48 protein-coding genes and 1 riboswitch are annotated in these 49387 nt (G+C 41.5%); of the genes, 5 read left to right on the top strand and 43 right to left on the bottom strand.

Annotation, left to right across the window (positions count from 1 at the left end; translation table 11 throughout):
• The first annotated feature begins 108 nt into the window (after positions 1-108).
• The gene (locus AB5150_RS10205; RefSeq protein ID WP_368291786.1) at positions 109-1248 is read left to right on the top strand and encodes a tyrosine-type recombinase/integrase; all 1140 of its coding nucleotides are present in this window, start codon (positions 109-111) and stop codon (positions 1246-1248) included.
• 86 nt (positions 1249-1334) lie between these two features.
• Here the strand turns inward: AB5150_RS10205 and AB5150_RS10200 are convergent, their stop codons facing one another.
• Both AB5150_RS10200 and AB5150_RS10195 read right to left on the bottom strand, forming a co-directional pair.
• On the bottom strand, positions 1335-1775 hold the full coding sequence (locus tag AB5150_RS10200; protein WP_368291785.1) for a DUF4186 domain-containing protein: 441 nt from the start codon (positions 1773-1775) through the stop codon (positions 1335-1337).
• Positions 1776-1825: 50 nt separating this feature from the next.
• Complete coding sequence (locus AB5150_RS10195; protein WP_015534226.1) at positions 1826-2209, bottom strand: VOC family protein; 384 nt, start codon at positions 2207-2209, stop codon at positions 1826-1828.
• A gap of 258 nt (positions 2210-2467) precedes the next feature.
• Between AB5150_RS10195 and AB5150_RS10190 the strand changes: the two genes are divergently transcribed.
• Complete coding sequence (locus AB5150_RS10190) at positions 2468-3763, top strand: serpin family protein (RefSeq protein WP_055147819.1); 1296 nt, start codon at positions 2468-2470, stop codon at positions 3761-3763.
• 138 nt (positions 3764-3901) lie between these two features.
• Here AB5150_RS10190 and AB5150_RS10185 read toward each other — a convergent pair whose 3' ends face one another.
• From AB5150_RS10185 to AB5150_RS10120, 14 genes are all read right to left on the bottom strand, one after another.
• Positions 3902-4207, bottom strand: coding sequence for a hypothetical protein (locus tag AB5150_RS10185; RefSeq protein ID WP_055147822.1), 306 nt, complete (start codon positions 4205-4207; stop codon positions 3902-3904).
• 333 nt (positions 4208-4540) lie between these two features.
• Entirely contained in the window at positions 4541-6808 is a 2268-nt protein-coding gene (locus AB5150_RS10180; protein WP_368291784.1) for an ATP-binding protein, read from the bottom strand.
• Between the two features lie 19 nt (positions 6809-6827).
• Positions 6828-8729, bottom strand: coding sequence for an HD domain-containing phosphohydrolase (locus AB5150_RS10175; RefSeq protein WP_118649393.1), 1902 nt, complete (start codon positions 8727-8729; stop codon positions 6828-6830).
• Positions 8730-8769: 40 nt separating this feature from the next.
• On the bottom strand, positions 8770-9135 hold the full coding sequence (locus AB5150_RS10170; protein ID WP_242857375.1) for a helix-turn-helix transcriptional regulator: 366 nt from the start codon (positions 9133-9135) through the stop codon (positions 8770-8772).
• A 174-nt stretch (positions 9136-9309) separates the two neighbouring features.
• Positions 9310-9591, bottom strand: coding sequence for a homing endonuclease associated repeat-containing protein (locus tag AB5150_RS10165; protein ID WP_055146366.1), 282 nt, complete (start codon positions 9589-9591; stop codon positions 9310-9312).
• 44 nt (positions 9592-9635) lie between these two features.
• Positions 9636-15878, bottom strand: a complete 6243-nt coding sequence (locus tag AB5150_RS10160; protein WP_368291782.1) for a DUF4430 domain-containing protein — start codon at positions 15876-15878, stop codon at positions 9636-9638.
• A gap of 161 nt (positions 15879-16039) precedes the next feature.
• Positions 16040-16185: riboswitch (cobalamin riboswitch) on the bottom strand.
• 366 nt (positions 16186-16551) lie between these two features.
• Positions 16552-17385 carry a hypothetical protein gene (locus tag AB5150_RS10155; protein WP_368291781.1) on the bottom strand — a complete coding sequence of 278 codons (834 nt, stop codon included), beginning with the start codon at positions 17383-17385 and terminating at the stop codon, positions 16552-16554.
• Between the two features lie 145 nt (positions 17386-17530).
• On the bottom strand, positions 17531-18652 hold the full coding sequence (locus AB5150_RS10150; protein ID WP_368291779.1) for a hypothetical protein: 1122 nt from the start codon (positions 18650-18652) through the stop codon (positions 17531-17533).
• Positions 18639-19367: a helix-turn-helix domain-containing protein gene (locus AB5150_RS10145; protein WP_368291778.1), complete on the bottom strand. Its 729-nt coding sequence runs from the start codon at positions 19365-19367 to the stop codon at positions 18639-18641. Before AB5150_RS10145 ends, AB5150_RS10150 begins: the two co-directional genes overlap by 14 nt.
• A gap of 25 nt (positions 19368-19392) precedes the next feature.
• Positions 19393-20070, bottom strand: a complete 678-nt coding sequence (locus tag AB5150_RS10140; protein WP_055271922.1) for a GDSL-type esterase/lipase family protein — start codon at positions 20068-20070, stop codon at positions 19393-19395.
• An 808-nt stretch (positions 20071-20878) separates the two neighbouring features.
• A complete protein-coding gene (locus AB5150_RS10135) occupies positions 20879-21277 on the bottom strand; it encodes a hypothetical protein (RefSeq protein WP_055146351.1) in 399 nt (132 codons plus the stop codon).
• A 30-nt stretch (positions 21278-21307) separates the two neighbouring features.
• On the bottom strand, positions 21308-21502 hold the full coding sequence (locus AB5150_RS10130) for a hypothetical protein (protein WP_055271923.1): 195 nt from the start codon (positions 21500-21502) through the stop codon (positions 21308-21310).
• A 90-nt stretch (positions 21503-21592) separates the two neighbouring features.
• A complete protein-coding gene (locus AB5150_RS10125) occupies positions 21593-23284 on the bottom strand; it encodes a recombinase family protein (protein ID WP_022215853.1) in 1692 nt (563 codons plus the stop codon).
• Positions 23285-23435: 151 nt separating this feature from the next.
• Positions 23436-23627, bottom strand: a complete 192-nt coding sequence (locus AB5150_RS10120; RefSeq protein WP_022215854.1) for a hypothetical protein — start codon at positions 23625-23627, stop codon at positions 23436-23438.
• Positions 23628-23876: 249 nt separating this feature from the next.
• On the opposite strand from AB5150_RS10120, the gene AB5150_RS10115 reads away from it, so the two are divergent.
• The 3 genes from AB5150_RS10115 (at position 23877) to AB5150_RS10105 (ending at position 26768) form a co-directional block, all read left to right on the top strand.
• Entirely contained in the window at positions 23877-24749 is an 873-nt protein-coding gene (locus AB5150_RS10115) for a hypothetical protein (RefSeq protein WP_022215855.1), read from the top strand.
• A gap of 119 nt (positions 24750-24868) precedes the next feature.
• On the top strand, positions 24869-25768 hold the full coding sequence (locus AB5150_RS10110; protein WP_055271924.1) for a hypothetical protein: 900 nt from the start codon (positions 24869-24871) through the stop codon (positions 25766-25768).
• Between the two features lie 4 nt (positions 25769-25772).
• Positions 25773-26768 carry a virulence RhuM family protein gene (locus AB5150_RS10105; RefSeq protein WP_022215857.1) on the top strand — a complete coding sequence of 332 codons (996 nt, stop codon included), beginning with the start codon at positions 25773-25775 and terminating at the stop codon, positions 26766-26768.
• Positions 26769-26878: 110 nt separating this feature from the next.
• Here AB5150_RS10105 and AB5150_RS10100 read toward each other — a convergent pair whose 3' ends face one another.
• From AB5150_RS10100 to AB5150_RS09970, 27 genes are all read right to left on the bottom strand, one after another.
• A complete protein-coding gene (locus AB5150_RS10100; protein ID WP_022215858.1) occupies positions 26879-27292 on the bottom strand; it encodes a hypothetical protein in 414 nt (137 codons plus the stop codon).
• Between the two features lie 125 nt (positions 27293-27417).
• Positions 27418-27816, bottom strand: a complete 399-nt coding sequence (locus tag AB5150_RS10095; RefSeq protein ID WP_022215859.1) for a hypothetical protein — start codon at positions 27814-27816, stop codon at positions 27418-27420.
• Positions 27817-27885: 69 nt separating this feature from the next.
• Entirely contained in the window at positions 27886-28071 is a 186-nt protein-coding gene (locus AB5150_RS10090; protein WP_156329424.1) for a hypothetical protein, read from the bottom strand.
• 47 nt (positions 28072-28118) lie between these two features.
• Positions 28119-28649 (bottom strand): CbrC family protein, encoded by a 531-nt coding sequence (locus tag AB5150_RS10085; RefSeq protein WP_022215861.1) that lies wholly within the window; start codon positions 28647-28649, stop codon positions 28119-28121.
• Between the two features lie 25 nt (positions 28650-28674).
• Positions 28675-29505 (bottom strand): hypothetical protein, encoded by an 831-nt coding sequence (locus AB5150_RS10080; RefSeq protein WP_022215862.1) that lies wholly within the window; start codon positions 29503-29505, stop codon positions 28675-28677.
• 95 nt (positions 29506-29600) lie between these two features.
• On the bottom strand, positions 29601-30227 hold the full coding sequence (locus AB5150_RS10075) for a hypothetical protein (protein WP_021938294.1): 627 nt from the start codon (positions 30225-30227) through the stop codon (positions 29601-29603).
• A 186-nt stretch (positions 30228-30413) separates the two neighbouring features.
• Positions 30414-31268, bottom strand: coding sequence for a DUF2262 domain-containing protein (locus AB5150_RS10070; protein ID WP_055271925.1), 855 nt, complete (start codon positions 31266-31268; stop codon positions 30414-30416).
• Between the two features lie 24 nt (positions 31269-31292).
• A complete protein-coding gene (locus AB5150_RS10065; protein ID WP_022215865.1) occupies positions 31293-31850 on the bottom strand; it encodes a hypothetical protein in 558 nt (185 codons plus the stop codon).
• 66 nt (positions 31851-31916) lie between these two features.
• Entirely contained in the window at positions 31917-32939 is a 1023-nt protein-coding gene (locus tag AB5150_RS10060) for a hypothetical protein (RefSeq protein WP_021938297.1), read from the bottom strand.
• Between the two features lie 221 nt (positions 32940-33160).
• Entirely contained in the window at positions 33161-33499 is a 339-nt protein-coding gene (locus AB5150_RS10055) for a DUF6572 domain-containing protein (protein ID WP_022215866.1), read from the bottom strand.
• A 39-nt stretch (positions 33500-33538) separates the two neighbouring features.
• Positions 33539-34159: a hypothetical protein gene (locus AB5150_RS10050; protein WP_022215867.1), complete on the bottom strand. Its 621-nt coding sequence runs from the start codon at positions 34157-34159 to the stop codon at positions 33539-33541.
• Positions 34160-34302: 143 nt separating this feature from the next.
• Positions 34303-34686, bottom strand: coding sequence for a hypothetical protein (locus AB5150_RS10045; protein ID WP_055145172.1), 384 nt, complete (start codon positions 34684-34686; stop codon positions 34303-34305).
• A gap of 504 nt (positions 34687-35190) precedes the next feature.
• Positions 35191-35577 carry a DUF6572 domain-containing protein gene (locus tag AB5150_RS10040; protein ID WP_022215869.1) on the bottom strand — a complete coding sequence of 129 codons (387 nt, stop codon included), beginning with the start codon at positions 35575-35577 and terminating at the stop codon, positions 35191-35193.
• Between the two features lie 185 nt (positions 35578-35762).
• On the bottom strand, positions 35763-36257 hold the full coding sequence (locus tag AB5150_RS10035) for a hypothetical protein (RefSeq protein ID WP_055145163.1): 495 nt from the start codon (positions 36255-36257) through the stop codon (positions 35763-35765).
• Positions 36258-36359: 102 nt separating this feature from the next.
• Positions 36360-37019 carry a suppressor of fused domain protein gene (locus tag AB5150_RS10030; RefSeq protein ID WP_055271927.1) on the bottom strand — a complete coding sequence of 220 codons (660 nt, stop codon included), beginning with the start codon at positions 37017-37019 and terminating at the stop codon, positions 36360-36362.
• Positions 37020-37163: 144 nt separating this feature from the next.
• Positions 37164-38816: a relaxase/mobilization nuclease domain-containing protein gene (locus tag AB5150_RS10025; protein WP_055271928.1), complete on the bottom strand. Its 1653-nt coding sequence runs from the start codon at positions 38814-38816 to the stop codon at positions 37164-37166.
• Positions 38816-39208 (bottom strand): plasmid mobilization relaxosome protein MobC, encoded by a 393-nt coding sequence (gene mobC / locus AB5150_RS10020; protein WP_055145155.1) that lies wholly within the window; start codon positions 39206-39208, stop codon positions 38816-38818. The genes AB5150_RS10025 and mobC overlap by 1 nt, the downstream gene beginning before the upstream one ends.
• Before the next feature lie 770 nt (positions 39209-39978).
• Positions 39979-40521: a hypothetical protein gene (locus AB5150_RS10015; protein ID WP_368291775.1), complete on the bottom strand. Its 543-nt coding sequence runs from the start codon at positions 40519-40521 to the stop codon at positions 39979-39981.
• Between the two features lie 9 nt (positions 40522-40530).
• The gene (locus AB5150_RS10010; protein WP_055145149.1) at positions 40531-41544 is read right to left on the bottom strand and encodes a ParM/StbA family protein; all 1014 of its coding nucleotides are present in this window, start codon (positions 41542-41544) and stop codon (positions 40531-40533) included.
• The gene (locus tag AB5150_RS10005; RefSeq protein ID WP_022216209.1) at positions 41516-41908 is read right to left on the bottom strand and encodes a TnpV protein; all 393 of its coding nucleotides are present in this window, start codon (positions 41906-41908) and stop codon (positions 41516-41518) included. Before AB5150_RS10005 ends, AB5150_RS10010 begins: the two co-directional genes overlap by 29 nt.
• A gap of 12 nt (positions 41909-41920) precedes the next feature.
• Positions 41921-42952 carry a ParB/RepB/Spo0J family partition protein gene (locus AB5150_RS10000; RefSeq protein WP_022216210.1) on the bottom strand — a complete coding sequence of 344 codons (1032 nt, stop codon included), beginning with the start codon at positions 42950-42952 and terminating at the stop codon, positions 41921-41923.
• A gap of 289 nt (positions 42953-43241) precedes the next feature.
• Complete coding sequence (gene rlmD, locus AB5150_RS09995; RefSeq protein WP_368291773.1) at positions 43242-44621, bottom strand: 23S rRNA (uracil(1939)-C(5))-methyltransferase RlmD; 1380 nt, start codon at positions 44619-44621, stop codon at positions 43242-43244.
• Positions 44622-44754: 133 nt separating this feature from the next.
• Positions 44755-45279, bottom strand: coding sequence for a metallophosphoesterase (locus tag AB5150_RS09990; protein WP_368291772.1), 525 nt, complete (start codon positions 45277-45279; stop codon positions 44755-44757).
• Between the two features lie 61 nt (positions 45280-45340).
• On the bottom strand, positions 45341-45943 hold the full coding sequence (locus tag AB5150_RS09985; RefSeq protein WP_055271933.1) for an XTP/dITP diphosphatase: 603 nt from the start codon (positions 45941-45943) through the stop codon (positions 45341-45343).
• 39 nt (positions 45944-45982) lie between these two features.
• On the bottom strand, positions 45983-47677 hold the full coding sequence (locus tag AB5150_RS09980) for a lectin like domain-containing protein (RefSeq protein WP_022217549.1): 1695 nt from the start codon (positions 47675-47677) through the stop codon (positions 45983-45985).
• Positions 47674-48831 carry a class I SAM-dependent RNA methyltransferase gene (locus AB5150_RS09975; protein ID WP_368291771.1) on the bottom strand — a complete coding sequence of 386 codons (1158 nt, stop codon included), beginning with the start codon at positions 48829-48831 and terminating at the stop codon, positions 47674-47676. Before AB5150_RS09975 ends, AB5150_RS09980 begins: the two co-directional genes overlap by 4 nt.
• Before the next feature lie 32 nt (positions 48832-48863).
• Positions 48864-49172 (bottom strand): rhodanese-like domain-containing protein, encoded by a 309-nt coding sequence (locus tag AB5150_RS09970; RefSeq protein ID WP_022217548.1) that lies wholly within the window; start codon positions 49170-49172, stop codon positions 48864-48866.
• Positions 49173-49387 lie beyond the last annotated feature (215 nt).

The following is a 49387-nucleotide window of genomic DNA, read 5'->3' as shown; positions in this document are numbered from 1 at the left end:
ACCAAATACACCGCCATCAGAGGGACTGAAGAACGGCATACAAGGAAATAACACTATAAGTATACCCTACTCCCCTCTTTTTGGCAAACCATTAAGGAGGGATTTTTTATGTGGTGCGAAGTACAAAAAAATGGAACTGTTAAATATTGTGAGAGATACACGGATCCGCTTACGGAGAAGGTTAAAAAGGTCACTACTACTATGAAAAAAGACAGTCCTCAGAACCGGAACAAAGCTATGAGGCTTCTGAGCGGTAAGATAGAAAAGCTTATATCCTCAAATAACCCCTGTGTAAATTATCGTGTGTCTGAAATAGTTGAATTGTATCTTGCTGCACTCCCCTTAAGGGGAATAAAAGAAAGCACAATAAATATTAAAAAAAGTAATCTGAACCAATTGTTAAGAATAATTGACAAAGATGCATTAGTGAATAATATCACCGCACAATATGTAATCAAGGCTCTCCTAGCAAGTGGGAAGAATAAAACATCAATAAATATGTATATAAAAGCATTTAAGATATGCCTGAATTGGGGATATGAAAACGACTATCATAGTAATAACAACCTTATTGCAAAACTTACATATGTGAAAGATAAAAAGGAAAAAAAGCTCTCAGATGAGGAAGTATCAGAATTATACCTGGAGCGTGATGAAGTAAAAAGAGTGCTTAAACAACTATCAAGTCAACAACTCTGGCAATGGTATTATACTATGCAAATGCTTGTTCTGACAGGTATGCGAATCGGCGAATTAATAGCCTTAGATGATATTGACGTCGATTTAGCCAATAAAGTGATTCGTGTGACTAAAACCTATTACCCAGCTACTAAACGCACAACATCGCCGAAGACAGAAGATTCTGTACGAAACATTCATATACAACCAGAGTTGGAAATTATCATAAAAAAACTGAGACTTTGGCGAAAAGAAGAACTATTTGCGCATGGAAAAACAAGCACACTATTTCTTCCAAACGTAAACAATGGACGATATCTGAGATACGCATCTTTTTTATCGTGTCTGAAAGAAGTTACACTCTCCGTACTTGGCCGGGAGATTACTCCACATAAATTGCGACACACTCATGCTTCAATTCTTGCAGAATCGGGAATGACTCCTGAACAGATTGCCCGACGATTAGGACATCACGACAGTAAAATCACTATCGCCATATATATTCACGTAACAAAAAAGATACGAGATAATGACAACAAAATGCTTGATGCAATTACAATAGCAAAGTAGGCAATACAGCCTGGGTATACTCAGGCTGTATTTTTTGCCCCTTTTTTGCCCCTAAGCAAATGTTTGAATACTCATAAGCCTTGTATTTACGACATTTTTTGAATAATAGAATTACACCGCTGGTATAAAATTATTTTATCCCCGGGCCGAGCTTTATCCCCGGCTGCTGCCAGTTCTCTCTCTATCCAGGTCATGATGACATCCACCAGATATTCCTGCTGCCTTGGACCAAGCTCCACTCCCGGGGCAAATGTATGCCACTTACGTATGCATTCCCGGCAGCATGTAGCCGTCGCATGCTGTGCCACAAATACCGGATGTCCCCGCATGGGAGTCTGCTTTCCGTCATTTGGTATGAATGCCGGAGCTTCCCTCTGCGCTATGAAATCCCGTGCATGCTGTCTTATGGTATCCAGCCCCTTTTCATGTATATAGTCGATATCTTTCTGTGTCAAATGAAATCCACTGCGAAATTTCGACCTTCCCAGACGTTCAAAAAGCCGGGCGTACCATTCTTCCTTTGTCAACCCTATCATCTCCATGTAATTCTATAACAGAAAGTCTCTACAACTCTTCATCATTTCTCACAGAAAAATTCTATCTCCTCGCCAAGCGGTCCTCGGCAGAACGCGATCCTTGCCGGAAACCTTGGATCCGACTGGATCTCTATGTCCTTTGGCTCTACAAACACCTCATATCCTGCCTTTCTCACTGCCGAAACACAGGCATCCACATCCTCTGTGGCAAATGCAAAATGTCTTATATTTCCCTGCGGAAGCGGTGACTCACCATCCTCAAACACCTCGATGATGCCATCTCCAGTGTCAAACATGATCCCGCCATCCCATTTTCTCGCAACTGAAAGTCCCAATATATCACCATAAAACTCTGCTACATTCTTATACTCTTCGCTGCTGCAGCACTTAAGTGCCACATGATGTATTCCTTTTATAAGCGCCATCGTATTGCCTCCTTATGAAAACTGATTCTAAAAGCTGATTGAACCTTTATGATTAATATATATCTAATCCGTGCATTTTCCAAGTTCATTGTTCACTATCTCACGAATCTCATATAAAAACCTCTCATATAAAAATTTGTTGAAAAAGTCCACAAAAAAGCTCTTGATACTCGTATATATATTGAGAGTTAATGATATACCAGTTACAATAAATCATCGGGACGATACGATGGGCTTTACAATAAGGAGGTTTCAACTATGAAAAAACGAATGACAGCTTTACTACTCAGCGCCTGTATGTGTGCAGGTCTTGCCGGCTGCGGCACAAATACACCGGGGAATAATCCCGGTCACACCAAAACTGATTCGTCGGTCACTTCCCTCACTGACAACATCACTGTGACTTCGGTCAAAACGGATATAACATCATTTGACCAGCTAAAGAACGGAATCAATGAATTCTCTATGAATATGTATTCTGCACTTCCAGCTGACGAGAACATATTTTACTCGCCTTACAGCATTGCAAGTGCACTGTCCATGCTGGATGTAGGTGCCGGCGGTACAACAAAAAATGAGCTAGAAAACGCTCTCGGCATAACAGACCTTGATGAGTGGAACGATGAGATGAAGGCATATCTGTCAAAAGACTGGTCTCAGAATACATTTGTCAACACAGCAAATTCAGTATGGATGAACAAGGGAACGACTTGGGCGGCCAATATAAATTCCGACTTTCTTACACCTGCCAAGGATTATTACTCCGGTGAAATCTACGAGGCCGACTTCGATGGTCAGGCAGACAAGGTTGTTCAAAATGTCAACAACTGGGTGAGTGACAACACCAACAAGATGATCCCTGAAATCTTAAAGGAGATTCCTGGTGGAACCGTGATGATGCTCATAAACGCAGTTTACTTCGAGGGGAAATGGGATACTCCTTTTACCGAGGATAAAACTTTTCAGAGCAGCTTCTACGGAACCGACAAGGAAAGCGTTGTTGATATGATGCATCTCTACGGTGAGCACTTCACATACATGGACAACGGTGAGATCAAAGGAATCACTCTTCCATACGACGGCGACAATGTTGTCATGAAGGTGTTCATGCCAACCGCCGATGACGGAGACATAAATGAACTCTTTGACAAACTAAGCAACGAAGAAAAACAGAAGCTCATCGACTCTCTGGATGATGCCAGCAACGTAGAGATCGATACCCTCCAGCTCCCAAAATTCACAGATGAGCAGAGTATCGACGGTCTTGACGACATTCTGAAAAACATGGGAATCCAGTCGGCATATTCGGAGAGTGCTGACTTCTCCAAGATCGCCGATGGCATAGCCGTTTCATCAGTCAACCACAAAGCAAAGGTGATCGTGGACGAGAACGGAACCAAGGCCGCAGCAGAGACAGACATCATGATCAAGGAAACAGCAATGATGCCAAGTGAGGAAACATATAACTTTATTGTGGACAAGCCATTTGTGTATGTGATTGAAGATCAGAGCACTGGCATGATCCTGTTCATGGGCAGGGTGAATTCGCTGTAATTTTTGATTATCGACACATACCAGGACTTGCTTCAGCAGCTTTTACTCGCAAAAAATGGAACATTTTCACTTTTCTTTGCGAATATCAAAAAAGCACACAAGATCTCAAAATCTTGTGTGCTTTTTTCTATAGGCCCGCTATTCCGACTTTCTCTCTGAATTCTCATTGGATTCTGTCGTGTCACCTGTTTCTCTGAGATTCTTCTCTCTTATATACTGAATAGCCTCTTTTACGGCTGCTTCCTCCTCATCCTTTGCTATCTTTCTTGCATAGGATACAGTCTTTACTAGGTTGGCTATGAGTATAATGGCAAGCGGAACAAGAATTATGGGTACAAATATAAGTGGGTTAGACACAAGCCTCACTATCTTGCCAAGTATGAGTGACGACCACACCACCCTGCCAAGCAGGTCTCTTGAGTCCACATCGTAACGGTCCACCACATTATTGGCATCGCCTTTTGTAATATACCTGTAATTATTACCATCTGTCTCTATCGAGACAACTCTATGTGTATTTACTGCACCAGAAAGAGCCGGATCCGATGAATAAAATGATATGACATCATTCTCATGTATGGCTGATGGATCTGTCTGCTTAACAATTGCCTAGTCTCCCCCATTTTTTAAATAATACAATATTATATATCATAATAACGTATTATTATATGGGAAAATGTCAAGTATTCATGTATTAGTAATCTGCTTTTGTGCATATTGCAATATTGCATATGTGCACTATGTTCTACATTCTATCGTCTTGTGAAAATTTCGGGCCTACTGAGCGGTTGTCGCACGGCACCAGTCAAGTACAGCCGAGTAATAAGCCATCACACTCTCATGCATCTTGCAGATCATATCCACATCAAGTTCTTTAACCGCATTCTCCAGCTCCTGCGCCTCATCGCCCAGTTCCATGGCTCCGATCGTTCTGGATGTACTTTTTACCGTATGTATCAATATCCTGTAGCCGTCCCAATCTTTTTCATCATAAGCCTTCTGTATCTCTGCGCGCTTGTCGTCAGCTGCATACATTGATATGATTTCTTTCAAAAAGTCTTCACTGCCCCCGCAGTATGTAAGACCTTTCTCGTGGTCAATGTGAACTTCTTTACAAGATATGTCTGAATCCTGTTTTCCCATAACATCTGTTTTTTCGTCTACGGTTCCGGCACCCATTGTTGGGCTTTCCCGATCTTCATCACATACCGCCGGATCCACCAGCTTATCCTCAGGTATATATCTCATCAGGATATCTTCCAGCACCTCCGGCTGCACCGGCTTGCTGATATAATCCTTAAATCCTTCCGCCAGATACATCTCTCTTGCACCCATGACAGCATTTGCAGTCATGACTATATATGTACTCCTGCCACACAGGCTGTCGCGCATGAGCATAGCACGGTGAAATGTCTCCATGCCATCCATCTCAGGCATCATGTGATCCATAAGGATGATATCATACCTGTACTTTTTTATAAGCTCCAGACACTCGGCACCGCTGGCACAGGTCGAAACCTTCATACGTGTAGGCTTAAGCATCATCTTGATAACTTTCAGATTCATGACATTGTCATCCACAACAAGAACACTGACATCCGGGGCACACAATTTGCTCTTATACGTCTTTCTCTCCTTCATATACTGTCTGTACCTGTCCTTAAAATCGCCTATTCTCTCATCGGACAGACGTTCCTGGCTGATTTTTACCACAAATGTAGTCCCATGTCCATACTTACTATGGCAGGTTATACTTCCACCCATCATTTCCACAAGGTGATATGTGATGGCCAGTCCAAGTCCTGTCCCCTCTATAGATCGGTTATTCGACAGATCAAGCCGCTCAAAATCTTTGAAAAGTCTCTCCTGATCTTCCTCTTTTATTCCGATTCCAGTATCACGAACAGCCATGACCAGTTCCACATTATGGGGATCTGCACCATGATCCTCCATATGGACGGTCACTCTGATCGAACCTTTCTTCGTATACTTCACAGCATTTCCAATAAGATTTATCAGGATCCGGCATATTCTGGCGGAATCGCCTTTCAGATCATTGTACAAAATCTCCTGAACCTCGGCATCAAGCTCCAGATTCTTCTGTCTTGCTCTGGACTCCATAACAGACAACACATTGCTGAGCAGCTGGCTGAAATGATATTCCTCATTGACTATCTCCATCCTGCCCGATTCTATCATGGAGAAATCCAGCACATCCCTAACCAGATCTACCAGGATATCACTTGAGCTCTGTATATCCCTGGCACATTTCATGGTTTGTTCCTCGTGTGTCTCTCTCATTATTATCTCATTCATCCCCACTATGGTATTTAGCGGAGTCCTGATCTCATGGGACATATGCGCAAGGAACTCGGATTTGGCATGGTTCGCCACATCAGCATCATCCTTCGCCCTGGTAAGCTCCTCATTTATCTGCTCTATCTCCTCTAGTTTACACTTGTATACGGCATTCTGGAATCTCACTATGGATCCGATAACTATGCCGAATATTATAAGGCTCTGGAGCATGTCTACATACACACTTCTCTCATTTGCCAATGGGATCACCAGTTCTGGGTATTTATACGAGACTATGTAACATGCAACCACCATTATGATCTGGACAGCCAGCATGACATAGCAAAACATGCCATCTATCAGAAGGAATGAGAATATCATGCCTAAGCCAAACCAGAAACCCATACCGCTGTACGCTCCGCCCGAGGTGAAGAACATCATCGGAAATGCCATCAAAGTTATAACAAAAACGATCACTATAGCACTCTGTCTCACCATCTTTTTTGCATTTGCAAGGTAAATGCATATGCCGAGCACAGTCAACGCGCTCAATATGGCAACATCTTGTATAAGTGGAGTTTTGATGATCAGGCTCGCTATAAAGCTGATGATCCCGCCAATGGTGCCTCCACCTGTAATTATATTAAAGAGGAGAAGCTGCATATCCGTATCATTGTTGAGCCTCTTCTTCCAAGGTACAGCCTTTGAACTTTTTTTATCTGATTTCTCATTTACTATCTTCCCCAAAGTGTCCCCCCATCTGTATTTAACCGATAACTCCGTACAAGGTCTCAAGGAAAACTATTGGAAGGAACGGCTTCGTAATATAATCCTCAACCCCCATCTGTCTCGCTCTCTCTATCAGCTTATAATCCTTATAAGCTGTTACGAATATGACCGGTACGTCTGTGATCTTTCGTATCTCTTCCAGCGTCTGGAATCCATCCATGTCTGGCATCTCGATATCGAGCAATACCAGGTCTATCTGCTGATTTCCCACTATGTCTATGGCCTGCTTTCCGCTCTCAGCCGCAATGACCTTGTAGAGGGGCTCGTTTTTGCAGATATTCTCTATAAGTCTGATATTTATCTTCTCGTCATCTACAACGAGGATATTGCTGACCATCTTCTCGACCTGTCTCATGTTGTAGTCTTCATCCTCATCAATCATACTGAGCATGACTTCTGCAATGTCCGGATCAAACTGACTGCCCTTGCCCTTCTCCATCTCATCGCGCACTATCTTCTGTGGCAGGGCGTATCTGTAGCTTCGGTTGGATGTCATGGCATCATAGCTGTCTGCCACCGCTATGATTCTTGCACACCTTGGTATATTTTCTCCCTTCAGCCCGCTTGGATATCCTGTTCCATCGTACCTCTCATGGTGATACTTTGCGCCCACCGCCAGCTCCGGAAATGCATTTATATTCTTGAGAATATGGTATCCATTTACACAGTGAAGCTTTATCATGGAGAATTCTTCATCCGTAAGTCTTCCCGGCTTGTTGATTATGTTGTCCGGAATACGTATCTTACCCATATCATGAAGCAGTGCTATCTGATATATCTCGTCCTGCTCCCTGATCGTTCCGCCCATCCGCTTCACCAGCTCACGACTGTATCTGGCAACACGCACGGAGTGGCCTTTTGTGTATTTGTCCTTTGCATCTATCGTCTTGGCAAATGCCTGCATGACCATATTATTCAGGTCTGTGAGTTCGTTATTTGTCTCATCGAGCTTGCTCATGATTGCATCCGTACTATTCTTGGATCTGGTACAGAAGAACACTATAATTATATATAAAACTATTCCAACGCCTATATCGTAGCCTATCAGGTTTCTTATTCCGTGGTACAGCTTCTCATTTGTGATGACCATGACCACATACCATTCATCAACTATGGAACAGCTGAAAACCGTCACCTTCTTGTCATCAACAACCGCTTGAAATGGTTCGCCGTCATTGTTCGTTATGCCCTTCATGAGTGCAGACATTTCACCCTGGGTATAGTCCTGTCCTACATCTTTCTTGTCTGAATGGGTTATCACCAAGCCTGACTTGTCGCAGACGAATGCATATCCCTGACCATTTAATTTGATTTTTTCCGTCTCAGCCTGTATTTGATCCAGAGTTACATCCAGAGATATTACGCTCACACCATCATAGAGTAACTGGCTGACTGACATCAGAATATCACCTGTCTGCGCATCGATGTACGGCTGGCCCAGGGTTGGCTGGCCGTCTGCCGCCACTGCTGCCTTGTACCATGCCCGCTCCTGAGGAACATAATCATCGTTGGGAACCCAGTCTGTGCCATCAAGATATTCGCCGTTTATAAAGCCATATACACCTGTGAACGCCGCATCTATATCCTGGAGATAATAATCTGATTCATTCGTGAGAAAGTTCAGTATATCCTGCCCCGACTGACCTTCTCTCATCATATGCTCCACAGTGATCTTCGTAACTTCCACCGCATCCACAGCTCGATTCAGATACGAATTCATATATTCCTGCTCCTGCTTAACAGTCTCTGCCGCCAAAGCCAGAGTATCATTCACTGACTTCCTATAAAATGTCATGATCGTACATAACGACAGTACCACAATCGCCACAAAACTCACTATCAGCGTCAGTATATACTGCCTCTTGCTTGCATTCTTCATACCGAATCCCCCATCTCACGTACATTATTCCGGTCCCAGATCAGCTCAAGTTTATACTTACATATAAATATAATTGTAACACACTACCACCATTAATCAAATATTTAATGGGGGACGGAGGTACCTGGCACCTCCGTCCCCGGAGACGAAAGTGCAAAAAAACAACCTCCTGGCGGTTTCCCACCAGAAGGTCGTCAATCCCTACCCCGAATAGGCAGGCCATTGCATACATGTTGTCAAATGTAGGAAGGCATTCGCCCCTCTGCCACTTGTAGATCGATACAGGTTCATTGAACCCGAGAAATGCCTGCAATGCTTTTACGGTGATTCCTTTCTGCTCTCTCACTTCTTTGATCCTCTTGCCTGTTGCGCAAAGATCGATCATTGGAAAATTGTTCTGTGTCATAAATGATACCTCCCATTGTAAATGCTATAAACTATCTGACTACCAATATCTCCAATAGTCTTATAACTGGGTCAATATCCCGAACACTAATAATAAAATATGTCAGAAGGAATCTACAGATACTATAACACAAATAAACCACAGGTTAAAAGTAAACCTGTGGTTTAAAATTTTTTATTCAGTTTTCCAGTTCTGCTTCGCAAGCTTGTACTGGGTCATCTTCCTCTTGGAAGCTATGCGCTTATGCTTCTTTGCCTCAGCCCGCTCCGCAGACCGGTCAGGAAGAATGCCACAGGCCTCAAGGGCTCTCGGCCATGGCCCAAGGTAGGATTTTATCCAGCCAACCTGCTCCGGTGTAAAGTCTGACTTTTTCGGATATCTTCCAAGTGAAATATATGCGTCCAGAAGCATCTGACAACATTCTTCACGTGTATAGCCAGCTCTCTTGTTCTCCATACCTCTTTCCTCCGGATCATCTCTGCGTTTCTATGGCCTGAGAATTATTTTACTTTGACAGACTTCACTGAGCTGCCAAGTCCCATGTATCTCTTGCCATTTATTGTTTTGTAAGCTCTTACTCTCACATAGTATCTCTTGTTCTTTGCTAGATTCTTGATAGTTGCACTGCCATACTTTGCGCTCACATACTTTGTCTTTGCAGACTTAAAGCTCTTGTTTGTAGCATATGTTATCTGATATCCGGTAGCACCGCTTACCTTCTTGTAGGTCACCTTAAGACTTCTGCTGCTGTTTGATGCAAGCTTTGTTATTGATGACTTTGCAGGGGTAACTATCAGAGTTACGATTCCGCTTGCCTTGTTGTAATTGCTGTTGCCTGAGACAGTGATCTTTATCTGTACTCTGCCCGGCTTCTTGGTTCTCACAAGACCTGACTTGCTGTTTACTATCGCAATATTCTTGTTTGTTGATGAGTAAGTTACAGTTCCCTTACCGGCAGCCTTAACGGTTATATATCTGTTGTATACATATAATGTGTTGCCTGTCACTGTCTGGTCTGCCTTATTGATCTTGAAGGTCTGCTCAACACTGCCTGTATAATCATTCTTACCTGTTATAGTTACCTTGGCTGTTCCGGCGTTCACGTTATTTGCATACGATGCTGTATAATCAGCCGCCTCAAGTTTCTTACCGTCAACTGTTACTGTAACCTCAGGCTTCTGTGCCTTGCCTGTATATGTCACATCTGCAACTTCTATAACTGTGTTGTCCTTTGTGAGTGTAACCTTTGTATCCGGCTCCTCTGGCTCTACAGGAACCTCCTTGACTGTTATTTTGATAACGATCTGTCCAGCCTCGTAGTTCTCTGTTCCCTCAGATGAAACTGTGATCTCAGTCTCACCGACAGCCTTGACTGTCACACGTCCTGTCTCAGGATCTACCTCTGCCACCTCTGGTGCAGATGATGCAAATGTAAGTGTACCCTGTCCTGTAACCTCGAGATCAAATGGCTCTGCATTTTCAAGAACCTCGATCTCAGTCTTTTCTGTAGTTATCGTCTTTGTAGACTTCTTTATCTCGAACTCGCCCTGAATTGTACCAGAGAACTTACCAGTTCCCTTTACTGTACAAGTACCCTTTCCGGCATTTACGTTATCACTGTATGTAACCTCATAGCTGCTTGGATCAAGCTTCTTGTCATTTACATATACGGTAACTTCCGGTGTGAGCTCCTCTCCAGTGTACTCTGCGTCTGCTATCTCAAGCTTTGTATTGTCCTCAGTGAGTGCTGTCACTGCCATGATCTTGTACCATGCAGTTCTTCCACCTCTTGATGTGATCCTGCACACAACATCATTCGTCAGGTTGATCTTGGCTGAAAGTCCGTCAACCACAACATAATGGCCATCCGCAGTTGTCTTGTATGTCATGTCAAGCTTTACAAGATCTGCGCTCTCCGGCAATACAACACCGACCTCAAATGGATCAGCCTTTGTTCCTGTTCCATTCAGAACCTCTCCATTTGCCTTGTATGTGTAGATAGAATTCCAATTCTCATCGGTTTCTGTCTCTGTGGTAAATGTTATCTCTGTTCCATCTATTGTCATGGACTCAAATGTAGGAAGTCCTGAGAATGATGCTGCTACATCTGCTCCTGTGAGCTCATAGTGAAGCTCGATAGTGTCGTTATCCTTTGCATCCAGTGAACCAAGCCCACCGTTGTCAAAGTCGTCTCCGTTGTATGACAGCATCCATCCTGACATTGAGTAGTCAGCAACTGATGCAAGTCCGTTTACAGATACGATATATGGGCCATAAGCTGACTCTTGAATATCGTAGGCTATTCCGGCATTATCCAGTGCACGCTTTACAGCGTCAACCGCGGAAGCTGCCTCAACCTTTGTGTTCTCAAGGATAACTCCATCCTTTGATGCACCATTTATTCCGGCTGCACTTGCTGTGTAGTCATATACACCTATGTTGAAGATAGTAACTCCGTCAATTACAGTTCTTACCTTCTTGTATGTCTCTACAAATTCTCCATCTTCTGCTGTCAGAGGAACATTTGCCATGATCTCTGCTGCAGGTGCCACGTTCAAGATGGCCTCTCCGTCATTGATCTTGGTAACTGTGTCAACTGTGAGCTTCTTGACTGCCTCTATATTAGCAGCCGATACATATGAAGCCTGATCCTCTGTGATTCTCTCATCTGCTGCGGCTGTGCATGAATATGCAGATCCTGATATTGTCAGATCCTCTGAATAGCCTGCAAATACGCCTGTTGTGGCTGTGTCGCTGCCATTTACAGTTCCTGCGCTGTAGCAGTCTGTGATCTCCACGCCTGCGTCATTTGACGTATTACCCTTGAAAACACCTGCAATACCGCCTGCATTTGTCTGGCCTGTGATCGTTCCTGCATTGTAGCATGAAATGATCTTGCATCCAGGATCCTGTGGATAGTATTCATTGTGGCTTCCGAGTATTCCACCAACATTTGTCTTGGCTGTGATGTCACCATAGTTTGTCGAATTCTGTACGCAGATATTTCGGCTGCTCATAGATCCTATGATTCCGCCGACGGTACCACCGTTTTCTGCCTTAATAGTTCCATGATTTACACAGTTCTCAATCACTGTGTTGCTTATTTTGTTCGTGTTACAGTATCCTACCAGACCACCTATCGAAGCTGATGTATTTGTGCCTGTGTAAGTGATATTTACTTTAGATGTACAACCTGCTACTCTTGCCGGTGCATCTGTGGTTCCCTGATACAGGTATCCCACAACCGCTCCTGCTGCAGTCTTGGTGCTCATGATGATAGTTCCCTCTACTGTGAGGCTGCTGATCCTTGCACCCGCCTGTCCAAATATTCCTGAGTAGCCTATATCATTCTGATACAGATTGCTGATAGTATGTCCCTGGCCGTCAAATGAACCCATGTATATGGCACCCGATGTACCTATTGGTGTCCAGCTATATCCTGCAAGGTTGATATCCGCTGTGAGCACTGCATTTATGTCGACCTTCTTATTGACATTTACCTCATTTTCAAACCAGTACAGCTCTGCACCTGTGCTGATCTGGTATACTCCGTCAACCTGTTCAGGCTCGGTCTTGCTCTCGCCATCCCAAGCAGTTGCACTTGACGCTGTGAGGCTGATGGTCTGTGACATCTCGCCGGAAGTATCCTCCGGGATCTCAAATGTTCCCTCGGCATACATGTATCCGGCACACTTCATAGTGTAATTGTACTGTCTGCCTGCAAGACCATTGAAGCTGCCGTCATTTACTGTTACGGCATTTCCTTCAGTATCCTTTATGTTTACCTTATATCCTTCTACTGCTTCGTTTGTAGCACCATCCACTACATCAAGCTTTACCTGGACAAAGTCTGTCTTTGCCAGCTTAAATGACATATCCGGGAGACTTCCAAGGTATGCCACACGTACGCTTGCTGCCATCTGTACAGGCTTTCCTGTTGCATGGCGGACCTCTCTGTGTGAACCGTATGGCGAACCAAATCCGCCCTCATACAGAACTCCGCTCAGCGTGTACTCGTCACCTGCAAAATACTGAGGTATCTTGACTGTAACTGTCTGGGCAGCAGGATATGATGCAAATGCATACTGGTTGCTTGCTCCTGAGAATTCATTTCCCTCACCATCTGACAGTTTTATAGTTCCGGCCATGTTGTAAATTCCTGCAAGCTTGTTGGCCGGAATATACAGACCGTCGTATGCCTTCTTGCCATCCTCTGTACGCTTACCATATGAAACCTCTATGGTATCACCGGCTCTGAGTTCATCTGCTGAGATCTCGCCACCATCAGCGTTCTTATATGTGTATGATACCGGGACTTCCTTTGCACGTACTACCTGATATGTGCTAACTCCGTCCTTTGTCACCTTTATTATGTTTGATCCCTCTGTGAGACCGCTTACAGTGTAGCTTCCATCATCATTCTTCTTGACATCTGCTGTTGTAAATCCACTGTATGTAAGCTTGTTTCCCGTGATCTGTGGATGAAGAACTGATACTGCCACTCCATCCTCCGGTGTAAATGTGTACTCTGCACCGGCTGCTCCCTCAAGATAATACAGAACATCGATCTGTGCATCCAGATTGTCTACAGCAGTCTTAGCAGTCTCTGTGTTGCGTCCTGCATTTAATGTCATATTTGTCTGAATGTCTGAGCCGTCATTTCCTACAGTGAATACGACTACACCTGTGTTTTCAGGCCAGATCGCACTGAAGAATGAACCGCCCATACCAGGCTTGTTGATCTCTGCATCATAGGTTACGAGAAGTATCGCTGTTCCCTCTGACTTTGCCTCGATCTCTGCTATCTCTGAATGCTCGCCAGGTACAACGCTGATCACATCACTTGATGGGTTACCATTCTCATCGATAACTGTGTAGTGATAATCAGGCTCTGCTGATTTTGCATTCATGATACCCTCTATTGCCTGCCAGTTACGGAAGCACTCAAGGTGATACTTGTCACCCTTCTGCATTGACACGTAGCCCTTCTCATTTGAAGTCATATAGATATCAGCTACATCTGAGCTATTGGCTGACATGTCATGTACAACTGTGCCAGGGCCATATGTGCTGTCGCCGATGTACATATCCTCGGCTGTTACCTTGTACTCAGCATCTGTGGTTGTGGAGAACCAGTTCCAGTATGTCACTCCCTCTCCACCAGTTACACGGTAGTAATATGTGATACCACTTCCAAGCTTATACTTGTATGTGTCATATCCGGCATCCTTGCTGTCTATCTTGATGCCAGCCTCATCCTTATATATATAGTATGTTGAAAGTGTACCAACTCTGAGCTCAGTTCCCTCTGGAACTGTGAACTCTACTGTCTTTGCCGCTGCAAGAGCTACTGAATAACCGTAGCTTCTGTTGGATGTAAGTGTGTTTGACACAGTCTTAGAGATATAGTCATCTGCTCTATCTCCAACCGGATCATATGTCACTGACACCATATCAGCATAGTAGAACAGTCCTGCATACTTTGCCCAGGCGCCATCTGACCCCTCCCTGGTCTTTACAAACTCTGCATGTCTGTCCACATTGTCAGGAGACATAACCTTACCTGTGACGGTATAGTCAACGTCTTCCTTCCAATATTTTTTGTTGCCATCTACAGTGTCATAACCTGTACATGCTATATCTGTGATACTGTATATGCTGTATGACTGCTGTGGATCGTCTGTGACTACGAGATCTATAGATCCCATATCTGTCTTCTCGTCACCGCTCTTCTGATATGCTGACAGACGGTATGTACCCGGCTCAAGCTCAAGGGTATACTTGCTGCCATCAGGCTCTCCAACTTCAATCTCATTGCCCTCTGAATCAGCCAGAGTCATGTAAGGAGCAGAATAATTCATGGTTACAGATACTGTATTTCTCTTGTCGCCACTGATCTTCTTCTCAACTGCCTGAACCTCATCTGCAGTTGCAGTGAGATCTGTCATGACCGCCTGAACCTCTTCACGTAGAGCCTCGTCCTTAGCTATCTCATCTGCATGCTCTGCATAGAGCACATAGAGCTCTGTCTTGTCCTGAGTCTCATAGTATGCATACTCAGAGTCAAATGTATTCTTATCCGGATTGTAGCCATATCCCAGATCTGCGCCATAATCTGCGAGTGTGAACTGCCAACGGATAACGTGTGTATTGTCTACTCCGGCTGCAGAATCTACCTGATATTCTCCTGCGCCGACATTTCCCATTATATTGTCAACTGTGTTCATCCAGCCAGACATGCTGAAATAATCAAACTGGCCAAGATCTTTTCCAGTCTTGTCCTTAAGCTCAAGTGCCTTTCCATTCTTCTTCTGATAAGCATCCTTAAGCTCCTGTGGAACATTTGCAGCTCCCTTATCAATGCCCTTTACGTTGGCAAGATAATAACTGGAACTGTTGTATTTGTCTGTTCCTGAAGGTTCTGTTTCAAGTCCCTCTTTCTTGAAAAACGCGTAAGTTGCCTGTGATACGGTAAGCTTAGACAGGTCGATGTCTATGCCTTCCTCTTTCCAGACTTCACCGATCTCTTTATAGGACATTCTCTCTGGCTCGATATAGAATCCCTGGCCAAGAGTAAATCCCTCAAGAGACAGCACAACGTACTCAGTGCTGTAATCAACTTCGCCATCACTCTCTGCGGCGGCAGCCTGAACATAGCCCCAGCTTGCATTTGAAGCAAATGGTGCCACTAAAACTGCGCATGCCAATAAGAATGAAAGCATCAATGTCCTGATTCGTTTCATCTCCTATTTTCCTTTCTTTATTTAATTGTAGGTTATAAAGCAGGGAATATGTATTCTGCTTTTCCCACGCCCAAAAGCTAACAGATGAACTGTCGTGTCATCCGCATCCGGGTACTCCGCATATCCCGGCTGTCTGTGTCTGTCAGACGCCGTCACGCGGCCGGAAATCTCATAAAATCTGCGGGCATTCTGACTGAAAGACACAAGTCTTAACACAGTAATGGCGGTTGCACCGGAATCTCACCGAATTTCCCCCTGATCGGATGCTTTTTCAGGACGGCATCCGAGCAGATTTTCACTATGAAATCACAGGGTTTATAGTAATTGTGAATCGGGGAATTGTCAACTCCAAGTACCACTTAATGTATTTTTTTGTCATATTTTATTAGTAAGGTGAGATATGTGTTTTATCCATATCACACATTTCTGCATAATATGTAAGTAGAGAGAAATTACTGAGAATACCTTTGGATTTCATTCTGCTGTCCACAGCATACATTTGGTTTACAAATCCTCCAAGCCATGATAACATCAAGAAATCGAAGGATGTCAAAGAGATGCTATCAGAGATGGTTGAGGAAGAGAGAAACCGTAAGAAAGTCACAAGCCGGGTATCCCTATTTTATAGAGATATCCGGCTTTTCTTCTGGCTCTTATTCTGATTACTTTTTAGTTACGGAAGCCAGCTTATTCTGACCTCTTTGAGCTGTCCTGTTGTATCGTCAAACTCAAATGTATAGCCGCTGCTTCCCATATAAACCTCAGAATCTACACTGTACTTGACTATCTTGCCATCTACTTCTGCATTCTCACCGCACTTTTCAAGCAACTGGTCTTTAGTGATAGTTGTAGGGAATGAGAAGTTCACCTGCTTTGCACCGTCAAGCATCATCTCACTGATCTCAGCATTCATGCTGGCATCATAATCCGGGTTTGGCACAAAAAGGTGTGAATACCTTACATATGAGAGAACGCAATCCTCCGCCTTCTGCTCACCGTCAGTAAAGTTGCCAAACATAAACTGCATCGTTACGTAGTCATTGATTTCTGCTGTGTATCTGTCAGTTTCGTAATTTTTATTTACATTGTTGCCACTGTTATTGAGAGAATTCTGCTCAAATGGTATTCCACCGTCTATAAGATCCTTCAAGGTGGACTCACCTAAAGTGAATTTCTTTCCATTATATACAAATGACCTATTGTCAAGATCTGCGTAATTCTCGCTGAGTCCCGATGCCAATGTGAAATCCTCATATACAGGCATTGTAAATTCTGTGGATTCCTCACTGTCATCACTGTAATCGGTTTCATCTGCATATGAATCATCATATTCAGCATCACCTGTATCCTCAGCCTCAGTTTCCTCCTCCGTTGCCACTTCTGTTTCGGTTACCTGCTCTGTTGACTCCGTCTCTCTGGTGGATTTGCCATCATTTCCACATCCAACTATAGAAATTCCCATCACCACCGTGATAAGTCCTGCAATCAACATTTTCCTGTTCCTCATATAATAATCCTCCTTAAAACCTAGTGGCTTTATTATTGAGAATGTCACTATATTTTATCAAGCCGTAATCGGTTGCAACCAGGCAACTATGGGTAGCAAACCGGAATTATAGGGATTTTCGTCACTTTTTTGCAATCTATAGTGCTTATTTCTCCGTAATGTTCATGAAACTATAATAAGTGTCTCTGTCCATGGCATCCGGATTATCATCGGCAAATCCGCTGACTGTATATATGTTCCCATCCTTCAGATCAGCATATGCATTAAAATAGTATGTGATATTTCTCTTGCCGTCCTTTATATATAAGGTCGAATATGTGTAGTAATAAAATGTCACACCATTTACCTCACACTGACCTTCCTCTGTTACCTTTGATATTCCGGCCCCGGTCTTTCTGTCTGCCATATCAGATGCTGTCATCCAACTATACGGTACGATCGAAGTCACAACCGTGATCTTATCACCGTCTGAATAGTATGTCTTACCTGACAAATCCTCATTCTGAAGGCTGTAATTTTCAGGGATTTCATATGACACGGTAGTATCTCCATTCACGACACTGTCCACTACTCCCGTCTCCATAGCTTCGTCCTCCTGCCAGTATGCGCCTGTCATATCATTTGTCTCATCTGTGGAAACGGCCCCCGCAACAATGGCCACAGCTTCATCGGCAGCCTTCTCATATACCTCAGCTCTCTCCGACCCGCTCAGCGCATCTATATCTATCTCATCAAATCTTATCGAAGTAAAGAAACGCTGCCCTTCCCCGGCATCACATATAAGCTGATAAAAATATGATCTGTCGAACTTCGCACCTCGTTCATTTGCAAGACTCGCTATGTATCTGATATATTCCTTCCCCTGTATCTCGAACTTCTCAGGCTCCAGCTCCATCACATAACCTGCGTCCTCAATATTTTTCTTGCGCTGCTCTCTGTTGTCCCAGAAATCCGCCATCGTCTTATCCTCCACATCGATCTGTATCAGATAATCATCACAGCTTCTTATATTAAGGCAGCCACTCTCATGTATGATTGCCAGTCCTACCGGCTTCACAGAGAAGGCATATCCCTTGAACACTATATGCCAAGGCTCTGTCTCATCGTCAGCTATTTTATTTCCATCCTGTTCAGTTTCACTTTTTTCTTCCGTCTTCCGCGCACTGTTCAGATCAATAACGCCCATAAACTCAAGAGCGACAAATGCAGCTCCCGCCAGTATGCATGCTATTACGATCGCGCAGACAATTTTTTTACATTTTTTCATCGGCTGTCTTATCCTCAAGTATGATCTGAAGTGTATCTTCTTTCTTCATCCTTCTTATCTCAAGCCCAATGAGGATCAGAAGAATAATAAACACCAGCATGACAAATGATGCGGCAACTATGGTTGATGTCTTGTAATTCAGAAACAGACCATCACCGTCCGCCCCTGTGTACAACTGTATGTAATCTCCATCTCGTATCCCCGGTACATCAAGCCACACAGTATCCATGATCTTTCGGCCATTGTCATCCAAATATGCCAGATCAGCTTTTGTATACTGCTGATACACCTTCTCCACGCGCACATTCCCGTTCTTATCTGAATGTCTGGTCCACTCGTTCCTCACAAACAGCACCGCCACCACAATTACACAGAAAACGCATATGGCTGCCATCACGCAAAATAATATTTTCAATCTGGCAAGCCTGCCTTTTCCCCTGAGATTCTTCAGATGGACAGCATTATTCGCTGAAGTTCCATCCCCGGACACCTCTTCCGGCGCCTCCGGCTCATCACCCTTTCCATATATAAGTTCTCCAACCTGTACATCCAGAATCTCACATATACACACAAGCCTGTCCAGATCAGGATACGCCTTATCCCTCTCCCACTTGGACACAGCCTGTCTGCTGACTCCCATCTTTTCCGCAAATTCCTCCTGATTCAGACCGGCTTTCTTCCGGTACTCCTGAATCCTGGATCCTATAAGCAGCATTTGTTTTCCTCCTTATCTCCATCTGTTATACTGTTTTTTTCAAACAATTAATCCATGCTTTTGCCAAAGTTATATGCCCCTCTTTTGTAGGGTGTGATCCGTCTAATGTTTCATAACGTAAATTCTGTGATGCCAGATCTGCAACTTCAATTCCCGCAATTTCTGCAGCAATTTTTATTGCCGCATTGTATTCATATATCGATACACCAGCCCATTTATGTGGAAATTTCCAACTATTATCGCCTTTCATATAACTTTCCATCAATGTCCCGCATATAATTCTGCTTTTCGGATAATTCATCTTTATCTTTTGCAACATATTATAATAGGACGAGAAAAATGAAGGGCTTCCCAACTTATCATTTGTAATATGAACACCGTTTCCAAAATCATTAAACCCTAAATATATTAGAATCATATCAGGTGTGTACTGCTCTGTATGCAAATTTGATGTACGCTGATCACAATTTCCACTAGGGAATTTTTCACCTGTAACCTTACTTCCAGAATAAGAATTATTAACACAAATGTAGGCGTTAATGAACTGGTTTACCTTTGCCCACCATGTATCATATACCGATGTCATGTCATTTCTTAAAGAGTTGTACTCATCATAAAACACCTTATATCCAATCGGATTATATCCTGAATATGTACTTATAGAATCACCCAAAATAGATACAAATTTTACTTTATTTTTCATTGAAGTCCCCTCTACTTTCCTCTCTTCTTCAAAGTTTCTCGACGTTCTATTTTCATATACTTAACTCATCCACTATACTTGAATTAGATGCTCTTAATCAATCTATTCCCGAATATTCGGATTGACATTCAACTTTTATTATAGTATTATCATCACATAAAGAAATGGGGTTTTTGTCGTGTACAGCCTTATGGCTCAATCGGGTTGCTCGTTTCTTTTTTTATGTCTAAAATATCATATAAATATAATTGCAATAAAACAACTACATTATAACATTCATATTGTTAATAAGTTCTTTTAGAGAATTGGCAATTGGCTTATCTTCCACGTCTCCATCTATATCCATATTTTTCTTCAAATACAGACAAATCTGTTTCATCTTTCCTCTTAACAAGAAATACACCCTTATCAATTTCCTTTTTAATACCATCACAAATAGTACTAAAATCTTCATTTGAGTACTATTTAGGATATTGCTTCGTTTTTTCAAAATAATTTTGAATAGTTTCTCTCATGTCTACATACCTCAATTTAATAAATCTTGTAACAGTAAAAGGTGTCAGGTGTTACAGATCCGCCATGAGAAGCCATTTCCAGATTGGTATGACCTCTATATCTATACCGTCATATTCAAGATTTGTCTTGCGTGCAAGACAAAAACATAATTAAATTGTTCTCTATTAAAGATAATATATATAGTTGCGCCTGTAAAGTATCCCCCCATATCCGCAATTAGCATTCGCAACATCGTGCAAACCTCACCACTAAAAAACACCCCACAGCCACCGAAGCAACCATGAGGTGCAAATCATCTCAGCACATACCATTCTTCACCAAATTCTTCATAAATTTGAACCGCTGACGGATCATCAAGTCTCTCTGTAATACCTGTTTCTGATTCAAGGAAAACAAACTCTTCATTGTCATCTATAACCCGAATTCCATATAATTGCTTTAACGGATAATCCATGATAGTTGTCCCTTCCGTTTTACGCTCTGAATCAATATTAACATGATACAAATATTCCTTTTCAATCGATTCGAACGGTGCCTGTCCATACAATCCGTAAATATGTTTTTTCCCTTTTGTATCAATAAAATAGCCTTCGACATATGGCTCAGAATAAGAAGATACCGGCATGATAAATACTATTTTCTGTTTCTCCAAAAGATTATCAACATCATACTCAAAACGCCCTCCCGGCATAATGCAATCCACTACTTAGTTAGTCTATTCTTAACCTAATCCGCCCTGCGCATTTTCACGATGGTTTCTACGTGCATCGGTTGTCGAAGAAGAACACAATTCTTCAGTAGTGTCTGATGAAGAAGAATACATATTTTCTTCCTGTTCTTTCACATTTTTCATCTGCACATTATCGTTTAATTTCATCTCATCACTAACATTCAAAATTTGTGTCTGATTAGCCATAATCAAGCCCTCCTTATGAATGTTTTTATATCAGGGCACCTGTCCCTACCATATAGAAACAAGTGCCTTGTTACCTTAGTATACCACAATCTACGCCGGCTGTATTGCACTTTTTTCAGCCTTAAACCACTCCTTCGCATTAGGAACAACACTGTTCCCATTCCCTTTCATAACAAAAGTCAGCTTGTAAGGATCTACTGTGCCATCTTCGTTTGTCTCTCCCACGATGACCTTTTCCACAATACTTTCAAATACTACTCTGTCAAACTCATCCAGAATATCACCATCAGCAAGTGCTTTCTTAAGAGAAGCCATTCTCTTGCCCACATCCTTCTGATTGGAAACATTATTCTGAAGGAGTTCTATAGAGTCCTTCGACTTCTGAATTTTCACGGTAAGCTCTTCATACTTTTCATCATATGCCTCTTTGGTAAGACCATCATCAAGGTATATATCCGTAAGTTTCTTTCTTCGCTGCTCCAGATTATCAAGAGTTTTCTGCTCTTTTTTGAGTCTTGCAATATCATCATTATTCGCACCAATGCTTTCAATCGTTCCAATCACAGAATCAATTACATCATCAAAGCTTCCTGCCAACAGCTTATATGCCTCAAGGAAAGCATTTTCCAATATAGATTCATGAACGGATTTACTATTAGGGCAGTTATGCTTACCTCTATTGGCTGCATTTCTGCAATACCAGACCGGTGTTTCATACTTGGAGCTGCTATGAAGGGTACGTCTGGTCAGCTTCGTACCACAGAAACCGCACTCACACATACTGGAAAATGCATACTTTTTCGTATACTTTTCTCTCTTTCCATCTGCCTTTTTATCTGACTGATGGTTGCGGGATAAGCGAATTTCTTTTGCCTGTTCCCACACCTCTCTGCTTACAATAGGCTCATGATGGTCACGAACATAATACTGCTCCTCTTCACCAAAATTCTCGATTCGCCTCTTGGAAATCGGATCAGTGGTAATGGTTTTCTGCAAAAGCAAATCACCTTTATACTTCTCATTCTTGATAATGCCCCTCACACCACTGTCCGTCCATTTTGCCACACCTTTTTTATTGAGTTTCCCCAGTGCCTCCAGACGCTTTGCTATGGTATAAGTTCCATATCCTTGCAAATACAGTTCAAAAATCAATCGCACGGTTTCTGCCTCTGCTTCATTAACTGTAATTGTCTTATCCTCCGGATGATAATCATAACCAAGACAACCGTTAAAGCCCATCAGTTCTCCACGCTTCATCTTCATCTTAATGCCCAGCTTCACATTTTTTGATGTGGATTCCACTTCATTCTGAGCCAGCGTTCCCATAAGTGTAAGCATCATTTCTCCCTGTTCCGTCAAGGTATTGATATTCTCTTTTTCAAAAATCACTGCAATACCTCTTTCCTTTAAAAGGCGCACATACTGCAGGATATCAACCGTATTTCTGGAAAATCGTGATACTGATTTTGTCATAATCACATCAATCTTTCCATCCATACAATCCTGTATCATCCTCTGGAACTGCTCACGCTTGTCCACCTTTGTTCCAGTAATGGCTTCATCTGCATAAATACCCACCATAACCCAGTCCCGGTTTTCTGATATCTTGTCCTGATAATACTGCTTTTGGGACTGGAAACTCTCAAGCTGCTCGTCACCATCCGTACTTACACGGACATATGCCGCAACTCTCTGTCTTGTAATAACAAGTGGTTTACCCTCATAATCTCTCTTGCGGAGTATAGGACCCTCCACCGCCTTGATAACTTCTACTTCTGCCATAAAAATCCTCCTTCTTAAACCCGTGCTTGGTTTATCCTTCATACCAAGCATACTAAAAAATGAAAATATGAACGAACATACAAAAGGAGCCTGCATATACATTTTCATGCATATACAGACTCCGCCATCTCCCCAATACTGATTATGGTTGCTAAGCAACCTTATTTCCTGCATTGGATTTGAAATATTCCGACTCCAGAATATGATACGAACTCATAATCTTATTCTTTGCCAGAATATATTCATTCTCTGAAATCAATCCAAGACGAACCAGTTTTCTAATCACTGCCATCTTCTTGCTGAATTCCAGACATTTCTTTGCATCTAACTGACACCATTCCATAGCAAAACCTCCCTTCATAATTCCTACTGTTTCGTTCCAAGTCTGCACGCATGCTCCAAAATTCTTATAAAAAGTCGTAGAACATATGTTTGTTTTATGTTATAATTCTTCTATAAGAATCAGCTAGCGCACAAAGTAATCTTTTTAATTTCAAAAAGATTACCCTTTCACTAATAGGAGAAACAGAAGTGGTTTTGCGGAAGTGTTTTTGAAACTTTTTGAAAATAATGCAATGAGGAATGATATAAATTGAAACCAGACTACGAAGAATCAATAGAAAATGAAGACAATATAGCCTCTGATGAGCTCCTGTATATGGAAGAAATGGAACAGGCACGAATCATTGAGCAGGCTGCACTTGCAGAAATAGAATTAGAAATGGCTGCTTACCCTGAACCGGATGCTGATGTACCGGAGGAAGAAGCTACAGAAGCAGCCTCACGCACAATGTTAAAACGGGAGCTTCGTGCACAGGCTCTTTTAAGACTGGAAGATGGTGCGAGAACCGAAGAAGATTTTAAGGAAGTCATAAAGCAGTGGGATCACTTAGATGATAACCGGGAACGAAAGGAACGCTATCACGAAATAGGCAGGGAAATGAACCGGTTAACAGAGGATGCTCCAAAGAATCCGGTGGTAATCCCCTATCCAATCCACCACACCTACTGGCGGCAGATGATGAAAGGTGATTTTCTGGATGTAATATTTGACTGCCCCTTTGAAATGCATGAATTTCTTACGGATGAGGATTATTCCAAGATTATTTATGACTTGAAAGACAGTTACAAAGAGCTTATCTATTATCTGTATATTCGAGATTACAGCACTCTTTATGTTGGAAATCTGTTGGGACAGACTGACCGTAATATCAGAGGTGTGAGAAATACCATCTTAGGTCAGATAACCAAAAAGGTAATTGCGGTGCTTTTAGAACGACAAGAATTTGATATCCCTCTATGGACAACAGAACAGGAATTTATGGAAAAGTACAAAGAGAAAATACCTGACATACAAAGAAAAGCTAAAAAAGAAAAGGAAAAGATTATCCGTGAAATCGGTGTGCTGGCAAGAAAGGTATTAAAGCAGTACCAGAAAAGCATAACAAATCAGACCAACTGCTAATCTATTATAAGAAAAGCCACAGAATAGAAATAAAGTAATTACATTTCCCTTTATCTGTGCTATGATAGTAATAGTTTTGAATTTTATTCAATTACTTTTATATAGAAACGAGGAAGTATATGATGAATTTATTTGCAAACTCCAGTTCCAACTGGGTAAAATATGATAAATACGAATGGAAAAAGGCAGACAATGGAACTCTCTATATCACTCCCACAGAGGATGCAAAGCCATCCCTTTACAATCCGGTTAAAGAATATCAGGATATGGTTCTGGCTGCCATTAACATAGGCACTCTTGCCATGAAGGAAGAACCGAAAGAATCCCTTCAGGCTTCTATTATTGATTTTGCCTGCAATTATGGTTTGCTCGGACTTATGACCGCATTACCTACCACACCGGAGTTTATTACATATGAAGCAGTATATTTACCAAAGAACCATTTTATCAGGGAAGAAAGTCTTAGCACAGAAAAGTACCTGTCCTACTTTTTTCCTTTTGATAATATTGATTTTGTAAAGCATGGTGTTGAATCTTCATGGAGTACTGACAGTTCGGAAATGATTGCATTGATTATGGCGATGAAGAACAAACCGCAGGCAGTTCTTATGAGCTTTCAGAAAGAATATGCAGAACGCTATGACTGGCTTGTGACAGTATTCAGAGATTGGGCATTTACCTTTTTCTCAAGTTTTCTGTATTATCAGGATTATGACCGGTTAGATGAAAACGAAAGAAATCTGTACCGACAGGGAATGGCTGTATTTGGCGGTATTGCACCAACTTATCACATAGAACTGCTGGACAAACCTACTATTGTGTGGGAATTCCACTCATTACTGCTTGGTATCCAAATGATGTTTTCATTTATGCTTACCGATGATAACTCTACTCTGAAAGTATGCAAGCACTGTGGCAGTGCCTTTGTAGCAACCAGAAGCAATATGGAATTCTGCTCTCCTCAATGCAAGAACCAGTACAATGTGTATAAGAGCAGGGCGAAGAAAAAGGAGGATTAAGTCTATGAATAACTCAAATATCATTATGTACACAACCGAAGACGGACTGACCAAGATAGAGACAACTTTTGAAGATGATACAGTATGGCTGTCACTTGACCAGATGGCTGAATTGTTTCAGCGTGATAAATCAACCATATCCCGCCACATCAAAAAAATCTTTGAAGAAGGGGAATTACAGCGAAATTCAGTTGTTGCAAATTTTGCAACAACTGCCGCAGACGGTAAAATCTACAATGTAGATCACTATAACCTTGATGTCATCATCTCCGTTGGATACCGTGTAAAATCCCATCGTGGTACACAGTTTCGTATCTGGGCTATGGGAATTTTAAAGGAATATATGAAAAAAGGATTTGCTCTGGATGATGATCGCTTAAAACGATTGGGTGGCGGCAATTACTTTGATGAACTGCTTGCCCGTATCAGAGACATCCGTTCTTCTGAAAAAGTATTTTGGAGAAAAGTGTTAGAAATCTATGCGACCAGTATCGATTATGATCCTCATGCTGAAGCCTCTGTCCAATTTTTCAAGCAAGTTCAGAACAAAATGCACTGGGCAGCCCACAAACACACCGCTGCTGAAGTAATCTATCAGCGTGCTGATGCAGAAAAGGAAAATATGGGACTTACTTCATGGAGTGGTGATACCATACATCGTTCTGATGTGGAAGTTGCCAAAAACTATCTCTCGGAAGCAGAACTGGATGCCCTAAACAAAATCGTTACTGCGTACCTTGACATTGCCGAAGTCCATGCCCTTAATCAGGAGCCTATGTATATGAAGGACTGGCTGGAAACCATTGACGATTACTTGAAAATGACCAGAAGGGATATACTTACCACCAGCGGTCATGTCAGCCATAAACAGGCTATCGAAAAGGCTCATGCTGAATATGATAAATATAAAAACCGACTGGAGGATAGCCTTTCTCCGGTGGAGAGAGATTTTATTAAAAACATTGGAACCTTGGAAATGATTGCGGATTCGCAATCATAATTCGAAAGGTGGATTGCCCCACACTCATTTTAGGGCAATCCATCTCATTTCTCTGTATCCTTTCAATTTTCCACGATTTATCAACCTCAAATAAATGCGTGCTTATTTAATCATACTTTAAACGAATCTATCCACTTCTGGGCTTCTATTCCTGGATCATAATCTTCAAGTGCACTCAATTCTTCCCCATATCTATAATTTGAATCAAATGCACCGGAAGCAACATTATATACATACCTAAATTCTTGAGGCATAGGCATATCGTATTCTTTACATATATCTTCAAGTTCAGGTATAATTTCATCCTCTATCACATCAAATATCTCTAATATATCTTTATCCGATATACCCGCTTCAAGATTACCAAGTATTGAGCCTTTTACTCCGAAGGCACATGTTTCCATTGCTGACCATTCATCCGATTGAATGAAAACATATATTGTATCTACATTATCACCTATAACCTCTAAAAACATTGATATTATTTCTGATTGTTTTTCTGTAAATGCATCTTCAAAAATCATAATTGCCCCTTCAGCAAATTTAGAATTTCAGCTTTCCCTTACCAAGTAAGACAAAGTCTGTTCCCTTTGTCATCATATTCTGTATTCCAATAATGCGGAGCATTCACTTTCGTATAAATTAAAGCCTACTCCCATATTATTTTTGTCCTGCCTATACTTTTTTCCGGTGCAAAATAGAATTTTACAAAATCGCCTTCCTTTACGTTGTGTTCTTCCTGTTCTGATTTTGTTATTGCTACATCTGCAATTGTAATTTTATTATATTCATTATTTTGCAGTACCTCGTTAAACCATAATAGCCTTATGTCTATTTTATTTCCTTTATCCTTCATTTTCGCTACCATTGCTTTTTGTACCCATGCATTTTTCTCAACAAAATTCACTTCTGTTGACATTAAAATATTTCTCTGCTCCTCTGTTAATTTAGAAACCATATCTATGCGTTCTTTACTGTCTTTTCCTGCCACTATAAAAACTACGGCAATAAAAATAACTACTACAACTGCTACAATTAAGTATGGCATAAAACATTCCTCCTGCTTAATTCCATTTCCAAGCTTTAATAACCTGAATAAAGGAAATTTCATTTTCCCTTATTTTAACACATCAATTACAGATATTCTATCCTCAAAACTTGTAAATTTTATCTTTTCATAAAATTCTGCTTCATCGAATCCGAACAAATTCTCTGAATTCTCATATTCTTCATCCGTCGGTTCTATGATGAATGCAGGAGTCAATGACACCCCTTTTAGGAATTCATCTTTTATTCTAAGCATAGTCACGCACCCTTTTTTGTCATTCTTACCTAACTCCATTGCTTCCCTTAATCACAATCAACATTCAATCTAAATTTTCCACAATGAATACATCTGAACAAATATCCAGCCAGGGAACCGCCCTTTTCTAACATTTCATTATCAAAGTCCATTCCCTCTACTTTTTTGTATTCTTCAATAATACTTACTAAATTCATCTCTTTTAATTCCGCATATCCTACATCACCTAAATACTCACAATAGTCATCGCAACATGCCAACCAATATTCGCCTTGCCAAGAACAATATCCCGGTGTTCGCCTAAACAATTCAGTCCTTTTCTCCTCATCTGATATTTCCTCTGCGTATTGGATAAATTCACCATCATACTTTTCTGCTGCCTTACCATTTGCCACACATTCCATGCAAATACAATCCACTTCTCCACTGCAGTACATAGTTGACACATACACATCTGTTTTGTTGCCACAACACTGGCATACATTATTATCGAACTGAACTGCATCTAAAACTTTTTCTTTATCGTAAACATTAGGATGATATTTAAATTTGGGTAATTTCAAAGAATTATCATTCATTTTTGTATCCTCTTCATCTTCACAACTACATCAACTCCGGACAGTTCTCTACATACTCAGAAAACAGACCCCCACCAATCTCATAATCTCTTAATGCAACTTCCTTGCTACTCATAACCTCAGGGTTCAGTTCGTCAGGCAGAATACAAAGCAGACATTCTTCATCCGACATCGGTAAGTCATATTTGGAAATGCCGTACTTTTCATTAAAAACCCTGCCATTTACCACATAAATTTTCAGATGCTCATTCATAAGCAAGCGCTTCTGATTTAATGTTTCACTATAAAATCGGTTATATAAAAAATCAAGCATCTCGTCACTTGGCTTTGAAAAGTAGCAAAGTGCAGTCTGGGAATTGAGCAAATCAAGAAATGCTATATCCTTCACATAAATAAGCTCACACCGTTTTGCACCATCTGGTACTTTGTAAAATGTGCGCTTTACGTGGTTTTTCCACAGACAGTAAATCCAGACATCGACATAAAACAATAAAAATGCCAAAAAAGGTAAACCGAAGTATGTCAGGACACACGTACCACCAATAAACAAAACGATCATAGTTATAATAACAGCCACACCTTTTGCCGAGCCATATATATGTATATACCATTCTTCGATGTATTTGTACCGATAGGATTCTTCTATCTCTGCAGGGTCTTTCATTTTTTTCCTGCATTTAATTACAAAAGGCGACAGAGTTATAATCGCAAAGGCAAGCATTGCCGAAAGTACAATAAATGCATAGCTTACCTGCTCATTTTCCAAATTAAACCAAACATACAGACAATCAACCGCCAATATGAAAAAACCAATGTATTGCCAAAATAAATACGGATGCTTTTTTATGAATTTCATTCTATACTTAAATTCCCTTTCCACTCCAATATACCTATTACAACTTATCCCACACCCAATCGGGTGCTGAATAATGAATATTCAAATTGATAGATTTAACCCCCTGTAACTATGTCGTCCAAATATCTTCCAAACACCATATGCTCATACGAAAACTGCTCCGTATTTTCTGCATTGATATTCAGATCGCCCATAGCGATACATAAAATCTGCGTATCATCATTTACTTTGCAGGCAAATCGCTGATTCCACAGCTTTCCTGTAAGGTAATACAGTTTAAGTTTGCCTTCCGGCAATGCATTCATGCCGATTAACCAGTTGTACAGAATATTGAAAAATTCTTCATCCGGAATAGCTTCCATTCCAATAGTAAGTGCAGATTCCTCGTACAGTTGATTCAGAATCTCTACCTGTTTAACATCTATCTTTTCTATATTTTCCGCTCCCACAGGCACCGAATACAGCAGCTTCATAATACGTTTTTTCCTTAGCAAAGCATATGTAACAGCTGCTCCAAAGCATAAAAAAATTACAAGGAGCATGATAACTCCTGCTTTTACGTTCGCTCCCATCAAGCCAAATGCAGCTATAGTCAAAATGAGACACAAAAAAAATATTGTTCCAAATATCACATCAAAACGTTTCTGATTTTTGTTGTTTCTGTTTCTTGTGTTATAGGCTCTAAACAGGGCATCTTTTATACTCTTGTTAATTGTGTTCATAATCTCACTTACTACTTTCTATCATTATTCTGTTCAAAAAAACTCACCAATTCTTACACAAATAAACGGCTTTCCAATACCATTTGGACATTTCTGTGCTTCAAAAAAGCAATCTATACTTTTGCGAATTTCCTGTGCAAGTTATTTTCTAAAGCCGATTGTTGTACAGATTGCCAAGGCTGTTATCTATCTCATATCCGCACACACCATTTTGCCCTTAGAATCCACATCTACATCAATCTCATGTCCGCCAAATACATAGCCATCATCATATCCTATAGTATAGGAACCATTTTGATTCACAAAGATGTATTTCATGCGTTCTTTTAATGCGTTTGCAAATTCTTCCGGTGTAGAAAAATGAATTTCACATTCATCTTCATAGTCTTCCAAGCACTCCAAAGCAGCGTCATACAATGCTTCATCAGCTGCAATATATTCTCTAAATGCTTCATCTCTTGACACAATATGCTCCACAAAATCTCTTGCAACAGCCAAAGGCTTTTTCCAGGTTGCTTTACTGCTCCACTCTACCTCAATATAAATCGTAATATCATTACCTAAAAAATGATACGTTCCTTCAAACAGCCCTTCTGATTTCTCTAACACCAATTTCCCCAAAACATCATCTTCTAAAACAATCGGTGCCAGATATTTTTCCTGCTTTTTATCAAGCTTTGTTCCGGATACATTTTCTTCTAATACCTCTTTTACATACAAAAATGCAAGTTCCCCAAAGGTACTATACTGTAATCTTCCCAAAACCTTATAAATCACACCATCTTTAAATCTGTTAAAATATTCGCTGTTTTCATTCTGTGCCTCATACTCCTGATTTGATATAGGCCATGTCATAATCTTTATCTTCTTTACCACACAATCAGCATTTATATCATATATTGCAACAGCAGAACATGTAATAATATGATACTTTTCATTCTTGCTCAAACGTGAAGAACCACCGTTTCCAACAAGGACATAATACAAGCTCTCCTCGCCATCAAATTTATTATCTTTCTGATAGATTCCATTCATATCCATACACATTCCTCCTACTTAATTCCCTTACCAAGCAAGGCAAAGTCTATTCTCTTTGTCATCATATTCTGCATTCCAATAATGCGGGTCATTTACTTCCATATAAGTTATACCCGGGATATCCGTCCTAACCTTCGTCTTTAGTGTCTTATTTAGAAAAATAAATGTTGTTTCATCACTATCACTGAAACGACCTCTATAGGTTTCACGTATTGTATTTCCAGCCTCAAGCTCTGCCAGCAAAATATCATATAGTTTACTATGAGATTTTTTAAATCTCCGGATATTATTCCATTCATAAAGAAGCTTCTTAAGATCTTCGGTACTTACGCAAAGAGGCTCGTAATCGTCAACCAAATAACATGTTATAACGGTAATTTCCTTTTCTATGTCCGCAGAAAAAACATTTCCAGCCGTATTATATATTTCAGCTTCACCGTCAATCACTATGTCTACACTTCTTTCCATCAAATCCGGAAAATCAATAAGACAGCCAAGCAGTGCTTCATACTCATTCGAAAGAGCAGGGCGAATTATTTTGTTTCCATCATCAAAGGTTTGCACATCATATGTATGTTGAATCAATTTCTTCTTTCTCCTATCACATTTCTTTGGCACAGGCTCAATATATAAACTTCAAAATGTCACGTGCTACATACTTTCTTTAATTTCTCCATACCAGCTCATCAATTCTGACACAGGGGATATTCCACTTTTGGTATAGTCATCATAACGATAGGACGCATCAAATTTATGAGTTGCAACATCAAACTCCAGCTTATATTCATTCGGACATTTTTGTTGGTACATATCACACAACTCAACTAGCTTACTAATATCTTTTGTTCCAATTGATAAAAATTCATCAGAGGCTTCATCATCAGCAAAATTACCGGCAGGTATGACCCTATCTCCTTTGACAAAAATAGCATTGAACATTTTCTGTGATGCATCCTGATAAATATAGATATATATTTTATCAACGCATCCGCCCGTATATTCCATACACAGAGAAACAAATTCTGACTGTAAATCAGTGAACGCATCTTCAAAAACCATATCAACATCTCCTTCATTAGCCGCAAAGCCTGTACATCTTATCTTTTCATTAAATTCTGCTTCATCGAATCTGAACAAATTCTCTGAAATTTCATATTCTTCATCCATCGGTTCTATGATGAATGCAGGAGTCAATGAGACTCCTTTTAGGAATTTTTCATATACCATTCTGTTATCCAAATCAAGATGTTCAGATTGTAAAAAATCATTTATAAGCTCCGATGTATTCGAACCGTATTCATCTCTCTGGTAATCTTCTATAAACTCCTCAAAACCATCAAATACTTTTTTCGTAATTGGAATATATTTGTACCATAATAGTATATTTATAAAATCATCTACAGAAGCTGCGATATATCCGGCTCCACCTTCCGAATCAATCATGGAAACATATTGATTATCCACCAATACACATACTCCACCATCACCATCACTGGCAAATGGAATAAGTTCATAATTCTGTTTACAGCCACCCTCCATTAGAGATTCCAAGTCATCCTGTAATTCGTTAGGTTTCCATATTTCCAATCCACATTTCCAATATATTTCATCCTTAAGCTCGGTGCTATTATTTATCCTGTCCAAGTAGTAAAATAGTTTTTCTTTCTGTGTCATTTTTCAATCCTCCTTTTCTGCTGCAAAATCTACTGCTTAAATGCGAAAGTTTCTTATTTTTTAGACTTCAAATGAGCAGAGTACAACATATCCAAAAACAAAGAAAATGAATCCGCAATCTAAATTATAGCAAATCCGATGCTATATATTTTGAATCGCAAAGCTTTCTCCTATTCCATCCTTTTGCGTATTTCCCTTGCATTTTCCATATCCTGAACCAATTAATATAAGCCATTTTTCATGGGAATAGACAGCCTCTTGGAAATCCGGATACCTCGCATAATCGTCTCTTTTATTTTGTTGAGAATAAACTCAACCTCTTCAGTAGGCTTGTGACAAAAAATAACTTTTATATTTGGAGTCTTGCCACTTCCACCGAAGTCTTCGTATATCTGCCCCGATGCAATATAGTCTAAATAATCGTTTACTTTGTCCTGAAGAACCTCTAAGTGCGCTTTTAATATCTCTGAATCCCATGGAATGTGATCACTAATGCATACTGTAACTTTGTCATCGTCTTCATGACCAAAATCTACAACATTTCTATCCAATACAGACATCTTTATCAACCACCACCTACTTTTTTATTGCCAACCTATTCATTGAAGGTAAATATCATTATCCACAATATACTTCAAATTACACCGATTTAGCATCCACGTCTTATTCCTTGCTCCATTTTGATATTGAACAATCTGCTCTTTTACCTCATCTGACAGTCCAACATATATTTGATGTGCTTTATCCTTAATTGCTTCCTGTCCTAAATGTTCTGCTATAAAATCAAGATGTACATCATACTTTTCAAACCCTTCAAAGAAGAGATATTGTACAGCCGAATGATAATTATTTTCAAATCTATGTACTAAGTCCATTGCTGTCTCTTGAAATCGTTTTTCTAATATATTCCTTGTTTCAAGCAACCTGCTTTCCGTTGATATATCATACCAATATCCATTCTCTGGCTGGTAACTCATAGATGCCACAACATTATCGACTGGTAATTTTCCATACGTTTTATAGATAAGTCTCAACTCTGCATTTATCTCGATGCTTTGACCGGATTCATTCCATTTTGAAGAAAAGAAATTAATTTCAAACACAATATCTTTCACGGTCTTCTTTAACACACCACTTTTAAGATACTTGAAACCAGTTATCTCCGACAGCTCCTGAATTAATCTTGTTTTTGCTTCTGCAACATTTAACATATCTTCCATCTTCTTCTCCTTAGTATTTTAACACCAACATTAAGACAGTTCTATTACAACTATCTATAAAATACTCGTATATCAATTCAGACAACGCATCCCTGCCAAGCTTAATAATCCGGCATTCATTTTCTTTCATTTCAACCATCTAGTCACAGTACATTTTCGTCTACATGTTTTTTTAATGCTTCTGAAAAATCCTCTAATAGATTTATCCAGTCGCCATATTCAATGCCGGCAATATGTAAATCTCCCCATGCCCGAATATGACAGTTACATACCATTCTACGTATAAGTTTCTCATCACACACATGCATATGCTCATATTGTTTCAGAAAATCATCTACTTCCTTCCATTGAGCATGATTACTCTCCTTTAACAAATCTCTTATTCGCATTGCCATAGTTTTTAGATTTGATTCCACATTTGCCTCCTCTGAACCTAACCATTCTCCGTAAAACCATATATATGATTTTTCATACCAATCTTCATCATGAAGCTCTTCCATATATCCTATCTCTGGTAACTTTGTCACGATTGCATTATCCTTCAAATAGTAATATTCACTTTTATCTGCCAGATCCAGGTATTTTTTCAAGTTCGACTAATACATTAACTAAGATATTATTTTAATCAATTTTTATAAAATATTTTTCATTACTATATTTGTCGTTATCCGATTCGATATACAAAAAAATTTCATCTTCGGATTCCCATTCAACCTTAAAGTATACTGTTTCATTATATCCTGGTTTATTTGTTTCGAAAACCAATGTATCATCTTTAAAAATATATGGACGACTTACATAGTCATATCGTAGAGTTATAGAATAGTTACCACTAGGTGAATATATAACTTCATCTCTACTTGTTTCATATTCAATTTCACTTGTCGTACATCCGGTTAATACAAATAATACTAATATACATAACACAGCGTTTTTTTCACCAGTTCTACCTCCAGTTCTGAGCTATAATTATATTTCGTACGGTCCATATACTATATTCTCATCCCACATCTTAGCAAACACACACTCCCTTAAAAGGATCCTTGTCCATATATTTCGCCTTCTTTAATTTCTCCATTCTCTACTATCATCTCCACATTTTCAAACACGTTCATAAACACATGCTTTGCTTTTTCTAAAAGCCTATGGCACAGCTTCGGTTCCTCAAACAGAAAGCTTACACGCAATTCTATCCTTCTAACATTTGGATACTTTTCCTCATATTGTCCTGAATCTATGTACCAAATATATGTATTGAGTTTCTCCTGCAATAACAATAAATGTCGATTTATATCTGACCAGTCCATTCCATCTGCAAGAAGAAGTATCAAGCTGGAAGTATCCTGTTCATATGCCATGCCATCAATGGTGTCTGTGTTTTCAATATTCAACTTCTCATCGTTATTATCTAACTCCATAGCTTCTCCTATTCCATCCTTTTGCGTATTTCCCTTGCATTATCCTTCAAATAATAATATTCGCTTTCATCCGCCAAATCCAGGTACTTTTCAAGCTCGGTTGAATGAATCATATGCAGTACATGAAGCACCATTATTTTCTGATGCTCATGCCCAAAAGCATCATCCTTATATTTATCTCTCCATCAAAATTCTATTGCGTGCTCTTCTGCTTTGTCCGGATGGATATATGCTAATGACTTTAGTGCCATACGCTGTGTATACTCATCATCAACCTGCAGGAAATCGAAGATTAAAGCTTTTATTTCATCCTTGCCATGATAATCCTTTAGACTCTCTTCAAACTGCCACTTTGCATTTATATATTCAGTAAACAGCACCTTTTCACACAGTAAAGCATACCAATCAGGATATTTTAATAACACCTCTATAATACGACTGCATTCATTATCTCTAGCAATTCCAAACAAGATATCATCAAGCATTTGCTCCGTAGCCTCATCGCAGGATGTATATTCTATTATTTCGAGAATAACCTTATACATATCATCAAATTTATCTAATCCGATTCCCCATTCCCCGTTATCATTTCTTTCGCTCCAGTTGGGATATTTTTTATCTGCTTCTTTGACAAATTGGGCAACTGCTCTATGTAGTTTTCTTTCATAATCAGCAGACATAATGTACCCCTTTCATTTACCGATAACTTTTCATAAATGACCTGCTATTGCACGTTTCATAATGTTCACATCATTTTTACAGCAGATCTATCATATACAAAATTATACTAGGTAAGATTTCTTTCTTCCTAAATCTGTCACAAGGTAAGGATTATCCTTTTTCATGGCATCAACAAGCGGCTTAACTTTAGTCGGATCTGCCTTAAGCATTTCATACTCTTCACTGGTTATACCTACGAATTGTAGGAAATCAACGCGACCATATATTGTATCAATTCCCGGCACCTCTGTATCCTCTACTGCAAGGATGGCTGTAATCAGTGAGTCTGCACCTACTTTTATAGGGGTTCCCATATTTGACATAAAATGTCCGGGCTCAAACCAGCTTTCCTTTGTATAGGTGTATCTTCCAAGATTTCCAAGGAAATTTATCGCCCACATACAATCATCATCATTATCCGCTTTCAGTTTAAAAGTCATCTCGTACCCCCAGCGACTATATTTTCCACCAAAAGCTTCCTCATCAGCATAAAGCTCTGTCATGCCAAAGGTTACAATATGCCGGTGTCCATGTGGCGACTTGTAAATTGAATATCCATCAATATATTCCGAACCGCCAAACATTGCTCTTGCCTCAATATTAGTTCCATAATGATTTGGCTCCTGACCAGGATAACATTTAGCAAATGCTTCCTCAATGGCATCCCATCCAGGTGCATATTCTTCATCCTTAACCTTCTCTCTGAATTCTTCTATAGTCATTTCTTTTTCCCCCCATACAATCATGAAACTTCAAATTAATTAAGCATGAATTTCCACATACTCATATTTATTATAACTTAATATCTGCTATTCACAATCTGAAATCCTATCAATTTACCATCCTCTAACAAGGGTTAGGAGCGATTATCTCGCTCCTCTGCTTCTATCTACAGTTCTGGCTTCCTCGACCTTATGACAACGATTGCGGTAATCATACTCTTCCCGAAACTCATCATAAATTTCCATCTTGTACTGAATACTTGCAAGCTTAGCACCCACATAACCCAAACGTTCTTTAAATGCTTTAAACTCTGCTTCAAAATCATCCGTAGGTGCGGGAAGGATTCTTGCACGCTCCTCCAAAGAAAGTTCAGTGTAATCAATCTGCTCAGATTTCTCTGCTTTTACTACAACATCCACGATTTGCTCCTCAGCCTTCGATTCCTGTGACACTGCATCCGTTTCATAAAAATCAGCAACAACTTCTTCCACACTTATATCATTTATCTCAACCACAGATTCTTCATTCTCCGCAACCACTTCGTCAATAACAGGAGTCTCCGTATATGATGAAACAGCCTCTTCTCTCTTAGCCTGCTTTTCCTGCATTGCTTCAAATTCCACTCTGGTCATAATCGGTGTAGAAATCATTTCTGCTGTAGCTGTTTTCCAGTCCACTATTTCCTGACCTTCCAGATAGTCCAGATAAGCATTATTCCACTCTTTTCTGTCCATTTCATCCAGATAAAGATTGAATCTACGGCTATTGCGTTCAGCCACACGATTTCTTATGGCTGATATCCCTTCCCTCTTTTTCAGTTCTTCTGCCTGTTTTCGCTTCTTCTCCTGCTCTGACTGAATCAATGCCTCAATCTCTGCTTCCATCTGCTTCATGGCAAGGTCTTTTGCTTCCCTTTCTGCAACAAAACCTCTAATCCTGTCCGCAAGCTCTGCCTTTCCGTACCCTTCTCCCAGCTTATTACCTCGGATTCCTTTCTTCATATCCGGCATGGCAAAAGTCACAGTTTTATTCGTAACTCTAATCGTCCAGTGGTAAATTGCACGCAGATACTCTATCAGCTGTTCAAATGAATTTACCGTCGGCAGAATCTTGTCAATGGTATTTCTTATAAGTTCCCGGTCGGAAGTAACTCCCACACCGTCTGATGCATTCTTATCCATAAGGCGTTTTTCCACCCAGTAATTATCCTTATGCTTTCTGGCAAGTAAATCCGCCTGCCCCAATCCCAGACGGATACACTTATCCATTACCCACTTTTTTGCATGATACATCATCTTACCAGTGCTTTTATGCTTACAGCACTGCTTCCACTCGCATGGTTTATCGTGCCATATGCTTTTCCTGCCGGGGAATTTCCGCACGGAATTAATAACCATGTGAATGTGCATATTCCGGCTGTTATTATGACCGTCTGGATGCACTGCAACTACTGCCTGATGCCCCGGAGCAAACTCTGCAAGCCACTTCTTTCCAAACTCCATTGCCTGTTCCATTGTAATATCATCCTCCGGTTCAAAGCTGATAATATAATGATGTGCCTTTACATCATTCACAGAATTGTTCTTTCCATAAAATCTGTTGGTTTCAATACACTCTGCACCAAAACTGTCCACATCACAATTCACGCCATCAATCAGATAGTTTTCACGCTCCATAATCCTGCCCTTTCCATCCAGAATGGGCTTATTAGTATATTCATCAAACTGACAGGTCAGATACTCCACTGCATCAGAATAAAATCTGTTCTTTACTGAAATATGCTTCAATATCGCCATTAGCTCTCACCATCCTTTCCGCTTTTACGCCTGCGTTTTTTACCACAAGCCACATCTTCCAATGCCGGCAGAATCTTAAACTTCAAATCAAGCAGCTCCCTTACGGCTTCCTTTACTTCATAATAAACGCTGCAAAAATCGCCACCACCATTCAAATGCTTTGCTATCTGATTCAGATTCGAGCCAATCTTTCCAAGCTGCATGGAATACTCCCTTAAAAGACCGGTATCTCCATAGCAAGGCAGTTTCCTGCCCAAAGCACATCGTCTCATATATTCTGAAGTGGTAAGCCCGGTTTTTCTCGCTTTTTCCTCAATCAGTTCCTTATCCTCTGCGGAAATACGCATAGACATTAAAGCCATATTCTCTTTCTTTTTATCTGTCTTTCCCATACAAAACCTCCAATCTGACAAAACAAAAAGCAGGCAATTTCTCACCTGCTTCTCATGTCCTAAAACTGTTATATTGTTAATTGCTACTCCTGTAGAAATAATAATGCTGCCGTATACGGCAGATGCTTTTCGCCGTCGCTTTCGCTCCTCCCTCTGGTCTACGCTCACTCCCCTATGGTCGCTCACGGATACACTCGCACGGCTCGTGAATATCTCCTACTGAAATTTCTAGCGGCTCGCAAGCTCACAGTAAACTGTTCGCTGTCGCGGCAGTCGCCAAATGAGAATGCAAGCATTCTCGCTTGGCTCGTTGCCCGCGCATATATCTGCTCGCCGGTTATATAGAAATCTGTCATACACCCGTCTTACAGAAAATCCACCAAACACGCTTTCCATATGAAATCCTGCTACAGCTCTGCGCATCATTTCTAAAAGAAATCCTATTTCCACTGATGCGTGCCGACCTAAGTCGGCACAAGCTCCGGATACGTCGCATAAGGTAGAGCAAGTTCCGCCCTGTATATACACGGGCAGGAACTTGTTGGGGATTTGGCATCCCCAAGCCCCAGCTTCTTTCGCCTTGCGGTCAAAAAAATAAAGCCTGCAAGCAGACTTTATTTTATGCCGAAGGCTTAGCCGGCTCCGTAAGAAACTCATATGACACTTTTTCCCATAGAAAAAGGTCTGTTCTACAAATAAGGCAAATGTGTATTACATCGCACCTTTTTGTAAGACAGTCCGTCATACGCTCTTTTCTTACGCTGTCCGTCTTAATCATCATCCATATCAAACAGATTACCCAGCTTACTCTTCGTGTCATTATCCATACCATTGAAATCATCTGTTTTCAACTCATCATCAGGCACCTGTGTCTCAGTCGTAGATGACACCATGTTGGGAACATTAGTTGACATACCATTCACTGGTACTTTCATACCGATAACAGTAGAATTCATATATCCTCCGGTTAAAGGCTGTGTCCCCTGCATCAAATTCATGGTACCCATATTCATCTGTTGCATCATGGCTCCCATCACTCCTGCAAAGGTATTATTTGCCACATTCTGTGATGTTTCCTGCACAACCTTTGCAAATTCCTCCGCTGCTTTATGAATTGCTTCGTCCATCCACTGGGTAGCTTCCTTTTCTTTGACACCTTTTTCCTCCTGCGCCATAGCAGTAATTAATGCCTGCTTGATGAGCTCTGTCTGATTCATATATCCCGGCTGGCTGGATTTTTCTTCCAGCCATGCAAGGATTTTTCTGTCACTTGCACATTTCGGATTTAGCCGAAAGGATATTGAATTTCCCATAGGTACCTCCTATCCCAGATTATCAGCAAGATAACGATAACCAATTGCATTTGCCTTCACATCCGTTACATACTGGATATTTCTACCCTTTGTTCTACCAAAACGCTTCATCACACATGCACCACCGCCCACATACACAATATTCTCATGGGCAAGGTCTACCTTAATCTCACGAAGCTTTGCTTCCACATCGTCAGCATACTGCTGCAATCCCTTTTCAATAAATGGAATAAAATCAGCATTTACATTGGACTGTTTTCCACGGATAACATCAATAATATCATCCTCCGGAATTTCACAGCGAAGTGTAGGTAAGGCATCCTTTTTAATACGCTCAATGGTGGTAATCAGTCCCAGCTCATAGGTGTAAGCGTCCTTATCCATAGGAATTTTATCTCTGACACTAAGCACATCCAGTGTCCAAGAACCCAAATCCACACATCTGAGTCTGTCCATATCTCCCATACGGTTTGCAATAGCCGCATAACACTGGGCATAAATCTTAACCTTATCCATATAAAAAGAATAATGCACTCCCTCAAAGTTAAAAGAAATGCGTTCCTTATGCCATAGATAATCACGAAACTCCTTACGCTCCGCACCAAACAGGGTAAGTGGCACACCTGCATACAGTTCCACATGCTCTGCCTGTGCCTTACCCTGATACTTAAGCTCCTTGGCAATCCCTGCCAAGGTCAGCAAAAAGTAATTCTCATTCTCGGTCTTAGTTGCCTGCTTTCCAAGTCTGCCCTGACCCACAATATACTTCTTACCCTTATATTCCAAAAGTCCGTGATTGGTCAGTGGCGTATATTCTACAGGCACCACCGAAGTTTCCATAAAAGTATGCTCGCCCTTAATGGAACTCCAGCCGTGATCCAGTGCAATCCTAACAGGTGCCTCAAATGTTTCAGTCATAAATAAATTCTCTCTCATAAAATCCTCTCTTTCTCCCGTTCTTCCGGTCTGCAAATAATTGTTGTTCTGTTCCTTGTTAGTGATACTGGTATACAATCTCTCCATAAATAACCTCCTCCGCAAGCTGTTTAGCCTGCTCTCTTAATTTCCACATTTCCATTGTGGAGTTAGTGTCTTTCGGTTTATGTGATGCCAAATACCTATTCATAATTGAATCCAACATCTCATAAACCTGCTCATTTACTTCCTGTGCCTTACGATGAAGCTGCCCCATACGGATATGGTGGCGGTATCGGTCTATATGATTTTCTTTCATATAAGAAATCCAAATCAGACCATATTTTCCCACATCAGTGATTGTGACGGATAAAGTATTATCCGAACACTCACTAATATTGGGATACAAAATGCCATCCACCGTTCTGTATGTTCCGCCCATAGCTTCAAATATAGATAATTCATTGCTCATCTTAACGACCTCCTATCTTACTTTACCCCGGCTGGTACCAATACCCTTTGTTTTATCAAGTTGCTGTTTTTCATGCCATTCCTTTAAAAGCTGTTCAATCAACGCTGTTTTCTGCTTATGTGTATATCCTTCCGGAAAATACTTCTCCACAGCATCTGCACGCAATTTAATCTGTTCTCTCTGGTTTGGCTTTTCCTGCTCTAATATGAGAAACATTACATCCATATCCAGCTCTCCATACTGACTCATTCGCTTTATACGATTAGCCTGAGATAATGACGGTGTGCATTGCTCCATATCCATAACTTCATAAAGTTCATACTGCTGTTCCTCTGTCAGATAGGAAAGTTCCACCGCAATGGTAAAAGCAATCTTTCCATCATCTACCATATCAAGAAGCTTAGGGATGAGATTGGTAAGACGAATATAACGTGATATTTGCCTTTGACTTTCTCCTGTCTGCATTGCCAATGATTGATTACTTCTTATAATTGCATCTTCGACGCTTTTATCTTGCAACAACATCCATTTTCCATCAGCATCATATCCACCAGCCAATGAATGCGTTTGTAATGTAGGATTTTCTAACTTTTCGCCAACTTGGCAAAAAGTTAAATCAGTCCTCGCCCCCTGCCTCTTCATCGCATCAAGCTTCATCTTATAAGCAAATGCCTTTTCACTTGGTTTCAAATGTTCTCTTTGCAGGTTACTGTCTACCATAGCTATAACTGCCTGATTATCATCAAGTTCTCTGATTACCACAGGCATTACATCAAGACCTGCCCATTTACTGGCAGCCTTTCTTCTATGCCCGGCAATCAGCTCATAGCCGCCTTCTGCTCTCGGTCTTGCCAATGCTGGAACAATGACACCCTCTTTTTCAATACTCTGCATCAGCTCAAAAAGTGCCATATCATTTTCTACCTTAAAGGGATGCCCCTCAAAGTCGTGTAAATCCGCAATGGGAACCATCTTTATATCCGTTTCAGCCATTGCATTGTGGTCTTGTTGCGAACAAGAATACAATTCTTCCTTTTTCTTCATAAATTCAATTACCTCCTAAAAAATACTGTTTGCCAGATAATCTCTGTCAAAACAAAACGAGCCGCTTATTTTCAAAATCACTTGAAAATAAGCGGCTCAAACCTCTTTGTTACCTTATTGAATTGTTAGTTATTATTGATGAAATATGAACGATAGATTTTTGTGTTTCCGAACTACACCTTCACAACCACTTGGACATTTACTCCGTTGGAAATTGCCTTTTTCTTCTCTTTTCGGTCACTTTGTGAAAACAGGACATGTCGCTCAAAGTGCCTAAATTCAAGGAGTTTCAGGTATTTTTCCTTTGGAGCAATGTCACGCACTCTACATGAACAGTACCCGGAAACTGATCGACGGCACAAGCCTTGGTCACAAAATATCCATGCTCCTGCAAAGTCTCCAGATCCCTTGCAAGCGATGTTGGCTTGCAGCTTATATACACAAGCTCCTTCACACCATAGTTGATGATCTTCAACAGGGCCTTCGGATTGATTCCGTCACGAGGTGGATCAAGCACTATGAAATCCGGTTTGTCCTCTATGTCATCTATTACCCTGAGTACATCTCCGGCGATGAACTCACAGTTGTCAAGGCCGTTAAGCTCCGCATTCACACGGGCGGCCTCCACGGCTTCCTCAACTATCTCCACGCCGATGACCTTCTTTGCGACAGGCGCAAGAAGCTGGGCTATCGTTCCGGTTCCGCTGTAGAGGTCGAATATGACTGCATCCTTTGTGTCACCCACATATGAACGTGCCCTGTCATAGAGTCTCTCCGCACTCTTTGTATTTGTCTGGAAGAATGAGAATGGTGATATCTTGAACTGAAGCCCAAGAACCGTCTCATATATATACTCTGTTCCATATAGCAGATTTGTCCTGTCACTGATGACCGCATCCGCCATGGAGTCATTCTCCGTGTGTAGAATTCCCGCGATCTTACCCTCAAGCGGCAGCTCCAGCAGCCCCTTCACGTATGCATCAAGGTCGAGAGCCGCCAGATTCTGGGTGGTTGTCACCAGATTCACCAGCAGATCGCCATTTGTCGCCGAACGTCTGATAACCAGATGGCGCAGAAGCCCCTCGTGCTGCATCTTTTTGTAATATGGGAGTCCCGCCTCCTTGCAGAACTGGACAGTATATTTCACTATCTTGTTCAGATCATCATTTACTATATAGCAGTCATCCATCTGTACGATGTCGTACGTGCTGTTCTTCTTGTGAAGTCCCAGTGCCAGCGGACCATCCTTATACTCATCGCCAAATGAGAACTCCATCTTGTTCCTGTATCCCTTTGTCACAGGAGATGCAAGTATCCCCTGCCACTCATAAGGGTGAACCTCGCTGTCTATCACTCCGTCAAGGAGGCCTTTGACAAGCTCCTCCTTCACCTTGAGCTGGTTCTCGTAGCTGAGCGTCTGGTAACTGCAGCCACCGCACATACCAAAATGCGAACAAACCGGTGAAGCATCCTCAAGCTCAGATTTCTCAAGAACCTCAAGGAGCCTTCCGTCCGCCTTGCCCTTCTTCAGCTTCGTTATGCGGCAGCTCACCTTCTGGCCTTTTATCGCACCCTTAACTGTTACTTTTCTGTCATCCATATGAAAGCTTCCCTTGTTCGGGAACTCATATGTGTCTATCACACCTTCAACTATATCGTGTTTCTTCATTCTATTTCCAATCCTTATTTATTTTTCTGGAACGGTCTGCCCTATCCCCACAGATCCTCAAAAAACTTCTTCCTCTTCTTCTCCTCCGGTATGGAACATCAGCCATTTAAAGCTGCCTTCGGCAGGGCTGATGCTACATGTCAAATTTTCTTCGAAAACTTGACACATTCGACTCTACCCTCGGTAGCTCATTCTGCGCAAAAAACGGCGTTCCGTGCTGGTCAAAATCAAGCAGCATATACGTTCCAATCCGGTTGTCCCTCGGCAGAGCCAGACTTCCCGGATTGACAATGTATGAATCCTTGTAGCACGTCAGGTCACGGCGGTGTGTATGTCCATACATCACGAAGTCATATCCCTCCAGATCTATGAGTTCCTCCAGATAGGAGATTCCGCTGTTCACACTGTACCTGTGTCCATGGGTTATAAATGCCTTCTTGTCTCCGATGTTGAACTCATCATATATTGGGAGCTCCGGGTTGTAGTCGCAGTTTCCCCTCACCATGTGGATCTCGCATTTGAAAAGATCATGTATCAGCTTTTCGTCTCCCTCCACATCACCGAGGTGTATCAGCATGTCCACGTCGCCAACTATATCGTGTATCTGTTTTAAGCAGCTACTCTTGCCATGAGTGTCACTTATTATCAGTACTTTCATCTATTCCTCCTAACGAGAATCCATCGATCCCACTGATCATTAACTGATTTATTCCTGATTCTCACTTACTCTCCCTGTGCGCTCTGATGACGTTCTTCATCAGTCTCAGTGCATTTCCCCTGTGACTGATCTTGTTCTTCTCCTCAGGATCAAGCTCCGCAGTGGTCTTGCCCAGCTCTGGAAGGTAAAATATAGGGTCATACCCGAAACCGTTCTCGCCGCGCTCCTCGTAGCCTATGATTCCCTCTATGGTTCCCCGCTCTGTGTACTCGCTTCCATCCGGGAACACTGCTGCTATAGCGCACACGAATCTTGCTGTTCTCTCAGAATCTGGAACCCCGGCCAGCTTGTCTATTATGTACTGGTTCTTGATGCGGTATGACGTGTCCTCACCAAGAAATCTTGCGCTGTATATTCCAGGCGCCTTGTCCATGTAATCGACCTCAAGTCCTGAGTCATCCGCAAGCACCAGACATCCGCTCTCCTTGCTGATGGCTCTCGCCTTGATCAGAGCATTCTCCTCAAATGTCTGTCCGTCCTCCACTATGTCTATATCGATCCCAGCCTCCTTCATGGACTGTATCTCAAATCCGAGGTCAGCAAGTATCATGCGGACCTCCTTCATCTTTCCTTCATTTCCCGTTGCAAATATCAGCTTATCCATAATAGTTCTCCTTTCCCACAGCTTACATACACTTCCTGTTTATTCTGTCTTATCCGTAAATGCCTTGAGGCAGACGTTACATTTTCTCTCTTTTTCCGCACTGTACCACTGATTTCCATACAGACTTATATAGCCTTCTCCATCGGAGATGTCAAAGCTGTCGGTCATGGAATCCGCATCATACTCTATGGCTATCGGGTATTTGCTGCCCGGCGTGGTTATATGTACTATGACCGCAAATTTCTTTTCATCCGGGAGCTTGACCACATCATCCAGGTTGACCGTGTAGTATCCTGCGTACTCCATCTCGCCTGACGCGACAAGCTTCTTATTTGCCAGATCGTCAGTGTCCTCAAAATTTGTAGCCACATATACTTCATATGTCGTCTTTGCATCAGTAGCATAGAATGACACAGCCTTGAGCTCCTCGCTCTTGCCTGCCGTGTAAACATTTGCAAAGTAGGCATCCTCCTGGTCAAATCCAAGGACTCCGACCCAGCCCAGCTTGTCCGACTGGTATATCTTATCGTAGTTGTCTGCACCCTCAAGTCTGGTGTACACAACACTGGTCTCGCAAATATGCGCATCATAGTAGGATATATAGAAATATCCATCCTCGCCAAATTCGGTTCCCCAACTGTTCTTACAGATAAAAGCACCATCTTTCTTCGGCGCCTTGTTAAAGTTGTTCTTGCTGTAATTGTCATCCCATCCTACTATTACCACATCGTGGTTGATTCCCTCTGAACCATCATAATAGTACGCATGAGTCTCCTCGTTGTAATACTCCGAGCTGCTGTCGGCATCTATCATATCGCTGTATATCGCAGTCTCCACACCGCCCTTGGTGTACACTGCCTCTTTCACAGCCTTCAGATTCTTGTCGTCAATTATCTCCGCCTCCTGCAAATGCTTCACGGCCTTAAGCTTGGAGTTCGTCTTGTCATCCCCGTACGGATCATCCTTCTCGAGAACCGGTCCCTTCCAGGATGCAAGATATGCAATACTCATCCTGTACTGGCCACCCTCAAACTGTTCAACGCCAAATCCGTTGTTCATGGTCATGTTATCCACAGAGAACTGCAGCTTTTCATCCGGCATAAGAGTTGTCTCAAGCGCAGCCAGCGACGCAAATGCCCAGCATGTTCCCGAGTCTCCCTGGTCTCTGACCTCTGTGACCCTGCCCTCTTTTCTCATGTCGTAGGCGGCCGGCAGCTTACTGTCCTCACCGACCTTCTGTAGGGATACACGGCCTGTGTCATAATTGTACTCACATGTATAGTCAAGCGTGTCCGCTATATACTCTATAGGGACAAATGTCTCGTCATCCTTCTTTATCGGCGCATCCGCGATCTTCACGTCCTTGCCGTCCAGCTCTGCATCCTGGGAATCAAGCACCAGTCTGGCGACTCCTTCATTCCTCTTGATCACGATACTACCATTCACATACTCTATGTATGTACACTTCATCTTATCCTTGAGCATCTTCAGCGGCATCATAAGGTGAAGATTATTGCTTACATACGGCTTGTACTCGTCCTCTTCCACCTCACTGCCATTTACATACAGTGTGAGTCCCGCTTCATTGTAATCGCCCGCAAGCTTCTCAGACATGCCGGAAACTGCGTGTTGATCCTCCTCGTTCTTCTCCAGACGTCCCGACGGCTCCTTTGTTCCGTAATACGCCAGAGCACCTATGGCAAGGATCAGAATTATATATACAAATTTCTTCAAGATTCTTCTCTCCTTCGTTTAGGCGGCTTCGGTCCCATAAACTGATAGAAATATGATTTTATCATTCCGTTGTATATCTTGCGGTTTCTGTCGGCCTTTCTGCCGATATACTTCTCCGCATCCGTATACGATGTGATGAGGAACATTGACCAGTCATCAAGACTCCTATAGCTCTCGCCGATGGTTCTGTACAGCTCAGGCAGAGCCTCCTTCTCCTCAAGTCTCTCTCCGTAAGGTGGATTTGTGATTATAAATCCATACTTCTTCGGATTTCTCAGATCCTTCACATCCCTCTGCTGAAAATGGATGTGCTGCTCCACTCCTGCTGCCCTGGCATTCTCCATGGCACACTTCACCATATCGCCATCCAGATCATATCCCTGTATGTTCATCTTCACATCGTGGTCTATGAGATCATGAGCCTCATCCACCGCATTGTACCATATCTTCTTGTCACAGATCTTGGACCACTCCTGGGCCGTGAACTCCCTGTCCATTCCCGGTGCGATATGTGCGCCTATCATGGCAGCCTCTATCGGAAATGTTCCACTTCCGCAGAACGGATCTACAAGGACTCTGTCCCTGTGCCACGGCGTGAGCATGATCAGCGCGGACGCCAGCGTCTCCGATATAGGAGCCTTTCCAACCAGCTTTCTGTATCCCCTCTTATGAAGTGACACACCTGACGTGTCAAGTGCTATGGTCACTATATCCTTGAATATAAATACTCTCACCGGATAGCTTGCGCCATCCTCCGTGAACCATGACACTCTGTATGTTTGCTTCAATCTCTCAACCATAGCCTTCTTGACTATGGACTGTATATCCGATGGACTGAAGAGTGCACTCTTGTTTGATGTCGCCTTGGACACCCAGAATTTTGCATCCCTTGTCAGATACTTCTCCCAGGCGATGGCCTTTGTTCCCTCGAACAGCTCGTCAAATGTGGCGGCCTTGAAGCTGCCACATTTGAGCATGATACGCTCGGCTGTCCTTATAAAAATATTTGCCCTTGCAATCGCACTCTCGTCTCCGGCAAATGTGATCCTTCCGTCCTCCACCTGGACTATCTCGTATCCAAGATCAAGTATTTCTTTTTTCAGTACCGACTCCAGTCCAAAATGACATGGAGCTATAAGTTCTACTCTACTCATTTCCTGCCCTTTCTGTGGGTTGTATATTTGTTCTATCGCTGTCTTGTGAGCGGGCCTCTGTACTGCGCCAGACCTCCCACCGTGTTGATAACTCTGTATCCATCCTCGCTCATGATGAGCGCAGCCTTCATGCTGCTCACCCCATGAGCACAGTATACCAGCAGATATTTGCTTTTGGGAAGAGTATACTCCCCCGCTTCTATCAACTCAAATGGAATATTTACCGCCATGGGGATGTGTCCCTCCAGAAATTCATCGCGGTCCCTGACATCCACTATTATGCCGCCCCTTGCAACAGCTTCACGTATGATGTTGCGTATGGGAATACTTGTGAATCCCATTTCTCCACCTCCTTCATACCGACAGAAAAACCTCTTCTGTTATATGATATGAAGGAAATGTCTCATCGACACAATAAAAACGAAGATCCCGGCAGGCGAAAAGCCAATTCCGTCTGTCGGGACCTTATAATTACTTCTTAAGCTGTGCAAGACGCTCGGCAACCTGCTCAGACATCTCAGTGTACTTGGCAAGCTTTGCCTTCTCCTCCTCAACC

The sequence above is a fragment of the Coprococcus sp. RTP21281st1_F1_RTP21281_210402 genome, from assembly GCF_040915325.1.
Classification (GTDB): domain Bacteria; phylum Bacillota; class Clostridia; order Lachnospirales; family Lachnospiraceae; genus Coprococcus; species Coprococcus aceti.
This window is presented reverse-complemented; position numbering and strand designations above follow the sequence as displayed.

Bases quoted from the DNA above. Each gene is read 5' to 3' on its own strand.
- AB5150_RS10205 (WP_368291786.1), top strand. From the start codon at position 109: ATGTGGTGCGAAGTACAAAAAAATGGAACTGTTAAATATTGTGAGAGA.
- AB5150_RS10195 (WP_015534226.1), bottom strand. From the start codon at position 2,209: ATGGCGCTTATAAAAGGAATACATCATGTGGCACTTAAGTGCTGCAGC.
- AB5150_RS10190 (WP_055147819.1), top strand. From the start codon at position 2,468: ATGAAAAAACGAATGACAGCTTTACTACTCAGCGCCTGTATGTGTGCA.
- AB5150_RS10175 (WP_118649393.1), bottom strand. From the start codon at position 8,729: ATGAAGAATGCAAGCAAGAGGCAGTATATACTGACGCTGATAGTGAGT.
- AB5150_RS10170 (WP_242857375.1), bottom strand. From the start codon at position 9,135: ATGACACAGAACAATTTTCCAATGATCGATCTTTGCGCAACAGGCAAG.
- AB5150_RS10165 (WP_055146366.1), bottom strand. From the start codon at position 9,591: ATGGAGAACAAGAGAGCTGGCTATACACGTGAAGAATGTTGTCAGATG.
- AB5150_RS10160 (WP_368291782.1), bottom strand. From the start codon at position 15,878: ATGAAACGAATCAGGACATTGATGCTTTCATTCTTATTGGCATGCGCA.
- AB5150_RS10155 (WP_368291781.1), bottom strand. From the start codon at position 17,385: ATGAGGAACAGGAAAATGTTGATTGCAGGACTTATCACGGTGGTGATG.
- AB5150_RS10150 (WP_368291779.1), bottom strand. From the start codon at position 18,652: ATGAAAAAATGTAAAAAAATTGTCTGCGCGATCGTAATAGCATGCATA.
- AB5150_RS10145 (WP_368291778.1), bottom strand. From the start codon at position 19,367: ATGCTGCTTATAGGATCCAGGATTCAGGAGTACCGGAAGAAAGCCGGT.
- AB5150_RS10140 (WP_055271922.1), bottom strand. From the start codon at position 20,070: ATGAAAAATAAAGTAAAATTTGTATCTATTTTGGGTGATTCTATAAGT.
- AB5150_RS10135 (WP_055146351.1), bottom strand. From the start codon at position 21,277: ATGCCGGGAGGGCGTTTTGAGTATGATGTTGATAATCTTTTGGAGAAA.
- AB5150_RS10130 (WP_055271923.1), bottom strand. From the start codon at position 21,502: ATGGCTAATCAGACACAAATTTTGAATGTTAGTGATGAGATGAAATTA.
- AB5150_RS10125 (WP_022215853.1), bottom strand. From the start codon at position 23,284: ATGGCAGAAGTAGAAGTTATCAAGGCGGTGGAGGGTCCTATACTCCGC.
- AB5150_RS10120 (WP_022215854.1), bottom strand. From the start codon at position 23,627: ATGGAATGGTGTCAGTTAGATGCAAAGAAATGTCTGGAATTCAGCAAG.
- AB5150_RS10110 (WP_055271924.1), top strand. From the start codon at position 24,869: ATGATGAATTTATTTGCAAACTCCAGTTCCAACTGGGTAAAATATGAT.
- AB5150_RS10105 (WP_022215857.1), top strand. From the start codon at position 25,773: ATGAATAACTCAAATATCATTATGTACACAACCGAAGACGGACTGACC.
- AB5150_RS10100 (WP_022215858.1), bottom strand. From the start codon at position 27,292: ATGATTTTTGAAGATGCATTTACAGAAAAACAATCAGAAATAATATCA.
- AB5150_RS10095 (WP_022215859.1), bottom strand. From the start codon at position 27,816: ATGCCATACTTAATTGTAGCAGTTGTAGTAGTTATTTTTATTGCCGTA.
- AB5150_RS10090 (WP_156329424.1), bottom strand. From the start codon at position 28,071: ATGCTTAGAATAAAAGATGAATTCCTAAAAGGGGTGTCATTGACTCCT.
- AB5150_RS10085 (WP_022215861.1), bottom strand. From the start codon at position 28,649: ATGAATGATAATTCTTTGAAATTACCCAAATTTAAATATCATCCTAAT.
- AB5150_RS10080 (WP_022215862.1), bottom strand. From the start codon at position 29,505: ATGAAATTCATAAAAAAGCATCCGTATTTATTTTGGCAATACATTGGT.
- AB5150_RS10075 (WP_021938294.1), bottom strand. From the start codon at position 30,227: ATGAACACAATTAACAAGAGTATAAAAGATGCCCTGTTTAGAGCCTAT.
- AB5150_RS10070 (WP_055271925.1), bottom strand. From the start codon at position 31,268: ATGGATATGAATGGAATCTATCAGAAAGATAATAAATTTGATGGCGAG.
- AB5150_RS10060 (WP_021938297.1), bottom strand. From the start codon at position 32,939: ATGACACAGAAAGAAAAACTATTTTACTACTTGGACAGGATAAATAAT.
- AB5150_RS10055 (WP_022215866.1), bottom strand. From the start codon at position 33,499: ATGTCTGTATTGGATAGAAATGTTGTAGATTTTGGTCATGAAGACGAT.
- AB5150_RS10050 (WP_022215867.1), bottom strand. From the start codon at position 34,159: ATGGAAGATATGTTAAATGTTGCAGAAGCAAAAACAAGATTAATTCAG.
- AB5150_RS10040 (WP_022215869.1), bottom strand. From the start codon at position 35,577: ATGGAGTTAGATAATAACGATGAGAAGTTGAATATTGAAAACACAGAC.
- AB5150_RS10035 (WP_055145163.1), bottom strand. From the start codon at position 36,257: ATGTCTGCTGATTATGAAAGAAAACTACATAGAGCAGTTGCCCAATTT.
- AB5150_RS10030 (WP_055271927.1), bottom strand. From the start codon at position 37,019: ATGACTATAGAAGAATTCAGAGAGAAGGTTAAGGATGAAGAATATGCA.
- AB5150_RS10025 (WP_055271928.1), bottom strand. From the start codon at position 38,816: ATGGCGATATTGAAGCATATTTCAGTAAAGAACAGATTTTATTCTGAT.
- mobC (WP_055145155.1), bottom strand. From the start codon at position 39,208: ATGGGAAAGACAGATAAAAAGAAAGAGAATATGGCTTTAATGTCTATG.
- AB5150_RS10015 (WP_368291775.1), bottom strand. From the start codon at position 40,521: ATGGGAAATTCAATATCCTTTCGGCTAAATCCGAAATGTGCAAGTGAC.
- AB5150_RS10010 (WP_055145149.1), bottom strand. From the start codon at position 41,544: ATGGAGAGATTGTATACCAGTATCACTAACAAGGAACAGAACAACAAT.
- AB5150_RS10005 (WP_022216209.1), bottom strand. From the start codon at position 41,908: ATGAGCAATGAATTATCTATATTTGAAGCTATGGGCGGAACATACAGA.
- AB5150_RS10000 (WP_022216210.1), bottom strand. From the start codon at position 42,952: ATGAAGAAAAAGGAAGAATTGTATTCTTGTTCGCAACAAGACCACAAT.
- rlmD (WP_368291773.1), bottom strand. From the start codon at position 44,621: ATGAAGAAACACGATATAGTTGAAGGTGTGATAGACACATATGAGTTC.
- AB5150_RS09990 (WP_368291772.1), bottom strand. From the start codon at position 45,279: ATGAAAGTACTGATAATAAGTGACACTCATGGCAAGAGTAGCTGCTTA.
- AB5150_RS09985 (WP_055271933.1), bottom strand. From the start codon at position 45,943: ATGGATAAGCTGATATTTGCAACGGGAAATGAAGGAAAGATGAAGGAG.
- AB5150_RS09975 (WP_368291771.1), bottom strand. From the start codon at position 48,831: ATGAGTAGAGTAGAACTTATAGCTCCATGTCATTTTGGACTGGAGTCG.
- AB5150_RS09970 (WP_022217548.1), bottom strand. From the start codon at position 49,172: ATGGGATTCACAAGTATTCCCATACGCAACATCATACGTGAAGCTGTT.